The sequence below is a fragment of the Amycolatopsis sp. lyj-112 genome (assembly GCF_046549055.1).
GTDB lineage: Bacteria > Actinomycetota > Actinomycetes > Mycobacteriales > Pseudonocardiaceae > Amycolatopsis.
On sequence record NZ_JAJPWS010000016.1, the window covers coordinates 110,057 to 165,866 of the forward strand.

General features: G+C 69.0%; 54 protein-coding genes (2 of these 54 cut by a window edge). 36 read left to right on the forward strand and 18 right to left on the reverse strand.

Features of this window, described 5'->3' with window-relative positions:
- Positions 1-341: the 5' end (the start) of an acyl-CoA dehydrogenase family protein gene (locus ACLJRL_RS35455; RefSeq protein ID WP_410660732.1), read on the reverse strand. The gene continues 832 nt to the left of window position 1, outside the view; 341 of the gene's 1,173 nt are visible here — the first part of the coding sequence; it begins with the start codon at positions 339-341; its stop codon lies beyond the left edge, outside the window.
- A gap of 73 nt (positions 342-414) precedes the next feature.
- On the reverse strand, positions 415-594 hold the full coding sequence (locus ACLJRL_RS35460) for a hypothetical protein (protein ID WP_410660733.1): 180 nt from the start codon (positions 592-594) through the stop codon (positions 415-417).
- 134 nt (positions 595-728) lie between these two features.
- Here ACLJRL_RS35460 and hisH point away from each other — a divergent pair, with 134 nt between their 5' ends.
- From hisH to ACLJRL_RS35475, 3 genes are all read left to right on the forward strand, one after another.
- Positions 729-1,349 (forward strand): imidazole glycerol phosphate synthase subunit HisH, encoded by a 621-nt coding sequence (hisH, locus tag ACLJRL_RS35465; RefSeq protein WP_410660798.1) that lies wholly within the window; start codon positions 729-731, stop codon positions 1,347-1,349.
- A gap of 34 nt (positions 1,350-1,383) precedes the next feature.
- Positions 1,384-2,121 carry a bifunctional 1-(5-phosphoribosyl)-5-((5-phosphoribosylamino)methylideneamino)imidazole-4-carboxamide isomerase/phosphoribosylanthranilate isomerase PriA gene (gene priA, locus ACLJRL_RS35470; protein WP_410660734.1) on the forward strand — a complete coding sequence of 246 codons (738 nt, stop codon included), beginning with the start codon at positions 1,384-1,386 and terminating at the stop codon, positions 2,119-2,121.
- Between the two features lie 78 nt (positions 2,122-2,199).
- Entirely contained in the window at positions 2,200-2,547 is a 348-nt protein-coding gene (locus ACLJRL_RS35475; RefSeq protein WP_410660735.1) for a DUF1330 domain-containing protein, read from the forward strand.
- An 86-nt stretch (positions 2,548-2,633) separates the two neighbouring features.
- Here ACLJRL_RS35475 and ACLJRL_RS35480 read toward each other — a convergent pair whose 3' ends face one another.
- The 8 genes from ACLJRL_RS35480 to ACLJRL_RS35515 form a co-directional block, all read right to left on the reverse strand.
- A complete protein-coding gene (locus ACLJRL_RS35480) occupies positions 2,634-3,020 on the reverse strand; it encodes a PPOX class F420-dependent oxidoreductase (protein ID WP_410660736.1) in 387 nt (128 codons plus the stop codon).
- A 26-nt stretch (positions 3,021-3,046) separates the two neighbouring features.
- Positions 3,047-3,781 carry an ABC transporter permease gene (locus tag ACLJRL_RS35485; RefSeq protein WP_410660737.1) on the reverse strand — a complete coding sequence of 245 codons (735 nt, stop codon included), beginning with the start codon at positions 3,779-3,781 and terminating at the stop codon, positions 3,047-3,049.
- A gap of 7 nt (positions 3,782-3,788) precedes the next feature.
- On the reverse strand, positions 3,789-4,511 hold the full coding sequence (locus tag ACLJRL_RS35490) for an ABC transporter ATP-binding protein (RefSeq protein WP_410660738.1): 723 nt from the start codon (positions 4,509-4,511) through the stop codon (positions 3,789-3,791).
- Between the two features lie 116 nt (positions 4,512-4,627).
- Positions 4,628-5,551: an NADP-dependent oxidoreductase gene (locus ACLJRL_RS35495; protein WP_410660739.1), complete on the reverse strand. Its 924-nt coding sequence runs from the start codon at positions 5,549-5,551 to the stop codon at positions 4,628-4,630.
- Positions 5,552-5,579: 28 nt separating this feature from the next.
- Positions 5,580-6,581, reverse strand: coding sequence for a hypothetical protein (locus ACLJRL_RS35500; protein WP_410660740.1), 1,002 nt, complete (start codon positions 6,579-6,581; stop codon positions 5,580-5,582).
- Positions 6,578-7,087: an RNA polymerase sigma factor gene (locus tag ACLJRL_RS35505; protein WP_410660741.1), complete on the reverse strand. Its 510-nt coding sequence runs from the start codon at positions 7,085-7,087 to the stop codon at positions 6,578-6,580. Before ACLJRL_RS35505 ends, ACLJRL_RS35500 begins: the two co-directional genes overlap by 4 nt.
- Positions 7,088-7,190: 103 nt before the next feature.
- Positions 7,191-8,453 (reverse strand): phytase, encoded by a 1,263-nt coding sequence (locus tag ACLJRL_RS35510; protein ID WP_410660742.1) that lies wholly within the window; start codon positions 8,451-8,453, stop codon positions 7,191-7,193.
- 10 nt (positions 8,454-8,463) lie between these two features.
- A complete protein-coding gene (locus tag ACLJRL_RS35515; RefSeq protein WP_410660743.1) occupies positions 8,464-9,066 on the reverse strand; it encodes a TetR family transcriptional regulator in 603 nt (200 codons plus the stop codon).
- Positions 9,067-9,104: 38 nt separating this feature from the next.
- On the opposite strand from ACLJRL_RS35515, the gene hisF reads away from it, so the two are divergent.
- The 5 genes from hisF to ACLJRL_RS35540 all read left to right on the forward strand — a co-directional run bounded on the left by hisF (position 9,105) and on the right by ACLJRL_RS35540 (position 11,664).
- On the forward strand, positions 9,105-9,878 hold the full coding sequence (gene hisF, locus ACLJRL_RS35520; RefSeq protein WP_410660744.1) for an imidazole glycerol phosphate synthase subunit HisF: 774 nt from the start codon (positions 9,105-9,107) through the stop codon (positions 9,876-9,878).
- The gene (locus ACLJRL_RS35525) at positions 9,875-10,264 is read left to right on the forward strand and encodes a hypothetical protein (RefSeq protein WP_410660745.1); all 390 of its coding nucleotides are present in this window, start codon (positions 9,875-9,877) and stop codon (positions 10,262-10,264) included. The genes hisF and ACLJRL_RS35525 overlap by 4 nt, the downstream gene beginning before the upstream one ends.
- Positions 10,254-10,616 (forward strand): phosphoribosyl-AMP cyclohydrolase, encoded by a 363-nt coding sequence (hisI, locus tag ACLJRL_RS35530; RefSeq protein ID WP_410660746.1) that lies wholly within the window; start codon positions 10,254-10,256, stop codon positions 10,614-10,616. The genes ACLJRL_RS35525 and hisI overlap by 11 nt, the downstream gene beginning before the upstream one ends.
- The gene (locus ACLJRL_RS35535; RefSeq protein WP_410660747.1) at positions 10,613-10,975 is read left to right on the forward strand and encodes a DUF1304 domain-containing protein; all 363 of its coding nucleotides are present in this window, start codon (positions 10,613-10,615) and stop codon (positions 10,973-10,975) included. Before hisI ends, ACLJRL_RS35535 begins: the two co-directional genes overlap by 4 nt.
- A 101-nt stretch (positions 10,976-11,076) precedes the next feature.
- A complete protein-coding gene (locus ACLJRL_RS35540) occupies positions 11,077-11,664 on the forward strand; it encodes a hypothetical protein (RefSeq protein WP_410660748.1) in 588 nt (195 codons plus the stop codon).
- A 186-nt stretch (positions 11,665-11,850) separates the two neighbouring features.
- Here the strand turns inward: ACLJRL_RS35540 and ACLJRL_RS35545 are convergent, their stop codons facing one another.
- Positions 11,851-12,456 carry a TetR family transcriptional regulator gene (locus ACLJRL_RS35545; protein WP_410660749.1) on the reverse strand — a complete coding sequence of 202 codons (606 nt, stop codon included), beginning with the start codon at positions 12,454-12,456 and terminating at the stop codon, positions 11,851-11,853.
- A 96-nt stretch (positions 12,457-12,552) separates the two neighbouring features.
- Here ACLJRL_RS35545 and ACLJRL_RS35550 point away from each other — a divergent pair, with 96 nt between their 5' ends.
- From ACLJRL_RS35550 to lgt, 8 genes are all read left to right on the forward strand, one after another.
- A complete protein-coding gene (locus ACLJRL_RS35550) occupies positions 12,553-14,115 on the forward strand; it encodes an anthranilate synthase component I (protein WP_410660750.1) in 1,563 nt (520 codons plus the stop codon).
- Between the two features lie 43 nt (positions 14,116-14,158).
- Positions 14,159-14,671, forward strand: a complete 513-nt coding sequence (locus ACLJRL_RS35555; protein ID WP_410660799.1) for a Trp biosynthesis-associated membrane protein — start codon at positions 14,159-14,161, stop codon at positions 14,669-14,671.
- A gap of 191 nt (positions 14,672-14,862) precedes the next feature.
- The gene (trpC, locus tag ACLJRL_RS35560; RefSeq protein ID WP_410660751.1) at positions 14,863-15,672 is read left to right on the forward strand and encodes an indole-3-glycerol phosphate synthase TrpC; all 810 of its coding nucleotides are present in this window, start codon (positions 14,863-14,865) and stop codon (positions 15,670-15,672) included.
- Positions 15,669-16,898 carry a tryptophan synthase subunit beta gene (trpB, locus tag ACLJRL_RS35565; RefSeq protein ID WP_410660752.1) on the forward strand — a complete coding sequence of 410 codons (1,230 nt, stop codon included), beginning with the start codon at positions 15,669-15,671 and terminating at the stop codon, positions 16,896-16,898. Before trpC ends, trpB begins: the two co-directional genes overlap by 4 nt.
- A complete protein-coding gene (trpA, locus tag ACLJRL_RS35570; RefSeq protein ID WP_410660753.1) occupies positions 16,895-17,686 on the forward strand; it encodes a tryptophan synthase subunit alpha in 792 nt (263 codons plus the stop codon). Before trpB ends, trpA begins: the two co-directional genes overlap by 4 nt.
- 137 nt (positions 17,687-17,823) lie before the next feature.
- Complete coding sequence (locus ACLJRL_RS35575) at positions 17,824-18,966, forward strand: amidohydrolase family protein (protein WP_410660754.1); 1,143 nt, start codon at positions 17,824-17,826, stop codon at positions 18,964-18,966.
- Positions 18,963-20,132, forward strand: coding sequence for a M20 metallopeptidase family protein (locus tag ACLJRL_RS35580; RefSeq protein WP_410660755.1), 1,170 nt, complete (start codon positions 18,963-18,965; stop codon positions 20,130-20,132). Before ACLJRL_RS35575 ends, ACLJRL_RS35580 begins: the two co-directional genes overlap by 4 nt.
- A gap of 29 nt (positions 20,133-20,161) precedes the next feature.
- On the forward strand, positions 20,162-21,229 hold the full coding sequence (gene lgt, locus ACLJRL_RS35585; RefSeq protein ID WP_410660756.1) for a prolipoprotein diacylglyceryl transferase: 1,068 nt from the start codon (positions 20,162-20,164) through the stop codon (positions 21,227-21,229).
- 76 nt (positions 21,230-21,305) lie between these two features.
- On the opposite strand, the gene ACLJRL_RS35590 is transcribed toward lgt, so the two are convergent.
- Entirely contained in the window at positions 21,306-22,370 is a 1,065-nt protein-coding gene (locus ACLJRL_RS35590) for a diacylglycerol kinase (protein WP_410660757.1), read from the reverse strand.
- Between the two features lie 12 nt (positions 22,371-22,382).
- A complete protein-coding gene (locus ACLJRL_RS35595) occupies positions 22,383-23,168 on the reverse strand; it encodes an SDR family oxidoreductase (protein ID WP_410660758.1) in 786 nt (261 codons plus the stop codon).
- A 328-nt stretch (positions 23,169-23,496) separates the two neighbouring features.
- Here ACLJRL_RS35595 and gltB point away from each other — a divergent pair, with 328 nt between their 5' ends.
- The 4 genes from gltB (at position 23,497) to ACLJRL_RS35615 (ending at position 32,276) form a co-directional block, all read left to right on the forward strand.
- The gene (gene gltB, locus ACLJRL_RS35600; RefSeq protein ID WP_410660759.1) at positions 23,497-28,062 is read left to right on the forward strand and encodes a glutamate synthase large subunit; all 4,566 of its coding nucleotides are present in this window, start codon (positions 23,497-23,499) and stop codon (positions 28,060-28,062) included.
- A complete protein-coding gene (locus ACLJRL_RS35605; protein ID WP_410660760.1) occupies positions 28,055-29,563 on the forward strand; it encodes a glutamate synthase subunit beta in 1,509 nt (502 codons plus the stop codon). The genes gltB and ACLJRL_RS35605 overlap by 8 nt, the downstream gene beginning before the upstream one ends.
- A gap of 294 nt (positions 29,564-29,857) precedes the next feature.
- Positions 29,858-30,799 (forward strand): trypsin-like serine peptidase, encoded by a 942-nt coding sequence (locus tag ACLJRL_RS35610; protein ID WP_410660761.1) that lies wholly within the window; start codon positions 29,858-29,860, stop codon positions 30,797-30,799.
- Between the two features lie 85 nt (positions 30,800-30,884).
- Positions 30,885-32,276 (forward strand): class II 3-deoxy-7-phosphoheptulonate synthase, encoded by a 1,392-nt coding sequence (locus ACLJRL_RS35615; RefSeq protein WP_410660762.1) that lies wholly within the window; start codon positions 30,885-30,887, stop codon positions 32,274-32,276.
- Positions 32,277-32,350: 74 nt separating this feature from the next.
- Here ACLJRL_RS35615 and ACLJRL_RS35620 read toward each other — a convergent pair whose 3' ends face one another.
- Positions 32,351-33,673 carry a wax ester/triacylglycerol synthase family O-acyltransferase gene (locus ACLJRL_RS35620; protein WP_410660763.1) on the reverse strand — a complete coding sequence of 441 codons (1,323 nt, stop codon included), beginning with the start codon at positions 33,671-33,673 and terminating at the stop codon, positions 32,351-32,353.
- 228 nt (positions 33,674-33,901) lie between these two features.
- Between ACLJRL_RS35620 and ACLJRL_RS35625 the strand changes: the two genes are divergently transcribed.
- On the forward strand, positions 33,902-34,411 hold the full coding sequence (locus ACLJRL_RS35625) for a DinB family protein (RefSeq protein ID WP_410660764.1): 510 nt from the start codon (positions 33,902-33,904) through the stop codon (positions 34,409-34,411).
- Here ACLJRL_RS35625 and ACLJRL_RS35630 read toward each other — a convergent pair.
- Together ACLJRL_RS35630 and ACLJRL_RS35635 are read right to left on the reverse strand one after the other, a co-directional pair.
- Positions 34,398-35,183 (reverse strand): DUF1295 domain-containing protein, encoded by a 786-nt coding sequence (locus tag ACLJRL_RS35630; protein ID WP_410660765.1) that lies wholly within the window; start codon positions 35,181-35,183, stop codon positions 34,398-34,400. The genes ACLJRL_RS35625 and ACLJRL_RS35630 overlap by 14 nt on opposite strands.
- The gene (locus tag ACLJRL_RS35635; protein WP_410660766.1) at positions 35,184-36,455 is read right to left on the reverse strand and encodes a class I SAM-dependent methyltransferase; all 1,272 of its coding nucleotides are present in this window, start codon (positions 36,453-36,455) and stop codon (positions 35,184-35,186) included. It abuts the gene before it with no gap.
- A gap of 30 nt (positions 36,456-36,485) precedes the next feature.
- Between ACLJRL_RS35635 and ACLJRL_RS35640 the strand changes: the two genes are divergently transcribed.
- From ACLJRL_RS35640 to ACLJRL_RS35690, 11 genes are all read left to right on the forward strand, one after another.
- Positions 36,486-37,820 carry an NAD(P)/FAD-dependent oxidoreductase gene (locus ACLJRL_RS35640; protein WP_410660767.1) on the forward strand — a complete coding sequence of 445 codons (1,335 nt, stop codon included), beginning with the start codon at positions 36,486-36,488 and terminating at the stop codon, positions 37,818-37,820.
- Positions 37,814-38,554 (forward strand): DUF1365 domain-containing protein, encoded by a 741-nt coding sequence (locus ACLJRL_RS35645; RefSeq protein WP_410660768.1) that lies wholly within the window; start codon positions 37,814-37,816, stop codon positions 38,552-38,554. Before ACLJRL_RS35640 ends, ACLJRL_RS35645 begins: the two co-directional genes overlap by 7 nt.
- Positions 38,547-39,158 carry an ECF RNA polymerase sigma factor SigK gene (sigK, locus tag ACLJRL_RS35650; protein WP_410660769.1) on the forward strand — a complete coding sequence of 204 codons (612 nt, stop codon included), beginning with the start codon at positions 38,547-38,549 and terminating at the stop codon, positions 39,156-39,158. The genes ACLJRL_RS35645 and sigK overlap by 8 nt, the downstream gene beginning before the upstream one ends.
- Positions 39,155-39,925: an anti-sigma factor domain-containing protein gene (locus ACLJRL_RS35655; protein WP_410660770.1), complete on the forward strand. Its 771-nt coding sequence runs from the start codon at positions 39,155-39,157 to the stop codon at positions 39,923-39,925. The genes sigK and ACLJRL_RS35655 overlap by 4 nt, the downstream gene beginning before the upstream one ends.
- A gap of 251 nt (positions 39,926-40,176) precedes the next feature.
- Positions 40,177-41,499: a cell division protein FtsZ gene (gene ftsZ / locus ACLJRL_RS35660; RefSeq protein WP_410660771.1), complete on the forward strand. Its 1,323-nt coding sequence runs from the start codon at positions 40,177-40,179 to the stop codon at positions 41,497-41,499.
- A gap of 87 nt (positions 41,500-41,586) precedes the next feature.
- Positions 41,587-42,294, forward strand: coding sequence for a peptidoglycan editing factor PgeF (pgeF, locus tag ACLJRL_RS35665; RefSeq protein ID WP_410660772.1), 708 nt, complete (start codon positions 41,587-41,589; stop codon positions 42,292-42,294).
- Positions 42,291-43,022: a YggS family pyridoxal phosphate-dependent enzyme gene (locus tag ACLJRL_RS35670; protein ID WP_410660773.1), complete on the forward strand. Its 732-nt coding sequence runs from the start codon at positions 42,291-42,293 to the stop codon at positions 43,020-43,022. The genes pgeF and ACLJRL_RS35670 overlap by 4 nt, the downstream gene beginning before the upstream one ends.
- A gap of 81 nt (positions 43,023-43,103) precedes the next feature.
- Positions 43,104-43,712 carry a cell division protein SepF gene (locus ACLJRL_RS35675; RefSeq protein WP_410660774.1) on the forward strand — a complete coding sequence of 203 codons (609 nt, stop codon included), beginning with the start codon at positions 43,104-43,106 and terminating at the stop codon, positions 43,710-43,712.
- Positions 43,713-43,826: 114 nt separating this feature from the next.
- Positions 43,827-44,102: a YggT family protein gene (locus ACLJRL_RS35680; protein ID WP_005155180.1), complete on the forward strand. Its 276-nt coding sequence runs from the start codon at positions 43,827-43,829 to the stop codon at positions 44,100-44,102.
- Positions 44,103-44,155: 53 nt separating this feature from the next.
- Complete coding sequence (locus tag ACLJRL_RS35685; protein WP_410660775.1) at positions 44,156-45,022, forward strand: DivIVA domain-containing protein; 867 nt, start codon at positions 44,156-44,158, stop codon at positions 45,020-45,022.
- 86 nt (positions 45,023-45,108) lie between these two features.
- Positions 45,109-45,744: a hypothetical protein gene (locus tag ACLJRL_RS35690; RefSeq protein ID WP_410660776.1), complete on the forward strand. Its 636-nt coding sequence runs from the start codon at positions 45,109-45,111 to the stop codon at positions 45,742-45,744.
- On the opposite strand, the gene ACLJRL_RS35695 is transcribed toward ACLJRL_RS35690, so the two are convergent.
- Positions 45,741-47,558: an FUSC family protein gene (locus ACLJRL_RS35695; protein ID WP_410660777.1), complete on the reverse strand. Its 1,818-nt coding sequence runs from the start codon at positions 47,556-47,558 to the stop codon at positions 45,741-45,743. The two genes, ACLJRL_RS35690 and ACLJRL_RS35695, sit on opposite strands and share 4 nt — an antisense overlap.
- A 43-nt stretch (positions 47,559-47,601) precedes the next feature.
- Entirely contained in the window at positions 47,602-48,213 is a 612-nt protein-coding gene (locus tag ACLJRL_RS35700) for a dihydrofolate reductase family protein (RefSeq protein WP_410660778.1), read from the reverse strand.
- Between the two features lie 500 nt (positions 48,214-48,713).
- On the opposite strand from ACLJRL_RS35700, the gene ACLJRL_RS35705 reads away from it, so the two are divergent.
- The 4 genes from ACLJRL_RS35705 to ACLJRL_RS35720 form a co-directional block, all read left to right on the forward strand.
- Positions 48,714-49,967 (forward strand): DUF222 domain-containing protein, encoded by a 1,254-nt coding sequence (locus ACLJRL_RS35705; RefSeq protein ID WP_410660779.1) that lies wholly within the window; start codon positions 48,714-48,716, stop codon positions 49,965-49,967.
- Positions 49,968-50,524: 557 nt separating this feature from the next.
- Positions 50,525-53,686, forward strand: coding sequence for an isoleucine--tRNA ligase (gene ileS, locus ACLJRL_RS35710; protein WP_410660780.1), 3,162 nt, complete (start codon positions 50,525-50,527; stop codon positions 53,684-53,686).
- Positions 53,687-53,891: 205 nt separating this feature from the next.
- Positions 53,892-55,493: a penicillin-binding transpeptidase domain-containing protein gene (locus ACLJRL_RS35715; RefSeq protein WP_410660781.1), complete on the forward strand. Its 1,602-nt coding sequence runs from the start codon at positions 53,892-53,894 to the stop codon at positions 55,491-55,493.
- 43 nt (positions 55,494-55,536) lie between these two features.
- Positions 55,537-55,810, forward strand: partial view of an ArsR/SmtB family transcription factor gene (locus ACLJRL_RS35720; RefSeq protein ID WP_410660782.1) — the 5' portion only. It continues 410 nt past the right edge of the window; only the first 274 of its 684 coding nucleotides appear in the window; the start codon lies at positions 55,537-55,539; the stop codon falls past the right edge of the window.

The window sequence follows — 55,810 nt, forward strand, 5'->3', positions numbered from 1 at the left end:
CCCCACTTGTGGATCGCGTACATCGCCAGCGAGCCCTGCACCGAGACGAAGCTGCGCAGCCCGGAGTCGACGGCCTCGAGTTCGCGGCACGCGATGCCGTAGGCGACCGCGCTGGTCCCGGCGCAGCCGTAACCTTCGAGGTGCATGCCCAGCAGGCCTAGCTCGCCGAACCCCTTGGCGAGGTCGGCGGCGGGAAGGTTGCCGGTTTCGTACCAGTCGGCGATGTTCGGAAGGAGCTGGTCCTGCGCGTAGGCGCGGACAGCGTCCCGCATGGCCCGGTCCTCGGCGGAGAGTTCGGCGTCGAGATCGAGGAAATCGCGCGGGTCCGGGCTGGTGCTCATGCGGTCACTCCTGGGCGGGCTCGGTGGGACGTGGCTCTACGAAGAAAACCACACACGAGACCGGAGTCGGGTGTCAACGATCGGGCCATCCGGTGGTCTTCGTCACCTGAACCGATGCCGACGCCGCCATGCCGGGCGCGGACCGCTGCTTCTGGGCGGGGATGAGCAACTCGGCGAACGTCGGGATGGGGACGCTGTCGATGTCGTCGCGCCAGGCGCGAAGCAGGCAGGTCAGTTCGTCGGCATCCCGCATCGTTCCTCCAGAAGCGCAGGCGGTCCCGCGACGGCCCGTCACTCGGCTGGGAACTACCCAGAAGAGTGGCGGTCGAAACAGGGAATCGGGTGAAATTCTCGTCCGCTAACCTGAACGGCGTGGCTACTCCTCGTGTGGTGATCCTGGACTACGGGTCCGGCAATCTCCGGTCCGCCGAACGCGCGGTTCAGCGTTCCGGCGCCGACGTCGAGGTCACCGCCGATCCCCATGCCGCGCTCGAAGCCGACGGCCTGGTCGTACCGGGTGTCGGCGCCTTCTCCGCCTGCATGGAGGGCCTGCGCTCGGTGTCGGGGGAGAAGATCATCGGCAAGCGTCTCGCCGGTGGCCGGCCCGTGCTGGGCATCTGCGTCGGCATGCAGATCCTCTTCGAACGCGGCGTCGAACACGGCGTGGAGGCCGAGGGCACGGGCGAGTGGCCGGGCACGGTCGACCGGCTGGAAGCCGACGTGCTGCCCCACATGGGCTGGAACACCGTCCGGGCGCCCGAGGACTCGCAGTTGTTCGCCGGTCTCGACGCCGACGCCCGGTTCTATTTCGTGCACTCCTACGCGGCGCGGACCTGGGAACTGGACTCCGGCCTGGCCGGGCAGCAGCCGAAGGTGACCTGGGCCAACCACGGCCAGGACTTCGTCGCCGCGGTCGAAAACGGGTCGCTGTGGGCCACCCAGTTCCACCCGGAGAAGTCCGGGGACGCCGGCGCCCACCTGCTCCGCAACTGGCTGCAGACCCTCTAAAGCCCTGATCCGGGCACCGCTTAGAGTGTGGCCCGTGACTTTCACGCTCCTTCCCGCCGTTGATGTGGCCGATGGCCAGGCCGTCCGACTCGTCCAGGGCGAGGCCGGCACCGAAACCTCCTATGGCAGCCCGCTGGAGGCGGCGCTCGCCTGGCAGCGCGACGGGGCGGAGTGGATCCATCTGGTGGACCTCGACGCCGCCTTCGGCAAGGGCTCCAACCGCGAGCTGCTCGCCGAGGTCGTCGCCAAACTGGACGTCCAGGTGGAGATCTCCGGCGGCATCCGCGACGACGCTTCGCTGGAGGCCGCCCTGGCCACCGGCGCCCGCCGGGTCAACCTCGGCACCGCCGCGCTGGAAGACCCCGCGTGGACCGCGAAGGTCGTCTCCTCCTACGGCGACCGCGTCGCCATCGGGCTCGACGTGCGGATCACCGAGGCAGGGCACCGGCTGTCCGCCCGCGGCTGGACGCAGGACGGCGGTGACCTCTGGGAGGTCCTCGACCGCCTCGACCGCGATGGCGCGCAGCGCTACGTCGTCACCGACGTGAGCAAGGACGGCACCCTCCAGGGCCCGAACATCGAGCTGCTCCGTGAGGTCGCCGCCCGCACCGACGCGCCGGTCATCGCCTCCGGCGGTGTGTCCAGTGTGGACGACCTGCGGGCACTGGCCGCGCTGGCGCGCGACGGCGTCGAAGGTTCGATCGTCGGCAAGGCGCTCTACGCCGGCGCGTTCACCCTGCCCGAGGCGCTCGCGGCCGTCGCGGAGTTCTGAGCTTTACCTCCGGGGTAATCGACGCGCCGCTCGCGCTCGGTCAGGATTCCTTCCAGACACCAAACCTGGAGGGACACCATGACCGCCTACGGAATCGCCCACCTTCGCCCCGCCGACGTGCTGGCGGAAGAGGTCTTCGAGTACATGGAGCGCATCCAAGCCACACTCGACCCCTTCGGTGGCAAGTTCCTCGTGCACGGAGCCGCGCCGCAGGTCGTCGAGGGGGAGTGGCCGGGTGCGCTGGTGATGATCGAATTCCCCAGCCTCGAAGTGGCCCGCGAATGGTACGACTCGCCCGCTTACCAGGAGATCGTGCACCTGCGGGCGGACCACATGCCGGGCGACCTGATCCTGATCGAGGGCTGCGGGCCGGAGCACGACTCGGCGGCGATGGCGGCGGGGTTGCGGGCGCTGCAGGCGGTTTGAGTGCGCGTGGGGTGTGTCATGAAAGGGTCTTTCAGGACGAAATTTGTCCTGAAAGACCCTTTCATGACACTTCGTGAGAGCGCCGCCTACTCGGCCAGCTTGACCGCGATCCCCACCGTCCGGTCCTTCGGTCCCCGCAGCTTGCTGAAGAACATCGTCACCCGTCCGGTGATCCCGTACTTCCGCGCGATCGCCTTGCGCACGTGTTCGGTGGCGTCGAGGTCGAGCAGCCGCGCTTCGCCGGACACGACGTCGCCGTGGGTCTGCTTACCTCGAAGGTCGCAGGCCTGGACCTTGACGCGGCCGCTGTTGCGGATGCGCTTGACCTTGCCCGCTTTCCGCTCGGACCAGAGCACCAGTTCACCGCCGTCGCCCGCGGCCCAGACCGGTGTCGGCACCGGGGTGCCGTTCTTGCGGAAGGTGGTCAGGACGACGTACTTCTCGGCGGCGAGCCGCTCGAACTCCGATCCCATGTGGAGAGTTTACGGTGTTCGACAGACTAGGGCGTTCGACGGCGCAGCGTGGCCGCGCCGAGGACCAGTGCCGCCAACGCGCAAGCTCCGACGATGATCAGGTTCCGGATCAGGGTGGCGTCCACGGTGCCCGAAGTGGTGACGCGAGTGAGCGCCTCGACGGCGTAGGACAGCGGCATCACGTCGGACAGCCAGTTCAGCAGCCAGCCCATCTCGCCGCGCGGCACGAACAGCCCGCACAACAGGATCTGCGGCAGCACGAACACCGGCATGAACTGCACCGCCTGGAACTCCGTGCGCGCGAACGCGCTCACGAACAAGCCGAGCGCCATTCCGAGCAGGGCGTCGAGGACGGCGATGAGCAGCAGCATCCCGATCGAACCGGCGATGTCGAGGCCGAGCCAGGCCAGCGAGACCCCGGCCGCGATGCCGACCTGCACGACGGCGATCGAGCCGAACGCGATCGCGTACCCGAAGAGCAGGTCCAGCCTGCCGATCGGCAGGGTCATCAGGCGTTCCAGGGTCGCCGTGGTGCGTTCACGCAGTGTGGTGATCGAGGTGATCAGGAACATGATCAGGAACGGGAAGACGCCGAGCAGCGCGGGCGCGACGCGGCTGAACACCGCTTCGGAGTTGAAGACGAAGCGCAGCAGCACCATCAGCAGTGACGGGACCACGATGAGCATCGCGACGGTGCGCGGATCGTGTCTCAGCTGGGTGAGGATGCGGCGGGCCGTGGCCAGGGTCAGCGTGGGGTTCATGACGGGGTCACCTGGAATTCCGCACAGCCCGGACCAGCCGCAGGAAAGCCTGTTCCAGATCGGTCGTGCCGGTGCGCTCGCGCAGCCCGGCCGGGGTGTCGTCGGCGAGGATGCGGCCCTCGCGCATGAGCAGCAGCCGGTCGCAGCGGGCGGCCTCGTCCATGACGTGACTGGACACCAGCAGGGTCGCCCCGCCGTCGGCGAGACGGCGGAACAGCGTCCAGAGTTCGTCGCGCAGCACGGGATCGAGGCCCACGGTCGGCTCGTCGAGGACGAGCAGTTCGGGTTTGCCGAGCAGCGCGACGGCGAGGTTGGCGCGGTTGTGCTGGCCGCCGGAAAGTGAGCCGACGAGCTTGCCGGCGTGGTCGGTGAGCCCGACCTCGGCGATCACCCTGTCCACATCGGACGTCGGCGCGCGCAGCACGGAAGCGAAGTAGCGCAAGGCTTCCGTGATGGTGAGATCGGCGTAGATGGCCGGATTCTGGGTCGCGTACCCGATCATGCGGCGCAGCGGCGGGCTGCCCGCCGGATGGCCGAGCACGGTGACCTCGCCGCTCGCGACGATCTGCACGCCGACGATCGCGCGCATCAGCGTGGTCTTGCCGCAGCCGCTCGGCCCGAGCAGGCCGGTGATGCGGCCGCGCGGCGTCTCGAACCCGATGTCCTTGACGACCTCCCGGCCACCGCGGACGACCCGCAGCCCGGCCACGGAGAGCGCAGAATTAGTCATGCGTTTAATTCTGCGCCCGTTGAGAACCGCGCGTCAAGGGTGAGCTCCGGTAGACGCGTGAGGGCCACCCTCAGGGACTCAGAGTCCCTGAGGGTGGCCCTCACGCGCTTTGAGGCTCAAGGCACCAGGACGAGCTTGCCCCGGACGTGGCCCGCTTCGCTTTCGTCCTGGGCGGCGGCCGCTTCGGCGAGCGGGTAGACCCGGGCGATCGGCACGTCGAGCTTGCCTTCTGCGGCGAGCGCGGCGCCGTCGGCCAGCGAGCCGGGAACCTGCTCGGCCGCGCTGCCGGTGGTGAAGTGGACGCCGTGGTCGGCCGCGTCCGGGGCCGCGATGGTGACGACGCGTTCCGGGCCGCCGGTCAGCACGACCAGCGTGGCCAGCGAGCCGCGGCCGGAGGCGTCGAGGGATGCGTCGACGCCCTGGGGCGCGACGGTGCGAACGCGGTCTTCGAGTCCTTCGCCGTACTGGACGGCAACGGCTCCCAGGGAACGCAGGTAGTCGTGGTTCCCTTCGCTCGCCGTGCCGACGACGGTGATCCCGCGGGCGACGGCGAGCTGGACGGCGATGGTGCCGACACCGCCCGCGGCGCCGTCGATGAGCAGGGTCTCGCCTTCGCTCAGCTTCAGCAGGTTGAGTCCCCGGTAAGCGGTGTTGACGACGGAGGGCAGGGCCGCGGCCAGCTCCCAGGACAGCGCGTCGGGCTTGCGGACCAGGCTCGCCGGATTCGCGAGCACGAACTCCGCGTACCCGCCGTTGCCGGAACCGAGGACTTCGTCGCCCACGGCGAACTCGGACACCCCTTCACCGACGGCGTCGACCACGCCGGCGATGTCCCCGCCGGGGACGGCGGGGAAGTCGGTCGTGACCATCCCGGCCATCAGCCCGGAGCGGACCTTCCAGTCGAACGGGTTCACCCCCGCGGCCTGGACGGCGACCCGGACCTGGCCGGGGCCGGGCTCGGGGATCTCCCGTTCGAGGACTTTCAGTACCCCGGAGTCGCCGTACTCGGTGAACGCGATGGAGCGGTAGGTGTCCGTCATGCCGTCGACAACCCCCGCCCGCCCGCCCCTATTCCGGCGGTTTCCCGACCCAGCCGTAGTCGCCGGGGATGACCTGCAGGCTGTCGGCGATGTCGAACAGGGTGGCCTGGTCCCGTTTGCCTGACACGGTGAGCCAGCGCCCGCCTTCGAGCCGGACCGCTATCGCTCCGTTCTGATGTCCGAGCCGCCCTTCCCGCTCCGGGAGGTAGGCCCCGTCGAGACCTCTGACCTTGAGGGGGACCGGTGTCGCGCCGTCCGTGGCCGGCGGTTCGCCGCTGAGCGACGCCGTGACGACCGCCGCCGCGGTGGGCTGCCCGGCACGAGTGGCTTCCAGTTCGGTCGCGCCCCCGGTGATCTTCATGAACGTCTTGACCCCCGACAGCTCCAGGTCGGCGGGCAGCCGGCCGAACCGCAGCTCACCCGAGACCCGGGCGCGGCCGTCCGGGACCATCGCTTCGGCGATCCGTTCACCGACCGCGCGCGGATCCTTGACGTTGAACAACGTCAAGCTCAGCAGGTAGACGTCGTCGGGAGACCAGGTCAGCATCATCCCCTGGCCGTAGACCTCGGCGGCCATACCGACCTTGCCGTGCACGATGATCTGGTTCGGCGCGGGCGCGATCGTCCACGGTCCGGATCGCTCGTCGCTCAGCGGTGTGCTGATCAGCTGGAGGTTGCCCATCTCCGGGCCGATCCAGGTCCTCTCCTGAGGTGCGGGATAAGGTCTCGCACCCCGGCTCGACTCCGTGAAACCGTCGGGGAGCCAGCCGGGTTTGTACGGCAGTACCGCCCAATCGGCGTTGCGCTGCGACGCCGGGGGAATCGAGGTGTAGGCCCGCAGGCCCAGCGGAACGCCGAGCGCGATGATCGCGACCGCCGCCGCGACCAGTGCCAGGGCCATTTTCGGCCGGCTTCGCGATCGCCGGGTCAGCGCGTCGCGGATCTGGGCCCCGTCGGGCGCCCGCGTCGCCAGGTGTTCGAGGCTCTCCCGGATCAGGTCCTCGGTGTTGTCATCACTCAGTCGGGTCATTTCCGGGCTCCCGTGGGCTGTGCGGGTGTGGCGGGGCCGGTTTCCCGCAGCGTCGTGAGCGCGCGCGAGATCTGGCTGCGCACGGTCGACGTCGCGCAGCGGAGTACCGCGCCGATCTCCTCGTCGGAGTAGTTCTCGTAGTAGCGGAGCACGACCGCGGCACGTTGTTTGCGCGGGAGCTTCGCGAGCCTGTCCAGCATCGCTTCGCGTTCGTCGTACTCGAGGGTGTGATCTGAGACCGGCGGGCTCACCAGATCGAGCATCTCCGGCGACGACGGCACCGCCCGGCGGGTGGCGAGGCGCCGTCGCCACGACAGGTACTCGTTGGTCACCATCCGGCGGACGTAGGTCGGCGGCGAGTCGATCTTCGGCCAGCGTTGCTGAGCACGCAGCAGCACCTCCTGCACGATGTCCTGCGCCAGATACGGATCGTCGGTCAGGACGGTCGCGTAGCGCAGGAGCCCGTCCAGGCGATCCGCGACGAACTCGTCGAAGGTCGCAGGCACGTGTCCCCCTCAGCCGGTGGTCTCGACCTTAAAGACGCGCGGGCCCGGGCGGCTGATGCATCGGGAGCGGAACTTTCTCGGTGAACATGATCACTGGCTCGCCTCAGCGGAGAGCGGCCTCCAGCCGGACGAAGGCGAACCCGGTCGTCGCCAGTTCCTCACCCGAGGGGCCGGTGGCGGCCGGACGACGTTCGCCGTCGTGCACCACCAGCAGGCCGTGCGGGAACAGCGGGCCCAGCGGCGCGGTGGTGATCGCGGCGCCGTCGGAGTGCTCGACCGAGTCGGTATCGCGGCCGGCGACGATCCGGAATTCGCGCTGCGGGGCGTTGCGGCCGGCGCGGTCGTAGACCACGAAACGCGAGTCGCCCTGGCTCGACGCGAGCAGCTTGCCCGTGCCGGACGGCCCGGCGGCGATCGCCAGGCCCTCGGCGTCCGCGGTCAGCCACTTGCCGCCGAAGCCGGGGTCGGGACCGTCGGCGACGCACTCCTCGGTCGCCTCGTCGAAGCGCTGCGGCGCCCCGAACGAACGCACCTTGTCGATCAGCTCCGGCCGGCCGAAACCGTGGCCGCCCACCGGGATCCGCCAGATGCCGACGTCCTCCTGCGCGGTGTAGAGCACGCGGTGCTCGACGTCGAGCACCGAACCCTCCAGCTGCGGGCCCTCGCCGGGCTCGCCGCACGGCGACCAGGTCTTGCCGTTCGGCAGCCGGAACGACGCGGGCAGGTCGATCGTGCCGAGCGGAGCGGTGCCGACGGTGCCGCCCGCCTTGTCGACAAGGCGCAAAAGCGCCACGCGGGTCTCGTGCCGCCGGGTCACCGCGACCCACCGCGTTCCGGTGCGCGGATCGCGCCCGGCGGTGAGGCCGTACGCCGTCCGCTGATCGTCCACTTCGGACTCCGAGGCGGAGAAGACCGGTGGTGCGGAAGGATCCGTGACATCCACGAGCACGCGCGATCCGGCGGCGGCCCCGGCCGGGTCGATCCGGTAGACCCGTACGCGGTCCCGGCCGCGGTCGCTGACCACCGCGAGATCGCCGACGACGTCGACGTTGTTGAACCGCCCGGGCGCGGCGCCGTCGGCCGGGGCCTTCGGGGCGGGGAGGTGGGTGAGCTGCCGTGCCTTCAGGTCGAAGGCGGCGAGCCCGCCTTCCTTCAGCGCGCCGAGGACGACGCTCCGTCCGGGGTTCTTCGGGTGGACCCAGATCGCGGGGTCGTCGGCGTCGGCGTTCGCCGGGTCCGCGCCCGCGTCGTCGACGAAGGCCCTGGTCTGCGCCACGGGTGCGGGGTCAGGGCTCGCTTCGGCGGGCACACCGGTGAGCAGGGAAGCCGCCAGCAGGGGAAGGGGGAGGAGAGCAGCTATGCGCATCCCGGGGAAGTTAGCCGCGCGGGATGTCCGGACGGTGAACGTCGGCGGTCAGGTAGTACTGCGCGACCGGTGCCAGCATCGCGACGAGTTCGTCTTCCGAGGCGCGGACCAGCGGCGGGAGCTCGATGACATACCGCAGCAACGCGAAGCCGATCATCTGCGCGGCGACCCCGGCCACCCGGACCTTCGGCACGCCGCGCGCCTCGGCGACCCGTGCCAGCACCGCGCGTTCCAGGAACTGCCGCATCATGGTCGCGACCTGCTCGTTGGTGGTCGCGGACCGGATCATCGCCAGGAACGGCGCACGGCCCTCCGGTACCTGCCAGATGCCGAGGAACGCCCGGACGAGACGCTCGCCGATCTCGTCGTCGGGGCCGTCGAGGATGCGCGGGACCAGTTCATCGGGGTTCACCGGCAGGTTCATCGACTCGGCGAAGAGCCGCTGCTTGGTGCCGAAGAAATGGTGCAGCAGCGCGGCGTTGACCCCTGCGTCGGCCGCGATGCCGCGCACGGTCGCCCCGTCGTACCCCTGCTCGGCGAACCTCCGGCGCGCCGCGTCGAGGATCTTCTCCCGGGTCTCGGTCTGTCCCGGCCGTCGCCCCGCCTGTGCCATTCCGCGAGCTTAGAACGCCCTTGACTACGCTTGTGCCCATGTCTGTCGCAGTCAGGGTCATCCCGTGTCTCGACGTCGACGCGGGCCGAGTGGTGAAGGGCGTCAACTTCGCCGACCTGCGCGACGCCGGCGACCCCGTCGAGCTCGCCCGCCTGTATGACGCCGAGGGCGCCGACGAGCTCACGTTCCTCGACGTCACGGCATCCTCCGGGGACCGCGAGACCACTTTCGACGTCGTCCGCCGGACCGCGGAGCAGGTCTTCATCCCGCTCACCGTCGGTGGCGGCGTGCGCACGAACGACGACGTCAACCGGCTGCTGCGCACCGGTGCGGACAAGGTGAGCATCAACACCGCGGCCATCGCCCGGCCGGAGTTCCTGCGTGAGGCGTCCCGCCGGTTCGGCGCGCAGTGCATCGTCCTTTCGGTGGACGCCCGGCGCGTCCCGGAGGGGACCGACCCGACGCCGTCCGGTTTCGAAGTGACCACGCACGGCGGACGCCGCGGCACCGGGATCGACGCCGTCGAATGGGCCGCGCGCGGCGAAGAACTCGGCGTCGGCGAGATCCTGCTCAACTCGATGGACGCCGACGGCACCAAAGCGGGATTCGACCTCGAACTCATCGAAATGGCCCGCAAGGCCGTGCGCGTCCCGGTGATCGCTTCCGGTGGCGCGGGCGCGCTCGAGCATTTCCTGCCCGCCGTCGAGGCCGGCGCGGACGCGGTGCTCGCCGCCAGTGTGTTCCACTTCGGACAGTTGAAGATCGGCGAGGTCAAGGGCGCCCTGCGCGCCGGGGGAGTCGTGGTCCGATGATCCTCGGCAAGTGGAAGGCCACCACCGAGGTCAAGGTCGTCTCGGCGTTGCTGCTCGGGCTCGGGCTCGCCTATGTGGCGATGGCCGGGATCCTCATGTTCGCCCCGTATTCCACCGCGCGGACGTTCCTGCTGCCGGTGACGTCGGTCGTCCTCGGCGGGCTCGTCGTGGCGGGGCTGGTGCTGAAGATGTCGTCGGCGCGGTTCGCCGGTTTCGGCGTCAGCTTCCTGTTCGCGCTGCTGCACGCGCTGTCCATGCTGGCGGCCGAACTCTTCTGGGTGAAGATCTTCTCCGGGGTCCTGTTCGCCGGATACATCTACACCGCGGTCCTGCTGAACTCGATGCCGGTGAAACGGCACCTTTCCGGAGCCACGAATGACGCTTGACCCCGCCTTGTCGGAGCGGTTGAAACGCAATGCCGACGGGCTGATCGCCGCCGTCGTCGTCGAACACTCCACATCGGACGTCCTGATGATGGCGTGGATGAACGACGAGGCGCTGGAACGCACCCTCACCACCCGGCGCGGGACCTACTATTCGCGCAGCCGCAAGGAACTGTGGGCCAAGGGGGAGACCTCGGGGCACGTCCAGCACGTGCGCGAGGTGCGGATCGACTGCGACGGCGATACCGTCCTGCTGCGCGTCGACCAGACCGGCCCGGCCTGTCACACCGGCACGCACACCTGTTTCGACACCGACGAACGGCTGCTGCTGGCCGACGAGAGCGAGCCCCTGTGAACGTCGTCGCCGACATCCTGGTCGGGATCGTCGCCCTGATCCACCTCTACATCGTCGTTCTCGAGATGTTCCTGTGGACCACCCCGCGCGCTCGCGCCGCCTTCGGCACCACCGAGGAGTTCGCGAAGGAGAGCGCGCCGCTAGCGGCGAACCAGGGGCTGTACAACGGTTTCCTGGCCGCGGCGCTGATCTGGGGCCTGATCGCGACCGGCGGCACGGCGTGGCAGTTCAAGATCTTCGGCCTGGCCTGCGTGATCGTCGCCGGTCTCTACGGGACGGCGACGGCGAGCAAGCGGATCTTCTTCGTGCAGGTGGTCCCCGGGACGCTCGCGCTGATCGCGGTCCTGATCGCCGGCTGAGCACCTGCTCACTTGCACGCGCGGCGGGGGCTCTCGGTTGCCCCGGAGCGAGATGGACCTCGTTGTCCGGAAAGGTCGCTGTTCCCGATTAACCTCAGTGCATGAAACCGGGGCGAGGGAAGAGAAGATCGGCCGACCGCGACCGTGCGAGACGGCCTCCCCGCGTCGCCGGGCGTCCTCTGTCGTCAGCGGATGTCGACGCCATCAAAAGCCTTGCCGCGCAGACGGTGCACGATGAAGTGGCCGCCCCGCTGATCGAGAAACTGTCGCACTTCGAGGTACGTGCGCTGGCTTTGTCGGTGTTATGGCTGGCTCTCTTCGTCATCTGTCAGATCGCTATCGACAACCCCGGGCCATCCCTGCTGTTGTTCCTGGGCTTTCCGGTGTGCCTGGGCGCCGCTTGGCTCTGGCGGAGCCGGAACCGCTCCGCCTCGAAAACCGGCCTGCGCGAGGCCACGGCGACGGTGCGGCCCGGGTGGCTGTTCCCCAAGATCGACGTTTTTCTCGATGGCGACTACAAGCTGCTTCAGACGCGACGGTCGCTGAGGATCGCGCCCCGGGTCCGGAAGGTTCCCGTCTTCATCGGCGGTGAGGGAACGGACATGATCGTGATCTTCCCGCGTGGACGGTTCTTCAAGGACACGCTCTACGCGGTGCCCGTCAAGGAGATCGAGCCGGACACGGACTGACTCGTGAGTGGTAAAGACGGTTAGAGCGGACGCTCATTTGTGTACCCACGCCCTGAGCTCTATCAAGGTCGTCTGCGTTTAGTCCTCCGCCTGTACGGCATGTGGTGAGTGGGGAGGATTTGGGCCGCTGGACGGCCAAATCCTCCCCACTCACCAGCGTGGCTCACCGTCATTACCACTCACGAGTCAGTCGATGTTCCCGGTCAGATATCGCTGCACCGTCGGCGAAATCGCGGTCACCAGCGGCTCGATCTCACTCGTCGCCATGGGCTCGAACTTCGCGACGTACCGCACCAGTCCCATGCCGACCAGCTGGGAAGCGCAGAGTGACGTCCGCAGTTCGACGCGGTCCGAGCCCAGTTCGCCGATGATCTTCGTGAAGAAGTTCTGGAAGAAAGTGCGCAACACCAGTGCCGCCTGTTCGTGGCCGGCGACGCTGCGGACCAGCGCCTGGAAGACTTCGCCGCCCGCGCCGTCCCAGCGGGTGAGGAACGTGCGCACGATCCGCCGGCCGAATTCGTCGTCGGGGCCGTCGCGCAGGGTGGCGAGGAGTTCGTGCGGGTCGAACGGGAGCTTCAGGACGGCCTGGGCGAAGAGACCTTCCTTGCTGCCGAACCAGTGGTTGACCATCGCCGCGTCGACCCCGGCGCGGGTCGCGATCGCTCGTACGGTCGCGCCGTCGAAACCGCTTTCGCCGAACACCGCGCGGGCGGCGTCGATCAGGGCGGTGCGGGTGTCCTGCCCGGCGGGCCTTCGCCCCCGCCTGCGCCCGGTAGTGTCGTCAACAGCCATGGCGTCATCATGAACGGACCCGGCGATAAATTCAACAATCCTTGAATTTATCCCCCGGTCCCAGTGCCGCTCGCCCGTTGCAGCACAATGAGCGACATGGTCAGCGCCGCAAACGCCAGCCCGTCGGGGCTCGGCTCGGTCAGCCCTTCGCGTGAGCAGTTCCGCGCGCTCGCCGAGGGCCGTCGCGTCATCCCCGTTGTCCGCCGCGTGCTCGCCGACGGTGAGACCCCCATCGGGGTCTACCGCAAGCTCGCCGCCGACAGGCCGGGCACGTTCCTGTTCGAATCCGCGGAGAACGGCGCTTCGTGGAGCCGATGGTCGTTCATCGGCGTCGACAGCCCCGCCGCGCTGACCGTGCGTGACGGCGAGGCCGTCTGGACCGGCACCCTGCCGGTCGGCCTGCCGACCGAGGGCGACCCGCTCACCGTGCTGCGCGAGACCGTCGCCGCGCTCCACACCGAAGCCCTGCCCGGGATGCCGCCGCTCACCGGCGGGATGGTCGGCTACATCGGCTACGACGCCGTCCGCTGGCTCGAACGGATCCCCGAACTCGCCGAGCGCGACCTCGACATCCCCGAGCTCACCATGCTCCTGGCGACCGATCTCGCGGCCTTCGACCACCACGAGGGCACGGTCACGCTGATCGCGAACGCGGTCAACTGGGACGACTCGCCCGAGCGGGTCGACGCCGCGTACGACGACGCCGTGGCGCGTATCAACGCGATGACCCAGCAGCTGCACGTCGCGGCTCCGGCCACGGCCGCCGTCTTCGACCGCCCCGCGCCCGAGTTCACCCGGCGCCGCTCCAAGCCGGACTTCCACGCTGCGGTCGAGAAGGCCGTCGAGGCGATCAAGGCGGGCGAAGCGTTTCAGGTCGTGCCATCGCAACGGTTCGAGATCGAGACGCAGGCCGACGCGCTGGACGTCTACCGCGTGCTGCGCACCTCCAACCCGAGCCCGTACATGTACCTGTTGCGGCTCGACGGCTTCGACATCGTCGGGTCCAGCCCGGAGTCGCTGGTCACCGTCCGTGACGGCCGCGCGACCACGCATCCGATCGCGGGCACCCGCTGGCGCGGCGCCGACCCGGAGGAGGACGCGCAGCTGGCCAAGGACCTGCTCGCCGACGAGAAGGAGCGCGCCGAGCACCTGATGCTCGTCGACCTCGGCCGCAACGACCTCGGCAAGGTCTGCAAGCCCGGCACCGTGCGTGTCGTCGACTTCTTCGGCGTCGAGCGCTACAGCCACGTCATGCACATCGTCTCCACGGTCACCGGCGAACTCCTCGACGACAAGACGGCCTTCGACGCGGTCACCGCCTGCTTCCCGGCCGGGACGCTCTCGGGCGCGCCGAAGGTCCGCGCGATGCAGCTGATCGAGGAGCTGGAGCCGACCCGCAGGGCGCTCTACGGCGGCGTCGTCGGATATCTCGACTTCGCCGGTGACGCCGACACCGCGATCGCCATCCGCACCGCGCTGATGAAGGACGGCGTCGCCTACGTCCAGGCGGGGGGCGGCGTGGTCGCCGACTCGGTGCCGGAATACGAGGACACCGAGTCGCTCAACAAGGCCCGCACCGTCCTTTCCGCGGTCGCGGCGGCGCAGACGATGATCGCGGCGGACGAACTCGACCTGGCGGGTGACAGCGCTCGTGTCTGAGCCCCCGAAAAGCGAGCCCCCGAAGGCCAAGCGTCCACTGTGGATCGCCGTGGTGGGCCTGCTGCTGGGCGCGGCCGCGTTGTGGGGGTCCTCTCAGCTGGTGTGGTTCGCGGAGTTCCGCGACGGCGGCGTGCGCGGCACGGTGCTGTACACGGAAATCGGTTCACAACGTGCGGTTGCGCTGATTCCGCTCGCGCTGCTGGCGCTGGCGGGCACGGCGGGACTGATCGCCACCGGTGGCTGGCCACGCCGGGTACTCGGGGTGGTACTCGCCGTGGCGGGGGTCGCCGCGGTGTGGATCGGTGTGGCGGGCGGCTCGTTCGCCGGCTTCGCCGACGGGCTGCCCGTCGCCCAGATGCTGAGCGCCCGGGGTCTGACGATCCTCGGGGGAATTCTCGTGGCCGCGGGCGGGTTGGCAGCCATCAAGGGCGCGGGCCGGATGCCACGCCTCGGCGCGAAGTACTCGGCGCCGGCGTCGAAACGGGTCGCGAAGGATCCGGAGACCGAGCTGTGGGAGGCACTGTCCGAGGGTGAAGACCCCACCGCGACCCGGTGACGACCGCGTAATTCGTGGTTTCGGAGATCTTTCCCGGCAAAGATGACACGGTTGGCATTCGGAGTAACGGACATACCCGGAACCAGGCCGTATTAGTGCGGGGGTTAGCATCATTTCGGCGGGAAGGGGAAGGTTTTTGTGAGCGAACTTGCGAAGGAATCCGTGAATACGACAGCGGTGAAGGTGTCGGCGTGAGCGTGCTCGAAGACATCGTCGCCGGCGTTCGCGCCGATCTCGCCGTCCGCGAGGCGGCTCTGCCGTTCGACGAGGTGAAGAAGCGTGCGACCCAGGTCGCACCTCCCCGTGATGTGCTCGCGGCACTGCGTGAGTCCGGTATCGGCGTCATCGCCGAGGTGAAGCGCCGCAGCCCCTCCAAGGGCGATCTGGCCGACATCCCGGACCCGGCCGCGCTGGCGAAGGACTACGCCGACGGCGGCGCCCGGGTGATCAGCGTGCTGACCGAAGAGCGGCGGTTCGGCGGTTCGCTCGCCGACCTCGACGCGGTCCGCGCGGCGGTCGACATCCCCGTGCTGCGCAAGGACTTCATCGTCAGCCCGTACCAGGTGCACGAGGCCAGGCTGCACGGCGCGGACATGGTCCTGCTGATCGTGGCGGCGCTTGAGAAGAACGCCCTGATCGCGCTGCTGGACCGGGTCGAATCCCTCGGGATGACGGCGCTGGTCGAGATCCACAACGCCGAGGAGGCCGACACGGCCCTCGAAGCCGGCGCGAAGGTGATCGGCGTCAACGCCCGCAATCTGCACACCCTCGAGGTCGACAGGGACGTCTTCTCGCGGCTGGCTCCCGGCCTGCCGATGGACGTCTTCAAGATCGCCGAGTCCGGTGTCCGCGGTCCCGGTGACCTGATGTCCTACGCCGGGCACGGTGCCGACGCTGTCCTGGTGGGCGAAGGGCTCGTCGCTTCCGGTGACCCGAAGGGCGCCCTGGTCAAGCTCGTGACCGCCGGTTCGCACCCTGCCTGCCCGAGGCCTTCTCGATGACCACTGAGTACACCGAGGAACCGCACGGCAAGCACGACCCGGACGAGCGGGGCTACTACGGCCCGTACGGCGGACGGTTCATGCCGGAGGCCCTGATCGGGGTCGTCGACGAGGTCGCGGCCGAGTACGAGAAGGCCAGGACCGACCCGGAGTTCGTCAACGAGTTCCGCCGCCTGCTGCGCGACTACGCCGGACGCCCGTCGCTGCTCACCGAGGCCAAGCGCTTCGGCGAGCACGCCGGCGGCGCCCGGATCTTCCTCAAGCGCGAGGACCTGAACCACACCGGCTCGCACAAGATCAACAACGTGCTGGGCCAGGCGTTGCTCACCAAGCGGATGGGCAAGAAGCGGGTCATCGCCGAGACCGGGGCCGGGCAGCATGGGGTGGCCACCGCCACCGCCTGTGCGCTGCTGGACCTGGAATGCATCGTCTACATGGGCGAGGTCGACACCGAGCGGCAGGCGCTGAACGTGGCGCGCATGAAGCTTCTCGGCGCCGAGGTCATCCCGGTGAAGACCGGTTCGCGCACGCTCAAGGACGCGATCAACGAGGCGCTGCGTGACTGGGTCACCAACGCCGACACCACGCACTACCTGTTCGGCACCGCGGCGGGCCCGTACCCGTTCCCGATGATGGTGCGGAACTTCCACAAGATCATCGGCGAAGAGGCCCGCGCGCAGATCCTCGAGCAGGCCGGGCGCCTGCCGGACGCCGTCACGGCCTGTGTCGGCGGCGGGTCGAACGCGATCGGGATCTTCCACGGCTTCATCGACGACCCGACGGTCCGTCTCGTCGGCTTCGAGCCGGGCGGCGAGGGCGTCGAGGGCAACCGCCACGGTGCCACGCTGACCAAGGGCAGCCCGGGCAACCTGCACGGCGCGATGACCTACCTGCTGCAGGACGAGGACGGCCAGACCGTCGAGTCGCACTCGATCTCGGCCGGTCTGGACTACCCGGGCGTCGGTCCCGAGCACTCGTGGCTCAAGGACAGCGGCCGGGCCGAGTACCGGCCGGTGACCGACGCCGAGGCGATGGACGCGTTCAAGCTGCTGTCGCGGACCGAGGGCATCATCCCGGCGATCGAGTCGGCGCACGCGCTGGCCGGCACGCTGGTGCTCGGGCGTGAACTGGGCCCCGAGGGCCTCATCGTGGTGAACCTGTCCGGTCGTGGCGACAAGGACATGGACACCGCCGCGAAGTACTTCGGCTTGGTGGAGAACGCATGAGCGGCCTTGATGACGTCTTCGCGAAGACTCGTGCGGAGGGCCGCGGCGCCCTGATCGGGTACCTGCCCGCCGGTTTCCCCACGGTCGACGGGTCGAAGGACCTGCTGGCCGCGGTGATCGACGGCGGCGCCGACCTGGTCGAGGTGGGCGTGCCCTACTCGGACCCGGTGATGGACGGCCCGACCATCCAGGCCGCGTCGGTGAGCGCCCTCTCCGGCGGCTTCCGGCTCAAGAACCTGTTCGAGGTCGTCGAGTCGGTGTCGTCGCGCGGCGGCAAGGCCGTCGTGATGACCTACTGGAACCCGGTGCACCGCTACGGCGTCGACCGCTTCGCGCGGGACCTCGCCGCCGCGGGCGGGCTCGGCATGATCACCCCGGACCTGATCCCGGACGAGGCCGACGAGTGGATGGCGGCGTCCGAGCAGCATGGTCTGGACCGGATCTTTCTGGTCGCGCCGTCCTCTTCGGAGGAGCGCATCGCGAAGACCGTCGAGGCTTCCTCCGGTTTCGTCTACGCCACCGCGGTGATGGGCGTGACCGGTGCCCGTGACGCGGTCGGCGTGCACGCCGAGGACCTGGTCCGGCGAACCCGCGCGCATACGGAGCTGCCGATCGGTGTCGGCCTCGGTGTCCGTTCCGGCGAGCAGGCGGCCCAGGTCGCCGGTTTCGCCGACGGTGTCATCGTCGGCTCGGCCCTGGTGACAGCCGCGGCGAGCGGACTGGACGCGGTTCGCGCGCTGTCGGCCGAACTGTCCGAGGGTGTGCGAAAGACCGTCGCCCCCGCTTGATCTGACGTGAGCCGAAGGGGCCCTTCACCGCATCGCATGCGGCGAAGGGCCCCTTTGCTGCGTCTGACGCGGGGAAAGCCCCCGTTCCGGTCTTAGGGTGGGGCCCACTCTGGCGAGCACCGAGGAAGGGGCATCCGATGCCGGGACACGGAATCCTGCCGTTCGTGGCCGAAACGCGGCTGGTGGACCACCACTGCCACGGTGTCGTCACCGGCGACCTCGGCCGGATCGAGTTCGAGCAGATGCTCACCGAGGCCGACACCGTCTCGCCGCTGGGCACGACCCTGTTCGACTCGCTGATCGGGCTCGCGGTCCGGGCCCGCTGCGCGCCGGTGCTCGGCCTGTACCCGCACACCCCGGCCGAGGTCTATCTGGCCCGCCGGGCCGAACTGGGCGCCACCGAGGTCAACCGGCGGTTCCTTCGCGCCACCGGGACGGTCGAGTTCCTGCTCGACGGCGGGTTCCTGCCGGTCGCCCTGACCACGACCGGGGAGTTCGCGTCGTTGTCCGGTGCGCGGGTACGGGACATCGTCCGGCTGGAGCAGGTCGCCGAGTCGGTCGTCCGGTCGGCGACAGCCGCCGGGTTCGCCTCGGCGTTCGCCGAGGAACTGGCGAAACGCGCGACGACCGCGGTGGGTTTCAAGTCCATCGCGGCCTACCGGGTCGGCCTGGACCTGGCGGGGGAGCGGCCTTCGGAGGGCGAGGTCGCCGAGGCCGCGGGTCGCTGGCTCGCCCGGATCGAAGCCGGTGAACCGGTCCGGCTCGCGGACGAGGTCCTGCACCGGTTCCTGATCTGGACCGGCATCGATCTCGCCCTGCCGATCCAGTTCCACGTCGGCTACGGCGATTCCGACGTCGATCTGCACCGCTGCGATCCGTTGCTGCTCACCGGGCTGCTGCGGGCGACGCGGTCGCGAGGTGTGCCGATCCTGCTGCTGCACAACTATCCCTTTCACCGGAACGCCGCGTACCTGGCGCAGGTCTTCGAGCACGTGTTCGTCGACGTGGGTTTGGCGACGCACAACGCCGGTCACCGTGCGCCCGCGATCATCGCGGAGACAATGGAGATCGCGCCGTTCGGAAAACTGCTGTTCTCCACCGACGCGTTCGGGCTGGCCGAGCTGTACCACCTCGGCACCGGGCTGTTCCGGCAAGGGCTGTCGGACTTCCTGCGCGCCGGGCTCGCCGCCGACGTACTGTCCGAAGTGGACGCACGGCGGATCGTGGCCTTGGTCGGGCACCGGAACGCCGAAAGGGTGTACGGGCTGGAGGGGTCATGACGGGACTGAACGAACTGCAGGACCGGTGGGAGGCCGCCGTCCAGGAGGAGCTGCCGGCCGCGGCGGGACTGCGGCACCGGGTCCACGCCGATCCCCGGGCATCGGGCGACGAAGAGGACACCGCGCGGGCCGCCATCGAGGCCCTCGGTGCCGGCGACGGCGTCCGCGTCGCCAAGACCGGCCGCGCGGTGCTGTTCCCGGGCACCGGACCGGGTCCGGCCGTGGTGCTCCGCGCCGAACTGGACGCACTGCCGGTCACCGAACGGACCGGGATGCCGTGGGCTTCGGAGACGTCGCTGATGCACGCCTGCGGGCACGACGTCCACCTGGCCGCGCTGGTCGCCGCTTGCCGCGCGTCGGCCGTCATCGGCGTCCCGCGTCCGATCCTCGCCGTCCTGCAGCCGCGCGAGGAGACGTCGCCTTCGGGCGCGCTCGACATCGTGGAGTCCGGCGTGCTCGCCGAGTACGGCGTGGACGCGGTCATCGGCGCGCATGTCCAGCCGCGGCTCGCCGCCGGAGTGGTCTCCGCGGTGCCTGGACCGGTCAACGCCTCCACCGACGAGTTCGACGTGATCGTGCACGGCCAGGGCGGGCACGCCGGCTACCCGCACCTGCTGCGCGACCCGATCCTCGCGCTGAGCCAGATCGTGGTCACCTTGCAGCAGCTCGCGAGCCGCCGGGTGGACCCGGTGTTCGGCGCGGTCTGTTCCGTCGGCCGGATCGAAGCGGGGACGACGGCGAACGTCGTGCCGAACGAAGCCCGGCTTTCGGGTTCGCTGCGGCTGATGCGCGTCGAAGACCGCGACCTCGCGCTCGAAGGGCTCGCCGCGATCGTTCACGGCACCGCGAAGGCGCACGGCTGCCGGGCGGAACTGCAGATCAGTCCCTGCGAGCCGGTCCTGCACAACGACGCCGGGCTGGCCCAGCGCGCGTACCGGCGGCTCCTCCGCTCCGGGGCGCGCGTCGACACCGATTTCCGGTCGTTCGGCGCGGACGATTTCGCGCACTACTGCGGGGTGACGCGGGGGCTGATGATGTTCGTCGGCCTCGGTGACACCGCGGGCGCGCCGAGCCTGCACGACGAGCGTTTCCTGCCGCCGGACACCGCCATCGGGCAGGTCGCGTCCGCGCTCATCGCGGGCTATCTGGCCGCCGTCGAGGCCTGACGCTCCCAAGCCGTGGAAGAGGCGCTACGGTGACCTCCGTGAATACCGCCTCGGCAGCGTTCCTCGCGACCATCCCGAGCCCTGATCAGGGCGTCTGGCATATCGGACCGATCCCGCTCCGCGCCTACGCCCTGTGCATCATCGCCGGCATCATCGTGGCGATCTGGCTGGGCGAGCGCCGCTGGGTCGCCCGCGGCGGCACGAAGGGGGCGGCCATCGACGTCGCCGTCTTCGCGGTGCCGTTCGGCCTGGTCGGCGGGCGGCTCTACCACGTCATCACCGACAACCAGCTGTACTTCGGCGAGGGCAAGAACCCGCTGAACGCGCTGAAGGTCTGGGACGGCGGGCTCGGCATCTGGGGCGCGATCGCGCTCGGTGCCGTCGGCGCGCTGATCGCCTGCCGCCGCAAGGGCATCCCGCTGCCCGCGATGGCGGACGCGCTCGCGCCCGGCATCGTGATCGCGCAGGCCATCGGCCGGGTGGGCAACTACTTCAACCAGGAGCTCTACGGCGCGCACACCGACCTGCCGTGGGGCCTGGAGATCTACCAGCGCTACAACCCGACCAACCCGGACGACTTCCTGAACGGCATCGCGATCGGGCACGTCCCGCTGCCGGACAGCCCGGTGCACCCGACGTTCCTCTACGAACTGCTGTGGAACCTCGGTGTCGCGCTGCTGGTCATCTGGGCGGACAAGAAGTTCCGTCTCGGCCACGGCCGCGTGTTCGCGCTCTACGTGGCGGGCTACACCGCCGGCCGGTTCTGGATCGAGATGATGCGGACCGACACCGCGAACCACATCCTCGGCCTGCGGGTCAACGTGTGGACCTCGATCCTGCTGTTCGTCGCGGCGATCGCCTACTTCGTGCTGGCCGCCAAACGCGGGCCGCGGGAAGCGCCGGAAACGCTGTGGAGCAAGGACGTCCCACGCGAGGACGAGGCCGCTTCGGAGACTTCCGACAGCTCTGCCTCCTCCGACAGCTCCGACGAACCGAAGGTCGAGGAACACGCCGAGGTCGCCACCGCTCCGGACACGGTCCGGGACTCGGCCGCCGACAAGGCCACCGAGGACCCGAAGCCGGACGCCGAAAAGTAGTCCTCAACGCGCTATGAACGAGTCTTTCCTTGCAAATTTGGCAAGGAAAGACTCGTTCATAGCATCGGGACCGGCCTCAAGGAGCGACCAGACCTCGTCCGGTCACCAGAGGCAGGTCCAGCGCGGTCAGCAGCCCGGGCGGCGCCGCGACCACCGCCGGGATCGCGTTGACCAGCCGCATCGCGGTCGCTTTCAGCCCGGCCGTGTTGTGGTCGCCGTCGGAGCCGAGCAGCCGCAGGTCCAGCACGTACTCGGGCTCACCGGTCACCTGCACCCGGTAGCAGCCCTGCCCGGACGGCTGCGGCCATTCCGGGCCGAGGTCGGGCCGCAGCCGCGTGATGTGCTCCAGCACGCACACGGCCCGTCCGCCGCGCATTCCGCGCACCTCGAACCGCAGCGCCGCCGCAGTGCCCTCCTTGATCGTGCCCGAAGCGATCTCGAACGTCTCCGGCGCCGGAAGCCGTTCGTAGCTCTCCTCGACGGCGTCGAGTTCGACGTCCAGCCCGGCCGCCAGCTGCCGCACGACGCTGCCCCAGGCCAGCGACAGCACGCCGGGCTGCAGCAGTAGCGGGAGATCGTCCATCTCCCGCCCGAAACCCATGATGTCGAAGAGCACCTTGCCGTTGTTGTACGTCGAGTAGTCAAGGATCTCCAGGCAGCGCACCTCGTCGATCCGTTCGCAGACGCCGGTGAGCACCAGCGGCAGCCAGTCGTTGGCGAAACCCGGGTCGACGCCGTTGACCCACAGCGACGCACCACCTTCGCGGGCGGCCTCGCGGATCGGCTCGATCATGTCCGGCGGGACGACGCCTTCGGGGTACTGAAGGAACACCGGGCTGCTGGACACCACGTTGATCCCCGCGCGCAGGAACCGCTTCAGATCTTCGACGGCTTCGAGGAGCCTGTCGTCGGCCATCGCCGTGTAGACGACGCAGTCCGGTTTCAGCGCGATGAGCGCGTCCGCGTCCGTGGTGGCGGTGACGCCGAGCTTCCGCCCGAGCCCGGCCAGTTCCCCGGCGTCCACTCCGGCCTTCGTCTCACTCGAAACCCAGACCCCGGCGAGTTCGAGGTCTGACCGGGCGGTGATGCCGGCGAGGGTGTGCCTGCCGACGTTCCCGGTGCTCCACTGGACCACGCGCAACGCGTTCGCCTCCTACAGATCGGGCAGGCCCAGCTCCAGGTTCGGGGCCTGCAGTCCACCGTCGACTTCCAGGATCTTTCCGGTGAGGTAGCCGCCGGCCCGCGACGCCAGGAACACGACCGTGGCCGCGATGTCCTCGGCCTCGCCGATCCTGCCCAGGGGAGTGGCGTCTTCCATCCGGCCGCGCAGTTCGTCGTTGCCCACCACCACTTCGAGCGCGGAGGTCGCGACGGAACCGACCGCGATCGCGTTCACCCGCACCTTCGGCGCCAGGTCGGCCGCCGCGAGCCGGGTGTAGTGCGCCAGCGCGGCCTTCGCGGTCCCATACGCGGCGAAGCCCCGGCCGGTCACACGGCCCATGATCGACGAGATGTTGACGACCGAGCCGCCGGTCTCCAGCAACGCGGGCGCCGCCGCGGCGGTCAGCGCGTGCGCGGTGGAAACGTTGAAGCGAAAGGCTTCTTCGAGGAAGTCGGCCGTGGTTTCCAGCAGGGGCCGGGGATAGGTCCCGCCGACGTTGTTGACCACCAGGTCCAGCCGGCCGAACTCCGCCGTCGCGATCCGGGCCAGCTCGCCGGCGGCGGCCGGGTCGCTCAGATCGGCGGGGACCACGTGCGCGCGGCGGCCGGTGGCGGCGATCCTGCTCGCGATGTCGTCGAGCTGGGTTCGGGTGCGGGACGAGATCACCACGTCGGCACCCGCCTCGGCGAGCGCCACGGCCGTCGCCGCGCCGATCCCGCGTCCGGCGCCGGTGACCACGGCGACCTGGTCGGTGAGCCGGAAACGGTCCAGGATCATGCGCGGAACTGTAACACGTTCTACTTGTTTGCCGGGTTCGATCTGCGGAGAACTCCCGGAGTGACTAGGGTCGCCTCACCGCGACTCTCGGCGCCACGGAACGGGACATATACTTAGCGGTACGAACTACCGCGACCCCATCAGGAACGATGTCGTTCCGGTCACCCAGATCGTTACGCATCGGCGAGGTTCCGCGCTCTCCGAACTGATGCCGCCGTGTTTCCCAGGTGTTAAAGTCGCGCTAACGAGCGGGCCATCGTCGTCCCGTGCGCATACCCCCCGGCCGGCTTGTCCGGCCGCTGAGCACGACGACGAAGGAGGTCCCTTCATGATCTTCTCCGCCCTTCCAGGCAAACAGGGACTGTACGATCCCGAATCCGAACAGGACTCTTGCGGTGTGGCCATGGTGGCCGACGTCCGCGGACGCCGGTCTCACGGCATCGTCACCGACGGCCTGACGGCGCTGACGAACCTCGACCACCGCGGTGCCGCGGGAGCCGAGCCGACCAGTGGCGACGGCGCGGGAATCCTGGTGCAACTGCCCGACGGGCTGCTGCGCGCGGAAGTGGACTTCCCCCTGCCCGAGGCGGACGCCGACGGTCATCAGACCTACGCGACCGGGATCGGCTTCCTGCCCTCGGACACCGAGGAACGCGGCAAGGCCATCGCCCTGATCGAACGGATCGCCACCGAAGAGGGCCTCGATGTCCTCGGCTGGCGCGAGGTCCCGATCGACGCCGACCGCGCCGACATCGGGCCGACGGCGCGTTCGGTGATGCCGCATTTCGTCATGCTGTTCGTCGCGGGCCACGAGTCCGGCGGCCGATGTCCGAGCGGCCTCGAATTGGACAGGCTGGCCTTCTGCCTGCGCAAACGCGTCGAGAACGAGAGCGTGACCGCGGGCTGCGGCACCTACTTCCCCTCGTTGTCCTCACGGACGATCGTCTACAAGGGAATGCTGACCCCCGAGCAGCTCCCGCTCTTCTTCACCGATCTGATCGACACCCGGCTCACCAGCGCCATCGCGCTCGTGCACTCCCGGTTCTCCACCAACACCTTCCCGTCGTGGCCGCTGGCGCACCCGTTCCGGTTCGTCGCGCACAACGGCGAGATCAACACCATCCGCGGCAACCGCAACCGCATGCGCGCCCGTGAGGCGCTGCTGGAATCGGACCTCATCACCGGTGACCTGACCCGGCTGTACCCGATCTGTTCGGCTGACGCGTCGGACTCCGCCTCCTTCGACGAGGTGCTGGAACTGCTGCACCTCGGCGGGCGTTCGCTGCCGCACGCGGTCCTGATGATGATCCCCGAGGCCTGGGAGAACCACGCCGGGATGAACGCACAGCGCCGTGCGTTCTACCAGTTCCACGCCAGCCTGATGGAGCCGTGGGACGGCCCCGCCTGTGTCACCTTCACCGACGGCACGCTCGTCGGCGCGGTGCTGGACCGCAACGGCCTGCGCCCGGCCCGATGGTGGCACACCGCCGACGACCGCGTCGTGCTGGCCAGTGAGGCCGGCGTGCTCGACGTCGCGCCCGAGGACATCGTGGCCAAGGGGCGGCTCAAGCCCGGCCGGATGTTCCTGGTGGACACCGAGGCGGGCCGGATCGTCGACGACGAAGAGGTCAAGTCGGAACTGGCCAAGGAACTTCCGTACGAGGGCTGGCTGCACGCCGGTCTGCTGCAGATCGCCGATCTGCCCGACCGCGACCACATCGTGCAGAGCCACGATTCGGTGCTGCGGCGCCAGCTTTCCTTCGGCTACACCGAAGAAGAGCTGAAGATCCTCCTCGCGCCGATGACGATCAAGGGCGCCGAGCCGATCGGCTCGATGGGTTCCGACAGCCCGCCCGCGGTGCTGTCCCAGCGTTCGCGGCTGCTGTACGACTATTTCAAGCAGAACTTCGCGCAGGTCACCAACCCGCCGCTGGACGCGATCCGCGAAGAGCTCGTCACCTCGATGAGCCGGATCATGGGACCGGAGCGGAACCTGCTCGCCCCCGGCCCGGCGTCCTGCCGTCACGTGCAGCTGCCGTACCCGGTGATCGACAACGACGAACTCGCCAAGCTGATCCACATCAACGACGACGGCGACCTCCCCGGCTTCGCGTGCAGTGTCCTTTCCGGACTGTACGAAGTGGACGGCGGCGCCGACGCGCTGGCTTCCGCGATCGAGCGGGTCCGGCGTGAGGCGTCCGAGGCGATCGAGGCGGGCGCGCGCACGCTCGTGCTGTCCGACCGCGACTCCGACCACCGCATGGCGCCGATCCCGTCGCTGCTGCTGGTGTCCTCGGTACACCACCATCTGGTGCGCACCAAGGAAAGGCTCCGTGTCGCGCTGGTCGTCGAGACCGGTGACGCCCGCGAGGTCCACCATGTCGCGCTGCTGCTCGGCTACGGTGCCGCGGCGGTGAACCCGTACCTGGCCTTCGAAACCATCGAGGACATGATCTCGACCGGTGCCATCACCGGTGTCGAACCGGCCAAGGCGGTCCGCGACTACGTCAAGGCGCTCGTCAAGGGCGTCCTGAAGATCATGTCGAAGATGGGGATCTCCACCGTCGGCGCCTACACCGCGGCGCAGGTCTTCGAATCCTTCGGCCTGGCCCAGGATCTGCTCGACGAGTACTTCACCGGGACGTCGTCGAAGCTCGGCGGCGTCGGCCTGAGCGTGCTCGCCGAAGAGGTCGCCACCCGGCATCGCCGCGCGTACCCGGACAACCCGACCGACCGGGTCCATCGTGGACTCGAGACCGGCGGCGAGTACGCGTACCGCCGCGAGGGCGAACTGCACCTGTTCACCCCGGAGACCGTCTTCCTGTTGCAGCACGCGACGAAGACCGGCCGGACCGAGGTGTACAAGAAGTACTCCGACGAGGTGCACCGCCTCTACCGCCAGGGTGGCGCGCTGCGCGGGTTGTTCGCCTTCCGCTCCACCCGCGAGCCCGTCCCGCTGGACGAGGTCGAGCCCGTCGAGGCGATCTTCAAGCGCTTCAACACCGGCGCGATGTCCTACGGCTCGATTTCGGCCGAGGCACACGAAACACTGGCCATCGCGATGAACCGCATCGGCGGCCGCTCCAACACCGGTGAGGGCGGGGAAGACCCCGAGCGCCTCTACGACCCGGAGCGGCGCAGCGCGATCAAGCAGGTCGCCAGCGGCCGGTTCGGTGTCACCAGCGAGTACCTGGTCAACGCCGACGACATCCAGATCAAGATGGCGCAGGGCGCGAAGCCCGGCGAGGGCGGCCAGCTGCCGCCTAACAAGGTGTACCCGTGGATCGCGCGGACCCGGCACTCCACGCCGGGCGTCGGGCTGATCTCCCCGCCGCCGCACCACGACATCTACTCGATCGAGGATCTCGCCCAGCTGATCCACGACCTCAAGAACGCCAACGAGAACGCCCGCATCCACGTGAAGCTGGTGTCCTCGCTCGGTGTCGGCACGGTCGCGGCGGGCGTTTCCAAGGCACACGCCGACGTCGTGCTCATCTCCGGGCACGACGGTGGCACCGGCGCCTCCCCGATGAACTCGCTCAAGCACGCGGGGACGCCGTGGGAGATCGGGCTCGCCGAGACACAGCAGACGTTGCTGCTCAACGGTTTGCGCGACCGGATCACCGTCCAGGTCGACGGCGCGATGAAAACCGGCAAGGACGTCGTCATCGCCGCGCTGCTCGGCGCGGAGGAATACGGCTTCGCGACGGCGCCGCTGATCGTCGAGGGCTGCGTCATGATGCGCGTCTGCCACCTCGACACCTGCCCGGTCGGCGTCGCGACGCAGAGCCCGGATCTGCGCAAGCGCTACACCGGCCAGGCAGACCACGTCGTCAACTACTTCCGGTTCGTCGCCGAAGAAGTACGGGAAACGCTGGCGGCACTCGGTTTCCGCACCCTCGACGAGGCGATCGGCCATGCCGAGGTGCTCGACACCGACAAGGCGATCGAGCACTGGAAGGCCTCCGGGCTCGATCTCAAGCCGATCTTCGAGATGCCGACCGAGACCCCGTACGGCGGGGCGAAGCGGCGCACGCGGACGCAGGACCACGGCCTCGAGCACGCTCTCGACCGGACGCTGATCCAGCTCGCCGAGGCGGCGCTCGAGGACGCGCACCCGGTCCGGCTGGAACTGCCGGTGCGGAACGTGAACCGGACCGTCGGCACGCTGCTCGGTTCGGAGATCACCCGTCGCTACGGCGGTGAAGGCCTGCCCGAGGACACGATCCACGTGCTGCTGACCGGTTCCGCCGGGCAGTCGCTGGGCGCGTTCCTGCCGCGCGGCATCACCCTCGACATGGTCGGCGACGCGAACGACTACGTCGGCAAGGGCCTCTCGGGCGGGCGGATCATCGTGCGCCCGCACCCGGACGCGAAGTTCGCCGCCGAGGGCCAGACCATCGCCGGCAACACGCTCGCCTACGGGGCCACCGGTGGCGAGATGTTCCTGCGCGGCCAGGTCGGCGAACGGTTCTGCGTGCGCAACTCCGGTGCGGTGGTCGTCGCCGAGGGCGTCGGCGACCACGCCTTCGAGTACATGACCGGGGGGCAGGCCGTCGTGCTCGGCCCGACCGGGCGCAACCTCGCGGCGGGTATGTCCGGCGGTGAGGCCTACGTGCTCGACCTCGACCGCAGCCGGGTCAACGAGGAGATGGTGAACCTTCTGGCGCCCAGGCCCGAGGACCTCGCCTGGCTGAAGAAGACCGTGCAGAAGCACTACGACCTCACCCACTCGGCGGTGGCCGCGTCGCTTCTCGGCGACTGGCCGCGTCGCTCGGCGGCGTTCACCAAGGTGATGCCCCGCGACTACCAGCGTGTCCTTGACGCGGCGAAGGCGGCGCGCGCCGCGGGCCGCGATGTCGACGAAGCGATCATGGAGGCCGCTCGTGGCTGACCCGACCGGTTTTCTCAAGCACGATCGCGAAGAGCCGAAGAAGAAGTCCAAAGAGGACCGTCTCGCCGGCTGGGGCGAGGTGTACGCGGACGTGGCACCCGCCGAGCGCAACGAAAAGGTGCGCACGCAGGCTTCACGGTGCATGGACTGCGGCATCCCGTTCTGCCACTCCGCCGGTTCAGGTTGCCCCCTGGGCAACCTGATCCCGGAGTGGAACGACCTGGTGCGCCGCGGCGACTGGGCCGCGGCGAGCGATCGGCTCCACGCGACCAACAACTTCCCCGAGTTCACCGGGAAGCTGTGCCCCGCGCCGTGCGAGGCCGGTTGTGTCCTCTCGATCTCGCCGTTGTCCGGCGGGCCGGTGGCGATCAAACGCGTCGAGCAGACGATCGCCGACGTGTCCTGGGAAGCGGGCTATGTGCAGCCGCAGGTCTCGGCGGTGTCCTCCGGCCAGCGTGTCGCGGTCGTCGGCTCCGGGCCCGCCGGGCTCGCCGCCGCGCAGCAGCTGACCCGCGCCGGCCACGAGGTGACCGTCTACGAGCGGGACGATCGGCTCGGCGGCCTGCTGCGGTACGGCATCCCCGAGTTCAAGATGGAGAAGAAGGTCCTCGACCGGCGGCTCGCGCAACTCCAGAAGGAGGGCACGAAGTTCGTCACCGGCTGCGAGGTCGGCGTCGATCTGACCGTCGAGGAACTGCGCGCCGGTTTCGACGCGGTGGTGCTCGCGGTCGGCGCGCTGCGCGGCCGCGACGACACCACGACGCCCGGGCGCGAGCTGTCCGGCGTCCACCTCGCGATGGAGCATCTCGTCCCGGCCAACAAGTACGTCGAGGGCGACGGTCCGTCGACGGTCGACGCCGCGGGCAAGCACGTGGTCATCATCGGCGGTGGCGACACCGGGGCCGACTCCTACGGCACCGCGACGCGCCAGGGCGCGCTTTCGGTGACCCAGCTGGACCAGTACCCGACGCCACCGTCCACAAGGGACGATGACCGCTCGCCGTGGCCGACCTGGCCGTACATCCTGCGCACCTACCCGGCGCACGAGGAGGCGGGCGAGCGCAAGTTCGCCGTCGCGGTCAAGCGGTTCGTCGGCGACGAGAACGGCAACGTGCGCGCTGTCGAGCTGCAGCAGGTCCGGGTCCAGAAGGACCGCGAGACCGGGCGGCGCGAGGTCGTCCCGGTCAACGACGTGGTCGAGGAACTGCCCGCCGACCTGGTGCTGTTCGCGATCGGGTTCGAAGGTGTCGAGCACATGCCGCTGCTGGACTCGCTCGGGCTCTCGCTGACCCGGCGCGGAACGCTCTCGTGCGGCGCGGACTGGCAGACCTCCTCGCCGGGCGTGTTCGTCTGCGGCGACGCGCATCGCGGTGCTTCGCTGGTGGTGTGGGCGATCGCCGAGGGCCGCTCGGTGGCGAGCGCCGTCGACGCCTTCCTCACCGGTGCGTCCGATCTGCCCTCGCCGGTGCACCCGACGGCGTTGCCGCTCGCGGTGGTCTGAGCTTCTCGTAGAGGTGTCATGAAAGGGTCTTACAGGACGAAAAACGTCCCGTAAGACCCTTTCATGACACACACGAGGGTGGACGAACGGCAGGTCGTCGGCTACTTGCGGGACGGCACCTTCCCGGCCGCCGATACCCACTGCTAACACCGTTCACAGTATTACGCCGAACGGCCCATAGCTGTGCATGGATGCGGCCGAACGGTCGCTTGTACGCGCGGTAGCCGGGCAAATACTTTCAGGAAGTCGTGCAGGTCATACGGCAATTCACCGGTAGCGGAAGGTGGTATGCCCATGAAGAGGACGGCTTCCCGGGCGGGAATCCTGGCGGGGCTCGTGGGTCTGGCGGTGACGGCACTGACAGCGGTCGCGAGTCCCGCTCAGGCTGTTCCTGTGACGCAGGCGGCGGCGGACACCGCGGCCGAGGCGCAGGCTGTCGCGGCCTACTGGACGCCCGAGCGGATGCGGTCGGCGGTTCCGATCGAACGGCTGGTCAAGGCACCGAGCCTTTCGCCGAAGGACGTCGCGAAAGGGGAGAGCACGATCGTCCAGAGCATCCCCAACGGCGGTGGCGCCTGGACGGGTGCGGGCAAGGTCGTGCAGACCGCGGGCCGGGTGTTCTTCACCATGGGCGGGCGGAACGCGTCGTGCTCGGGTGACGCCGTCACCAGCGGCAACGGCAGTGTCGTGATCACCGCCGGGCACTGCGTGAAGTACCAGGGCGCGTGGCACACGAACTGGACCTTCGCGCCCGGCTACGACAACGGCAACACGCCCTACGGCACCTGGGCCGCGAAGAGCACGCTCACCACTCCGCAGTGGGAAGCGAGCGAGGATATGAACTACGACGTCGGCGCGGCCGTCGTCAACCCGCTCAACGGGCAGAAGCTGACCGACGTCGTCGGCGCGCAGGGGATCGCGTTCAACCAGGCGCGTAACCAGTCGATGTACACCTTCGGGTATCCGGCGGCGGCGCCGTACGACGGAACGAAGCTGATCTATTGCAGCGGAAGCACGTTCACCGACTTCCTGCTGACCAAGGACCACGGGATGAACTGCAATATGACCGGCGGCTCGAGCGGCGGTCCATGGTTCCTCAACTTCAGTGAAGCGACCGGGGCGGGCGTCCAGGCTTCGGTGAACAGCTTCGGCTACACCTTCCTGCCGGGCTACATGTTCGGGCCGTACTTCGGCACGGACGCGCAGAACCTCTACAACAAGGCGCAGGCCGCCTGATCTGCTGTCGAAACCCGCCCGTCCACCTTTTGGGACTTTCGTCCCGGTGGACGGGCGCCTTTCGGTCCGGCATATCCTGGCGATCGTGAACTGGACAGTGGACGTTCCCGTCGACACGCTCCCCGAACTGCCGCCTCTGCCGCCCGAGCTGCGCCACCGGCTCGACGAAGCGCTCTCGCGGCCCGCCGCGCAGCAACCGGAGTGGCCGGACCCCGAGCTGACGAAGCGCGTCCGCGGCGTGCTCGAGAGCGTGCCGCCGATCACCGTCCCGGCCGAGATCGACCGGCTCTCCGACCGCCTCGCCATGGTCGCCCGCGGCGAGGCGTTCCTGCTGCAGGGCGGTGACTGCGCGGAGACGTTCGAGTCCAACACCGAACCGCATATCCGCGCCAACCTGCGCACCCTGCTGCAGATGGCCGTCGTCCTCACCTACGGCGCGAGCCTCCCGGTGGTGAAGGTCGGCCGCATCGCCGGCCAGTACGCGAAGCCGCGCTCGGCCTCCACCGACGCGCTCGGCCTGCCGGTGTACCGCGGCGACATCATCAACTCGCTCGTCGCCAAGCCCGAACTGCGCGTGCCCGACCCGGGCCGGATGATCCGCGCCTACGCCAACGCGGGCGCCGCGATGAACCTCGTCCGCGCGCTCACCGGCGCCGGGATGGCCGACCTGCACCAGGTGCACGACTGGAACAAGGACTTCGTGAAGTCCTCGCCCGCCAGCGAGCGCTACGAGGCGCTGGCCGCCGAGATCGACCGTGGTCTGCGGTTCATGTCGGCCTGCGGCGTCACCGACGCCTCGCTGCAGTCCACCGAGATCTTCGCCAGCCACGAGGCGCTGCTGCTCGACTACGAGCGTTCGATGCTGCGGCTGGACAACGCCGACGTGGCGAACCCGAAGCTGTACAACCTCTCGTCGCACTTCCTGTGGGTCGGCGAGCGAACCCGCCAGCTCGACGGCGCGCACATCGCGTTCGCCGAACTGCTGTCCAACCCGATCGGGCTCAAGATCGGCCCGACGACCACGCCCGAGCAGGCCGTCGAATACGTCCAGCGGCTCGACCCGCGCAACGAGCCCGGCAGGCTGACGCTGATCGCCCGGATGGGCAACGGCAAGGTCCGCGAGGTGCTGCCCGCGATCGTCGAGAAGGTCGAGTCGTCCGGGCACAAGGTCATCTGGCAGTGCGACCCGATGCACGGCAACACCCACGAGGCGTCGACCGGCTACAAGACCCGGCACTTCGACCGGATCGTGGACGAGGTCCAGGGGTTCTTCGAGGTGCACCGCAAGCTGGGCACCTACCCGGGCGGCATCCACGTCGAACTGACCGGCGAGGACGTCACCGAATGCCTCGGCGGCGCGCAGGACATCTCGGATCTGGACCTTTCGGGCCGGTACGAGACCGCCTGCGACCCGCGGCTGAACACGCAGCAGTCGCTGGAGCTGGCGTTCCTGGTCGCGGAGATGCTGCGCGGCTGAGCGTTCTGTCACTGAAGTGCTATGAACGGCCCGTTACTTGCAAATTTTGCAAGTAACGGGCCGTTCATAGCACGCTAGTGAGCGGTGTCCAGCAGGCGCGCGGCCGACTTGTGCACCGCGTCGCGCAGCGACCCGATGTCCTGCACGGCAGCCCCGTTCGCCTGTAGTCCGATGTGGACGGAGTCCCGGTAGGTCGCCACCGCGATCCCGATCGCCTGCCGGGGCGCGAGCGGCACGAACGGGTACACCCCGCCGAGCCTGGTCCCGTCCAGGGTGAGCCGGTTCGGCGGTACCGGCACCGTGGTCACCACGAGGTCGAACAGCAGCGGCGCGGCCAGGCCGGCGGCCTTGGTGCCGAGCCGGTGCAGCATCGGCGGCATCCGGTCGGCGAGCAGAGGGAACGCGCCGGCTCCCCGGGCCGGGCCCGCAGCTTTGTTCCGGTCCATCTCGCGTTGCACGGCACGCAGCCGCTCCACCGGGTCGTCGAGGCCGACCGGCAGGTCGCAGAGGTAGCCGGAAAGCTTGTTACCGCCGAGTTGCTCGGCGGACCGCCCGCGCACGCTGACCGGGATGAGCGCCCGCAGCGTCCGGCCGTCGGCCCGCTGGCCCCGGTTGACCATCCATTCGCGAAGCGCGCCGGCGAGGACGGCCAGCACGACGTCGTTGGCCGTGCCGCCGTGGGTCCGGCGGACCCGCCGGATCTCGGGGGTGCCGAGCCGGACGAAACCGAGCCGTCGCTCGGTCGAGGGCGGCGCGCTGACCGGCGACAAGGGCGAACGCGTCGCGCGGACGACCGAAGAGGCGATCCCGGCGGACTCGCCGGCCTGGGCCAATGTGGAGCCGAGGGCGTCCTTGACCGCGCCCACGGGGGAGCGCGGCGCGGGCGGTTCGGCTCCGCTGTGCGCCCGCTTGCTCACCTTCGGGAGCCCGTCGAGCAGTCCCGAGGCGACGGCGTACGCGCCGGCGCCGTCGGTGAGCGCGTGGTGCAGTTTCAGCAGCAGCGCGAACTCGCCGTCCGGCAGGCCGGTGACGAGATGCAGGTTCCACAAGGGTTTTCCGGTGTCGAGCGGCCGTCCCATCCAGCGCGACGCGTAGGCGGACAGCGGGTCCGGTTCGTACAGAGAGCTCAGGTGGTGATGCGAAATATGGTCACTGGCAACGAAGTCCGGGTCTTCCGCCCAAGTGGCGGCGCCGAAGGGGAACAGCGCGGTCCGGTGCCGCTGGCGTAACTTCGGGATACGTGCGGCGCGCTCGGCGAGCAGTGCGGTCAGCTTGCGCGCGTGCACCTGCCCGTGCGGGCGGAAGGTGACCACCGCGCCCATGTGCATGGGCGTCGTTTCGCTTTCCAGACAAAGGAAAGCGACATCGAGTGCGCTCAGCTGGGGGCCTGACATCATCTGCCTTTCTTTGGTGCTCCGGATATGGGCACAACTGCACCAGCCTGACATGACGAGCGGGTGGTCGTCATGTTTCGTCAGCGCTAACTGGCACCGGTTTCACTCGAACGATGCCATCGAGTTCGGACATGGCCCACGGCTGTGGGGCAGATGGCGGATAGCGTCCCGGTATGTGGCCGGGGTAAGTCGTTCGCGGACTGTCGGTGCGGACCGGCAGACTGCACTCCCATGACCGACGAACCGAAGCGTCCTGAGCCTCCGCTCACCGGGGACGAGCGCACCCAGCTGAACGGCTTTCTCGACTTTCTTCGTGCCACTGTGGTGTGGAAGTGCTCAGGCCTGACCGACGAGCAGGCCCGGCGGCCGCTCGTGCCCAGCGAGCTGACCACTGTCGCCGGTCTGCTCGGGCACCTGACCTTGGTCGAGCAGTACTGGTTCACCGTGGTGCTCGATGGCCAGGAGGATACTTGGAAGGAAGCGCTCGAAACCGATCCGGACGCCGAATTCCGGGTCGCCATGAAGACCCCGCTGGACCAGTTGATCGCCGCCTACGAGGCGGAATGCGAACGCAGCCGGAAAGTCGTCGCGCGGATGGGGCTCGACGACGAGGTCGCGTTCCGCGGCGATCGCCAGGTCAATGTCCGGTTCGTCGTCGTGCACATGATCGAGGAGACCGGCAGGCACGCCGGCCACCTCGACCTGTTGCGCGAACTGACCGACGGGCTCACCGGGGAGTGACGCGGCGAGGGGGCAGCGGGAAGAACCCGCTGGTCCGCTCGACGTAGGTGGTGTACCCGGGCCGGGATCGCCGCAAACCCTTCTCCAGCAAAGGTTTTCCGGTGCCCTTGGCCAGTGTGTAGGTCATCGCGAGGGGGGACAGAACGGTCGCCGCCCCCACCCAGCTCGAACACGCCAGCAGGTAGAGGCCCCACCACACGCACGCGTCACCGAAGTAGTTCGGATGCCGCGTGTAGCGCCACAGCCCGCTGTCGAGCACCTTGCCCTTGTTCTCCGGGTCGGCCTTGAACCGGCGAAGCTGCTCGTCGCCGACGGTTTCGAACCCGAAGCCGACCAGCCAGACGGCGATGCCGATCCACGCTGTCACGCCGAACGAATCGGCGTACATCGCGAACTGGACCGGCAGCGAGACGAACCACAGCATCACCGTCTGGAGCAGGTACACGCGGACGAACAGCTTCAGCGCCGGATTCGGGCCCGCGCGTTCCGCCATCCGCACGTAGCGCGGGTCTTCGGGCAGCTTGTGGTTGCGCAGGTGGAGGTGCACGCCCAGGCGGACGCCCCAGACCGCGGTCAGCAGTGCGGCGACCACGCGCAGCGCCACCGGCCCGTCCCCGAGCGGGGCCGCGACCAGCGCGACGAGCGCGAAGCCCGGCCCCCAGAACGTGTCGATGGTGTCGTACCGCTGACGCCACCGCGCGATGCCGAAGGTGACGACGACGGCCAGGAGCGTGGCCGCCGCGGTGACGAGCAGCGTTCCCCCTAGCGGCATCTAGGACCACTCCCGGGTGGCGGGCAGCCCGCTGAGGCCGTGCTCACTGGAGCGCACCGCGAGGATCTGGTCCACGCCCATCCGGTTCTCCTCGAACGCGAGCGCGCCGCCGACCAGGTAGAGCCGCCAGACGCGGGCGCCCGATTCACCGATCAGCGCCACGACGTCGTCCCAGTCGCTCTCGAGCGTTTTCTCCCATGCACGGACCGTACGCACATAATGCTCCCGCAGCGCGTGGACATCGCGGATCTCGAAGCCGGCGGTCTCCAGATGCCCGAGGGTCCGGCTCAGCGGCCGCATCGTCATGTCCGGGGCGATGTAGCGCTCGATGAACGCGCCGCCGCCGGGTGCCACCGCGCCGCGGGACATCTGCTGCAGGACCAGCCGTCCGGTGGGGGCCAGCATCCGGAACAGCGTCCGCGTGTACTCGGGGTAGTTCTGGTCGCCGACGTGTTCGCCCATCTCGATGGACGAGACGGCGTCGAACGGCGCGTCGGTCAGCTCGCGGTAGTCCTGCCGACGGACTTCGACGCGATCTTCCAGGTCGTGCTGGGCGAGACGGCCGCGGACATGCTGCTGTTGCTCCGCCGAAAGCGTGATGCCGACGGCGTGCACGCCGTGGTGCTTCGCCGCGTGCACCAGGAGCGAGCCCCAGCCGCAGCCGACGTCGAGCAGTCGCATCCCCGGCCGCAGGCCGAGTTTGCGGCAGATCAGTTCGAGTTTGTCCTTTTGGGCCTGTTCGACGCCGTACCCGTCGTCGTCGGAGGTCCAGTAGCCGGACGAGTAGGCCATCGATTCGTCGAGCAGCAGCTGATAGAAGGCGTTGCCGAGGTCGTAGTGGTGCGAGATCGCCGACTTGTCGCGGAGCAGGCTGTGCAGCTTCCCTGAAAGCCGGGCCTCCTCGGCGGGCGGCTTGGGCCGCGGCCCGACGACGCCGAGGCTTACCGCGATCCGCACGGCCTTCGCCCACTCGCGCGGGCCGAGCCGGGCGCCGCGCGCCGCACCCGACCGGGTCAGCGCCCAGATCCGGCGGAATCCGTCGGCGAGGTCGCCTTCGACATCGAGATCACCGGAGACATAGGCCCTGGCGAGACCCAGTTCACCGGGGGCGTAGAGGAGGTGGCGCAGTGCGCGGCGGTTGCGGAGGACCACGGTCGGCGCGTCCCGCGGACCGGCGCGTACGCCGTCCCAGGTGCGCAGGCCGATCGGGAGGGGACCACCGAGGAGCCGCTCGACGAACGGGACGAGGCGGGACGCGGGACTGTTCGGCATAGTCGTCATTCGGCCCCGGAAGGGAAAAGGATGGGTCGGGCCAGGTCCCGGTCGGCCCGGTCCAATCCAGCCTGGAGGCTGTTCCGAATCCCTCTCGTGCACACCAACGGTCAACGCATCGGAGTCATCGGCAGCGGCGTCGCCGGCCTCACGGCCGCCTATCTGCTGCAACGTCGCTACGAAGTGCTGCTGTTCGAGGCCGACGACAGGCTCGGCGGGCACGCGCACACCCACGACGTCCCGAGCGCGCACGGCGGCACCGTCGGCGTCGACTCCGGGTTCATCGTGCACAACGAACGCACCTACCCGCACCTGCTCCGGCTGTTCGCCGAGCTCGGTGTCGCCACGCGCGACACCGAGATGTCCATGAGCATCCGCTGTGACGGCTGCGGCCTCGAATACGCGGGCGCCAAGGGGCTGAAGGGGCTGTTCGCGCAGCCTCGCAACGTCGCCCGCGGGCGCTATCTGCGGATGCTCGCCGACATCAAACGCTTCCACCGGCACGCCGGGCGCGTGCTCGCATCGCCGGACGCGGGCGACGTCACCCTCGGCGCGTTCCTCGCGATCGGCGGCTATACGAAGTACTTCGTCGACCACTTCATGCTCCCCGTCGTTTCGACGGTCTGGTCGGCGGATCGCGGCGACACGCTCAAGTACCCGGCGCGCTACCTGTTCGAGTTCCTGCGCAACCACGGGATGCTGTCGGTCGGCGGGTCCCCGAGCTGGCGCACCGTCGTCGGCGGCTCCCGCGAGTACGTCGAACGCGCCGCCAAGCAGCTCACCGCCGTGCACCTGTCGACCCCGGTCCGCTCGGTCGAGCGCACCGCGCGCGGGATCGAAGTCCGGGACGACGCCGACGCCCGCCACCGGGTCGACAAGGTCGTCCTCGCCACGCACGCGGACCAGGCACTGGACCTGCTCGCGTCGCCGACCGCGGCCGAACGCGAGGTGCTGGGCTCCTTCCGGTACTCCAGCAACGAGGCGTGGCTGCACACCGACACCAGCGTCCTGCCGGCGGCGGAGGCGGCGCGGGCGGGCTGGAACTACGCCACACCGGCCTGCGGCGGCGACCACGGCGCCGTGCGGGTCTCCTACGACATGAACCGGCTGATGCGGCTCGACGAGCCGACCGGCTACGTCGTCACGCTCAACCCCGGCACCGCCCCCGCCGACGGGTCGGTGCTGGCCAAGATGACCTACGAACACCCCGTCTACACCCCGGAATCCGTCGGCGCGCAGCGGCGCCTGCCCGGCCTCAACGACGGCACGGTCGCCTTCGCCGGGGCCTACCATGGGTGGGGGTTCCACGAGGACGGCTGCGCGTCCGGCGTCCGCGCGGCCGAGAACTTCGGAGTGCGATGGTGACTGTCATGGCCGTTCTCTACGACTCCACGGTGGCGCACGTGCGGCGTAACGATCCGCCGGTCTCGTTCGCGCACCGCATCTATCTGTGGTTCGTCGACCTCGATATACCGCCGAAGCTGCCGTGGTGGCTGCGGCCCTTCGCCCGCTTCGATCCGCGTGACCACTTCGGACCGGACGACGAGTCGAGCATCCGGTCCAAAGTGGACCGCTGGCTCGCGGCCCGCGGGGTCGACCTCCACGGCGGCCGGGTGCTGATGCTCGCGGGCGCGCGGGTGCTCGGCCACGCGTTCAACCCCATCACCCTCTACTGGTGTCACCGCCCGGACGGCGGACTCGAATGCGTCGTGGCCGAGGTCCACAACACCTACCGCGGCAGGCACGCGTACCTCCTCCGCCCGGACGCCGAGGGGCTCGCCTGGGCGGACAAGGAGTTCTACGTCTCGCCGTTCCAGTCGATGGAGGGCGAGTACCGGATGGAGGTGCCGCTGCCGGAGTCCCTGCTCTCGGTCAAGATCGCGCTCCGTCAGGGCGGGGAGGTGCCGCTGACGGCGTCGTTGCGCGGGGTCCGGCGGCCGGCCACCGTCAAGTGGCTGGTGCACATGTTGATCACCCGGCCGCTCATGCCGCACCGGGTCTCCGCGCTGATCCGGCGGCATGGGGTCAAACTGTGGTTGAAGAAGGCACCGTTGACCCCACGGACACCGCAGACCGCCGGAGGCAGGCTTGATGGATGAATCGGCACGTCCACGTCGGATGGCGGCCGTTCCGGGAACGGACGGCGAACCGGCGGGACCGACGGCCGAGGAGCTGCTCGTCCGGGTCGCGAAGGGGGACGAGCGGGCCTTCGACGTCCTGTACGACCGGCTCGCCGGCCCGATCCTCGGCCTGGTGCGGCGCATCTTGCGCGACGCAGCCCAGTCCGAAGAGGTCACGCAGGAGGTCATGGTGGAGCTGTGGCGCACCGCCACGCGCTACGCGCCGGAGCGGGGGAGCGCGCTGAACTGGGCGATGACGCTCGCGCACCGCCGGGCCGTCGACCGGGTGCGCTCGGCGCGGGCCAGTTCGGACCGCGAGGTCAAGGCGACCTTCGAGGCCGCCCGTGCCCGCCCCTTCGACGAAGTGGCCGAAGCCGTCGCCGCCCGCTGGGAGCGTTCGCAGGTGCGGCGCTGCCTGACCAATCTGACCGAGCTCCAACGGGAATCCGTGCTGCTCGCCTACTACCAGGGTTACACCTACCGTGAGGTCGCAGAAGTGCTGCAAACCCCGCACGGGACGATCAAGACGCGCCTCCGCGACGGGCTCATCCGCCTGCGCGACTGCTTGGGGGTGACGGCATGACGATGCCCGAAATGCACACGCTCACCGGGGCGTTCGCCGTCGACGCGCTGTCCGAAGTGGAGCGTGCCCAGTTCCAGCGTCACCTCAACGAGTGCGCGTCCTGCGCGCAAGAGGTCCTCGAACTGCAGATGACCGCCACGCGGCTCGGCGCCGCACTGGCCGAAGACCCGCCGCCGGATCTCAAGCGCCGGGTGCTGGCGCAGGCGATGGCGACGCGGCAGCAGCCGCCCAGGGCGCGGCTGGAACTCGGCGAGCGGGTCCGGGATCGCAGGCGCGCCCCGCGCTGGGCGATCGGCGCGGCCGCGGCGGCGATCGTCGGACTGGCCGGTACGGCCGTGTTCGGCGGGATCGCGTGGGACACCAACTCACAGCTGACCGCCGCGCGCGAACGGGCCGCGCAGTACGCGGCGAAGTACGCGCCGGTGTCGGAGGTGCTTTCGGCACCCGATCTCAAGACCGGGCACGGCGAGTCCGCCGCCGGGGGCGGCGGCACTGTGATGATGTCGCGCGCGAAGGACCGGCTCGTCTTCATGGCGGCGCAGCTGCCGAAGAACGATCCGGGCCGCGTCTACCAGGCGTGGCTGATGTTCCCGGGCGCCTCCCCGAAGCCCGCCGGGCTCATTTCCGGTGGTCAGGACGGTGCGCTGCTAGTCGCGAAGGGGTTGAGCGGGGCGAACGGCTTCGCGCTCAGCGTCGAGCAGGACGGCGGTTCGCCGACCGGAACGCCGTCGGACGACATCGTCATGAACATGTCCATGCCGACCTGATCTCCGGCCTTTACCAGGCCGCCGTCCGGCGCTTCAGTCGGGTCTCGCTCTTGCGCCGACGAACATGTTGTGGCAAAACACCTTTGCGACACACGGCGTGGCTACTGGATTCGAGCCTGCCTGGTGCATACCGTCCTGCTTCAACGTCGGCAGTTGACATAACTCTCACTCTGAGGTTCAGATCGAGGGTTCGGCCCAGGCTCAGCGACCGGCGGGCAGCACGAGCACACACGATCAGGAAGGCGGCTCCGATGACGCCCCCGCACAACTACCTTGCGGTGATCAAGGTCGTCGGTATCGGCGGCGGCGGAGTTAACGCCGTGAACCGCATGATCGAGGTCGGCCTCAAAGGCGTCGAGTTCATCGCGGTGAACACCGACGCACAGGCACTGCTCATGTCCGACGCCGACGTCAAACTCGACATCGGCCGGGAACTGACCCGCGGCCTCGGCGCCGGCGCCGCCCCCGAGGTGGGGCAGAGGGCCGCCGAGGACCACCGCGACGAGATCGAAGAGGTCATCAAGGGCGCCGACATGGTGTTCGTGACCGCGGGTGAGGGCGGTGGCACCGGTACCGGTGGCGCACCCGTCGTCGCCCAGATCGCCCGCAAGCTCGGCGCGCTGACCATCGGCGTCGTCACCCGGCCGTTCACCTTCGAAGGCAAACGCCGCAGCAAGCAGGCCGAAGACGGCATCCAGCAGCTGCGCAACGAATGCGACACCCTGATCGTCATCCCGAACGACCGGCTGCTGCAGCTGGGCGACATCGGCGTGTCCCTGATGGACGCCTTCCGCTCCGCGGACGAGGTGCTCCTTTCGGGTGTCCAGGGCATCACCGACCTGATCACCACCCCGGGTCTGATCAACCTGGACTTCGCCGACGTCAAGAGCGTCATGTCCGGCGCGGGCTCCGCGTTGATGGGCATAGGTTCCGCGCGCGGTGAAGGCCGGGCCATCCAGGCGGCGGAGAAGGCGATCAACTCGCCGCTGCTGGAAGCGTCCATGGACGGGGCGCACGGCGCGCTGCTGTCGATCGCGGGCGGGTCGGACCTCGGCCTGTTCGAGATCAACGAGGCCGCGTCGCTGGTGCAGGAGTCCGCGCACCCGGACGCGAACATCATCTTCGGGACGATCATCGACGACTCGCTCGGCGACGAGGTCCGGGTCACCGTGATCGCGGCCGGTTTCGACGCCGGCACGCCGACGCACAAGAAGCTCGACCCGTCGACGTTCGGCTCCGGCTCGAGGTCGACCGCGTCCGCCCAGGCCGGCCAGGTCAACGGCGGCGGGGCGACGCCGGTGCAGAGCCCGCCCTCGGGTGCGACTCCGGTACCGCCGTCGACCGGTTCCAACGGCTACCCGGTCGCGCCGCCGCGCACGCATTCGCCGATGCCGTCCTCCCGTGAGGGCAACGGCTCGATGACCGGCGGGCTCCCGCAGCCCGGCGGCGGTTCGCGCGGCTACTCGCCGATCGGATCGAACTCGACCCACGGCAGCCTGCCCGGTCGCGCCACCCCGGTGCACGACGACCCCTCCGACGACGAGGTCGATGTCCCGCCCTTCATGCGGCGGTAAGTCGGCTCGCTAGTAGTTTCGTGAAGGCCTCCTTCACTACCTTGAGGGTAGGGAAGGGGGCCTTCACTCATCTGCAAGGAGGAATGCGTGCGCGTTCGGCGGGTCGTCACGACAAGGGCGGGCGGGGCTTCGCGGCCGCCTTACGACACCTTCAACCTCGGCGATCACGTCGGCGACGACGCGGGTGACGTTTACGCCAACCGCAAGCGTCTCGCCGGCGAACTCGGTCTCGCCGAGGACAGGCTCGCGTGGATGGAACAGGTCCACGGCCGCACGGCGACCATTGTGGACGGTTCCGAGACCTCCGCGGCGGAAGCGACCGACGCCTTGGTGACGGCCGAACCCGGTCTCGCGCTCGTGGTGCTCGTCGCCGACTGCGTCCCCGTGATGCTGGCCGACGCCGAAGCCGGTGTGATCGCCGCCGTCCACGCGGGCCGCGTCGGCGCGAGGATCGGGGTCGTCCCCGCCGCGATCGAGGCGATGCGCTCACTCGGCGCCGACCCGGGCCGCACCGAAGCGCTGCTCGGTCCCGCGATCTGCGGTGACTGCTACGAAGTCCCCGCCGACATGGCGGCCGACGTCGAAAAGCACGTTCCCGGCAGCACCTGCAAAACCCGAAAGGGCACCACGGGGCTCGACCTGCGTGCCGGACTCTGGCGGCAGCTGGCCGACCTCGGCGTCGGCAAGATCGGCGTCGATCCGCGCTGTACCAACGAAGACAAGACACTCTTCAGCTTCCGTCGCGACGGCACCACCGGCCGGATCGCGGGTATCACGTGGCTGGACCAGTCGTGACTGAGGTACGAAAGGCGGAACTAGCCGCCTCGCTTGCCGAAGTGGAAGAGCGGATCGCCCGGGCGTGCAAGGCCGCGGGCCGGGAACGCGACGAGGTCCGGCTGCTCGCGGTCACCAAAACCTTCCCCGCGCTCGACGCCGCGCTGCTCGCCGACCTCGGCACGCTCGACCTCGCCGAGAATCGCGACCAGGAGGCCGGCGCGAAGACCGACGAAGTCGCCGAGCTGCGCCCGGGCAACGGCATCCGCTGGCATATGGTCGGCAGCCTTCAGCGCAACAAGGCCCGTTCGGTCGTGCGCTGGGCGGCCGAGGTCCAGTCCGTCGACTCCGAACGGCTCGCCGACGCGCTGGCGAAGGCGAGCAGGTCGGCCCTCGAATCCGGGCAACGTGATCAGCCGCTGGACGTCCTCATTCAAGTAAGTCTCGATGACGATCCGAAGCGCGGGGGCTGCCGGGTGAACGAGTTGAGCCAGTTGGCCGAACGGATAGCCCATGTGGGTGATATCCGCCTCCGCGGGCTTATGGCGGTCGCCCCGCTGGGTACAGAGCCCGCAGAGGCGTTCGAAAGGCTCGCTCGCGCATCAGAGCGTCTTCGCGAAGATCACCCAAATGCACGTGAAGTCTCCGCCGGAATGAGCAATGATCTCGAGCAGGCGATCGCGTACGGCTCAACCTGTGTGCGTGTCGGTACCGCGTTGCTCGGTGGGCGCGGTTTAGCCTCGCCTTAGGGAATACCGTCCCGTCGCTACGGGGAGTGGCGGCGGGGGCGGGGGAGCACGGTGCGGGAGCGGCTAAGGCTAGGGAGAGGCATGAGCGCGCTGCAGAAGCTGAAGGCCTACTTCGGGATGGTGCCCGCGGACGAAGACGGCTATGACGTGGAAGATGACTACCGGCGTGGCTACGCCGAAGACGAGTACGAGTACGAAGACGAGCCACCAGCCCGGTCGCGGGGTGGACGCTACCGGGACGTCGAGGACACGTACGACGAGCCCGCGCCCCGGCCTCGGTCACGCTCCGTGGTTGCGGACGTGCGGTCGGAACCGGCGGTGCACGGAGCGCTGGCCATGGACCGCCAGCCCGAACCGGTCGCCCGGCTGCGGCCGGTCGCCGAGCCGGTCCGGCAGGCCGTGCGTGATCCGTTGAGCCGGATCACGACGCTGCACCCGACGAGCTACCTGGAAGCGCGCGCCATCGGCGAGCACTACCGCGAGGGCATCCCGGTGATCATCAACCTCACCGAGATGGAGAACGCGGACGCCAAGCGGCTCGTCGATTTCGCCGCGGGGCTCGCCTTCGCGCTGCGCGGGTCGATGGACAAGGTCACCAACAAGGTGTTCCTTCTCTCACCGCCCGATGTGGACGTCACCGCGGAAGACCGTCGGCGGATTGCCGAAGGCGGATTATTCCTGCGCGGCTGATCAGGGAGTGACCGCTGAACGCAGCGGGATGTGATTTTGTCGACTCGTCGGCATCCGGCTCCCGTCAACTGCGTCTTTTGACGCGAGACATGGCAGAGTGGTTACGTGAATGCTGTGTTGCTGGTCGTCTGGTACGTGCTGTTCGCTTTTTGGCTCCTCCTGACGGCAAGGATCGTCGTAGAGCTCGTGCGTGCTTTCGCTCGCGAGTGGCGTCCTGCCGGAGGGGTTGCGGTAACGCTCGAGACCATCTACACAGTGACCGACCCTCCGGTTCGTCTGTTCAGACGAATCATCCCGACCGTACGAATCGGCGGCGTCGGACTGGACTTATCGATTATGGTTCTGCTGTTGGTTGTGTTCTTCGCGATGCAGCTGGCAACGCCAGGGTGATATCGGGGAAGCCCTGGTGGACCTGCAGGCCATGGAGTGCGTGAGGTGATCTGATGTCGTTGACCCCCGCTGACGTGCATAACGTCGCGTTCAGCAAGCCGCCCATAGGCAAAAGGGGCTACAACGAGGACGAGGTGGACGCGTTCCTCGACCTGGTGGAGACCGAGCTTGCCCGGTTGATCGAGGACAACAACGAGCTGCGGCAGCAGGTGGAACAGCTCGACAACGAGCTCGAAACCAACCGCGGTGAGCTCGAGGCAGCCAAGGCCGGCGCCGTAGGAGCGCCGCCACAGGTACGTGACGAGCCGTCGCGCCGCCTGGCACCGGTGCCGCCCCCGCAGTCGGCGATGGAGCAGACCCAGGCCCACTCGATGGTGCCGGACAACGGGGAGCCCAACGTCCAGGCCGCGAAGGTGCTCGGGCTGGCGCAGGAAATGGCCGACCGGCTCACCGCCGAGGCCAAGACCGAGTCGGACGGCATGCTCGCCGAGGCTCGGACCAAGTCCGAGCAGTTGCTCTCGGACGCGCGGTCCAAGTCGGACTCGATGGTGAACGAGGCGCGTACCCGCGCCGAGACCATGCTGAACGACGCGCGTACCCGTGCCGAGACCTTGGAGCGCCAGGCGCGCGACAAGGCCACGACCATGGAGCGCGAGGCTCAGCGCAAGTACACCGAGACGATGAACAGCATGAACGCGGAGAAGGGCTCGCTGGGCAAGAAGATCGAAGAGCTGCGCACGATCGAGCGGGAGTACCGCACGAGGCTGCGTGGGTTCCTCGAGTCCCAGCTGCGTGAGCTCGACGACCGTGGTTCCGCTGCTCCCGCATCGGCGTCCTCGTCGAACTCGGGCCAGTCGGCGTCCTCTTCGGGCGGCGGCGGCCAGGGCTACTCGTTCGGTCCGCGGGCCGAAGCGGGCTGACGGGCTTCTTTTGACTGAACGGAACGGCCTCGACACTCTCCGGAGGGTCGGGGCCGTTTCGCTTGCCCCTCGTGTTGTAATTCACCGTGCTCTATATCGTCCTAGTACTGGTACTGGCGGCTCTGGGGCTGCTCGTCGCGGCGCTCATCACCGCCAATTCGCTCTGGGCCTGGATCTCCATCGGGCTCTCCATCCTCGCCGGGCTGCTGCTCGTCTTCGACTGGCTGCGCCGTCGGAAGAAGCGCTCCGCCGAGGCCGCCGGTTCCGCTGAAGAGAAGGCGGACGATTCGGCCGAGGACGCTCCGGAGACCGAAGAGGTCTCCGAAAGCGAAGAAGGCGACGAGAAGAAGCCTGAAGACGCCGAGCAGACCGTCCTGCTGCCCGCCACCGGAGAACTGGGCGACGCTGACGAGACCGCCGAAGCCGCCGAGACCACCGAGGCCGACGCCGCGCCGGCCGAAGCTCAGCGCAACGGCGACCCGGGCGAGGAGAAGAGCGACCCCGCGGACGTGGCGGTCGTCTCCGAACTCGACACCGAGATCGTCGTCGTCGACGAATACCCCCGCTACCACGTGATCGAATGCGCGTGGCTCGACAGCCGGGACACCATCCCCCTCGGCATCGGCGAAGCGCGTCAGCTCGGGTTCACCCCGTGCGCGCTCTGCGCGCCCGACGCCGAGATCGCCACGCGGCACCGCGACAAGTCCAACGCGGAGAGCTAAGCGCCCTTGAGCGTCTGAGCCGCTTCGCCGACCGCGACCACGTCGGCGGCGATCGTGTCGAGCACCAGACGTTGTTCCTCGTCGGCGTCGGCGGGTACCGGGATCTCGGCCGCCTCATCGGTGCCGAGCGCCCGGGCCGCCTCGTCGACGACGGTCGCCGTCTCGGCCGTACCTGGGCGCAGCAAGAGCGACGACGCCGTGACGGAGAGCCCGCGCAAGGCCTCGGCGGCGCTCTCCAGCGCGTCTTGCTGTTCAGGCGCCGGCTCCTTCGTGCCCGGTTCCGCGGCGAGCAGGCCGTGCTGCGCGACGGCGGCGGCGCGGAAAACGCGGCCGAGTGTCCGCGGGTCGACGTCCTCACCGCGGAGTTTCCGCCCGACAGCGCCGAGAAGCGTGCGTGTGGCGTCGACAGCGGTACCGAACCGTTCCGCCGGACCGGGCTTCGGCACACCGGGAATCGCGGCGAAGCCGAACAGCAGCGCGATGGCCCCGGCGAGGACCATCAGCAGCAGGTACTCGACGAGGACGTAGCGCGGGTCGAGGTGCTTGGTGGTCGCGTTCATGCCGACGGACATCAGCACCATGCAACCGTTGAACACCGTCGGCCGGGTCTGCATGACGGCGAACCCGCCGAGCAGGGCGACGAGCCCGATCGGCAGCAGAAACCCTTGCGGCAGCAGCCAAAGCGCCAGCGCGAGTACGACCGCGCCACCGAGGGAGCCGCCGATGCGCTGCCACGCCTTGGTGAGGCTGTCGCGCCATTCCGGCTGCATGATGGCGAAAGTGCCGAGCAGGAACGACACGGTGAGCGGGTCGCCGGGCCGGAAACTCGCGACCACCAGCGCCAGTGCGACCCCGAGCCCGCACCGGATCGCGTGCCGGAACTGCGGTGACCGCCAAGAAAACGCGCCGCGCAGCTCGACCCGCCGCAGCTCTCGGCGAAGTCCTTTTGGAACGTCCACACGGGACTCGTCGCGGTCGGTCGAGGCGGTCCGGACGGTTTCGAGTGCGTCCCACAGTCCAGCGACGAGCCGCTCGGTGGCACCGGGAAGCCCGGCGGGTTCCCTGCGGCGCACCGGTTCGACGTCCTCGGGCGCCTCCGCCGCACGCACCGCGTCCGCGAGCCGGGCCGCTTCTTCCCTTGCGGCGTCGAGTGTTTCGCCGATTTCCTGGCTGTCCAGCCGTTTCCGGCGGATCTCGAGCAGGCCGGTGGCCGCGCGATATCGGAGAATCCCGCCGAGGACCCTGGCCGTCCAGCGGCGGGGACGGTCCGCGAGCCAGAGCCTCGCCGCGCGTTCCTGCGTCTCCGGCGTCCCCGCCGCGAGAGCGTCCGCCAGCGCCTCCCGGGTCGGCTTGGCGGGGTCCTTCGCGCCCATCAGCACCCGCAGCAGGAGAACGACCCCCATCGCGAGCGCGGGCGCGCCCAGGATCTGCCCGGCCGACGCCGTCCCCGTCAGCTGGAAGCCGTAGCCGAACAGCGACGCCATGCCGAGTCCCAGCCCGACCGTGACGAACCGGGCGCCGAGCGCGGGCAGCATCCCGGCGATGACCACGATCACCACCAGGAGTCCGATCGCGGCCCACTGCGCCACCTCGCCCAGCAACCGCGGCACGCCGACCGCGAGGATCAGCGAAGGCGCGAACCACGCCAGCAGCCGCAGATCCGCCCAGAGCGGTCCACCGACCGCGGCGATGAGGCAGAACAGCGCGGTGAGCGCGGCGAGGATGGCCGCGTTGCCCAGCCCCACCAGGAACCCGAGCCCGCTGACGCCGCCGACGATCACCAGCACGACGACGAGCAGTCCGGGCCCTTTCATCGAGCCTCGAAGATCGACATACCCGTCAACCTAGAGGCGATTCTCAGGGCGTGCTCGGCTGGTTCTTGACCCGGTAGCGCAGGTGAGTCACTCCGGTGCCTTCGACCACCGTCGTCGGCCCCTCGAACTGCACCGGCGTGGCGCCGAGCTCGCCGAACAGCGTCTTCCCGCCGCCCAGGATCACCGGGGCGAGGTCGACGCCGACCTCGTCGAGCAGGCCGGCTTCAAGGGCCTGCCGGGCCATCTGGCCGCCGTTGACGACGACGTTCTTGTCCCCGGCCAGCTCCCGCGCCTTCGCGACGGCGGCCTCGATGCCGTCGGTGACGAAGACGAAGTTCTCGTCGTCCGGGCGGTCTTCGGGGCGTCGATGCGTGAGGACGACCGTGGTTACGTCCATCGGGTGGCGCCCGCCCCACGCGTTCGTCATGTCGTAGAGGTACCGGCCGACGATCAGCGCGCCGGTGTCCCCCCACTCCGCCTCGACCAGCGCCGCGCTGGCCGCGGAGAGCCGGAGCGGCGGCACGTCGGGGCTGGCCGTCGGGATCTCGGTGTCGCCGTTCTCGTACCACTGGAACAGCAGGTCGAAGCCGCTTTCGTCGGGGCCTGCGAGGTAGCCGTCGAGCGACATCGTGGCGCCGGTGATGACCTTGCCCATGCCTGTTTTCTCCTTTGCTTATCGATGGTGTCACTGGTGCGTCGAATGCGAGGCGGCGTTTTCGACACGTCGTGCTCCTCTGATCGCAAGTAGTCCTCTAGTTGCGGTCGTTGCACGCGCATGTATCGCAACTAGAGGACTACTTGCGATGCCTGCGACTCGCGGGAGGAGCCAGGCGCTCATTTGCAGGCGACTGTGGCGTGTCTCGTAATTCATTGGGCGAGTTGGCGAGGGAGGTGACGACGACAGTCTGGGGGCAGGAACGCCAGCTTGATCAACGCTCACGGATCATCCGGAACACACTAACCCGCACTATGCAACCGATGCGCGCTCAACCGCTTCGACATTCATGAGACAGGCCCGTCGTGGGTCTCGGCGAGCGGTTCCTCTGAGTATTCGGCGATCCGACACGTCGACCACTATCGGGTTAAAAGCAGTGCCTACATTCGCTGCGGAAATGGCGCTAGCACAGGTGTTCGAATTCGAGTAGCGTTGTATCTGTGGCCAGTGAAAACAGTTCCCAGTCGACGCGCACCGAGTGGTGGCGTGCCGATACTGCGACGCTGCATGCCCGTAAGCAGGAACTCGAAGTCCTGATACGGAAATTGGACGCGGAGCAGTATGCGATCCTCGCGGAGTTGAATGCGCGCGGGATTCGTGGGTGTTCCGGGCATTCGACGTTGACGGCGTTGATCGGGCAGGACTTTCATGTGTCCGAGGCGGAAGCGAAGTTGCGGGCGGATCGGGTGCTCGCGTTGCATCCCGGGCCGGGTTTCGGGGATCCCACGCCGCCGCTGGCGCCGTTGACCGCTTCCGCTGCTGCGGAAGGTGCGATCGGGGGTGGGCAGATCGACGCGATTATCCGGACTTTGGATCGCATCCCGTCCAGTGTGCCGGAGGAGGCGGTGCGGAAGGGCGAGAAAACAGTCGTCGACTTCGCCCGTCACTCCGGGCCCCGGGCGATCGCCCAGGCCGGTCGGCGCCTGCTGGACACCCTCGACCCCGACGGCAAAGAACCCCGCAACGAAGACCCGAAGGACTCGCGGCCGGAACTAAGGTTCATCAAGCACCGCAACGGCACTCTCGGCTTGGCCGCGACTCTTGATCTAGAGACCTATGCGCGGTTGAAGTCGGACCTGGATCCGATGGCCAAGCCGCACAAGGCCGTCGACGGTGTGCGGGACTCTCGTGGTCAGGATGAGCGGTATGGGGATGCTTTCGCGGACTACGTGCGGTTGAAGACCACGAGCCGGAATCTTCCTGGGCAGGCCGGGGAAGCCACCCACATTCTGGTGACCATGTCCTACGAGGACTTGATCAGCGACCTCGGTACGGCGCATCTCGATCTGGTCGGGCCGATCAGCGCTACCGACGCCCGCATCCTGGCCTGCGACGCCCGCGTCCGACCGGGTGTTCTCGGCACCGCAGGGGAACCGCTGGACATCGGCCGCTCGAAACGGACCGTCTCCCTCGCCCAGAAATATGCGTTGACCATCCGTGATGGTGGCCGCGCTTTCCCTGGCTGCGACATGCCCGTTCCGCGTTGCACGGCTCACCACATCGTTTTCTGGCAGCACCACGGCGAAACCAGAATCGACAACCTCGTGCTCTTATGCACCAAACACCACCGCCTGATCCACCACAGCGAATGGAAAGTCCGGATAGCCCAAGACGGACTCCCCGAATTCACCGCACCTACCTACCTCGACCCCGCCGCGACACCGAGGCGCAACACGATGCATTTGAGGACGTAGGCCGTCGTAAGCAGGCAATTCCCGGTGTATAACGCCCTGCACGTCGCGGGCTATTCGCGTCGTGCTCCAGAGGGCATGGTCCAGTGCGGCCCTGCTCATCGTCGTGCCCGTCTCCGCCCTGGCCCAGTGGGGAGGGAGCATGGAGGTGAACGCCCACGTCGGCACCAAGCACAGGGACTGGTTGGACGTCGAGTAGCCCGCCGGCGGGCTACTCGGGCAGGATTACGTCGAAGAAGGCTGAGTCCGCAGCAGGAACCAGCGCGATACCCGCTTCCGCGTTCCACCCACCCCGGATAACCCGGTTGTCCCCGCGCGCTACCCTTGAAGCAACTGGCACCGATCCGGCTATCACCGGGGAGCCTCCGGAAGAACAGGGCTCGCGCCCCCAGTAGAACCGGACGGGTACGGCCCGTCACAGCCGTCGAATGAGCGGCCCAGCCGGAACACCACCGGCCGGGCAAGCGGGGTGGTACCGCGGAACGCGCCGGAAACGGCCGTCTCGTCCCCGTGTGGGTGAAAGCCCGTACGAGAGAGACGAACCGCGAGGAGCACCGAAGATGTATCCCAAGGCACAGATGGACGGCGAGACCGGTGTCCCGTCCCAGCCTTCGTTCCCTGAGTCGGAGAAGCGCGTCCTCGCGTACTGGGAATCCGATCGGACCTTCCAGGCCACCATCGAAGCCCGCGAAACCGGGACCAACGGATCGAACGAGTACGTCTTCTACGACGGCCCTCCGTTCGCCAACGGTCTCCCGCACTACGGTCACCTCCTCACCGGATACGTGAAGGACCTGGTGCCGCGCTACCAGACCATGAAGGGCAAGCGCGTCGAGCGCCGCTTCGGCTGGGACACCCACGGCCTGCCGGCGGAACTCGAGGCCATGCGCCAGCTCGGGATCACCGAGAAGGCCGAGATCGACAAGATGGGCATCGACGTCTTCAACGACGCGTGCCGTGATTCCGTGCTGCGTTACACCGGCGAGTGGCAGGACTACGTCACCCGCCAGGCGCGCTGGGTCGACTTCGACAACGACTACAAGACGCTCGACGTCTCCTACATGGAGTCGGTGCTGTGGGCGTTCAAGCGGTTGTGGGACAAGGGACTCGTCTACGAGGGCTACCGCGTCCTGCCCTACTGCTGGCGTGACGAGACCCCGCTGTCCAACCACGAGCTCCGCATGGACGACGACGTCTACGCGAGCCGCCAGGACCCGGCCGTCACGGTCGGTTTCCGCCTGGAGGGCAACGACAACGAGCTCGACGGCACGTACCTGCTGATCTGGACCACGACCCCGTGGACGTTGCCGTCCAACCTCGCGACCGCCGTGCACCCCGACGTCCGGTACGTCGTCGTGGAATCCGACGGCAAGCGTTACCTGCTCGCCGAAGCTCGCGTCGCCGCGTACGCCCGCGAACTCGGCGAAGAACCCACTGTCGTCGCGCATTACACGGGCACCGAACTGCTCGGAACCCGTTACGCCCCACCGTTCCCGTACTTCGCCGGACACGAGAACGCGCACCGCGTGCTGTCCGCCGACTACGTGACCACTGAGGACGGTACGGGTATCGTCCACATCGCACCGGCCTACGGTGAAGAGGACAAGGCCGTCACCGACCCGATGGGCATCGTCCCGGTCACCCCGGTCGACTCCCAGGGCAAATTCGACGCCACCGTGCCGGACTACGCGGGCCAGCAGGTGTTCGACGCGAACCCGAACATCATCAAGGATCTCAAGAACGGCACCGGTTCCGCCGGCCGTCAGGGCGCGGTGCTGCTGCGCCACGAGACCTACGAGCACCCGTACCCGCACTGCTGGCGCTGCCGGAACCCGCTGATCTACCGCGCGGTCTCGTCGTGGTTCGTCGCGGTGACCGAGTTCAAGGACCGGATGGTCGAGCTGAACCAGCAGATCACCTGGTACCCGGAGCACGTGAAGGACGGCCAGTTCGGCAAGTGGCTGGAGAACGCGCGCGACTGGTCGGTCTCGCGCAACCGGTACTGGGGCACGCCGATCCCGGTGTGGCAGTCGGACGACCCGGCGTACCCGCGCACCGACGTCTACGGCTCGCTCGACGAGCTGGAGCGTGACTTCGGCGTGCGGCTGGAGAACCTGCACCGGCCGTTCATCGACGAGCTGACCAGGCCCAACCCGGACGACCCGACCGGGAAGTCGACCATGCGCCGGGTCGAGGACGTGCTGGACGTCTGGTTCGACTCGGGCTCGATGCCGTATGCCCAGGTGCACTATCCGTTCGAGAACGCGGAATGGTTCGAGCACCACTACCCGAGCGACTTCATCGTCGAGTACATCGGGCAGACCCGCGGCTGGTTCTACCTGCTGCACGTGCTCGCGACGGCGTTGTTCGACCGGCCGGCGTTCCGTGCCTGCGTTTCGCACGGGATCGTGCTCGGCTCGGACGGCCAGAAGATGTCCAAGTCGCTGCGCAACTACCCGGACGTCAACGAGGTCTTCGACCGCGACGGCTCGGACGCGATGCGCTGGTACCTGATGGCGAGCCCGATCCTGCGCGGCGGGAACCTGGTCGTCACCGACAAGGGCATCCGCGACGCCGTCCGCCAGGCCGTGCTGCCGCTGTGGAACTCGTACTACTTCCTCGCGCTGTACGCGAACGCGGAAGGTGTCGAGGGCCAGTGGCGCACGGATTCGAAGAACGTCCTCGACCGGTACGTGCTGGCGAAGACACACGAACTGGTGACCGACGTCGAGTACGCGCTCGACACCTACGACGTCGCCGGCGCCTGCTCGACCGTCCGAGAGTTCCTCGAAGTGCTGACGAACTGGTACGTGCGCCGTTCGCGTGACCGGTTCTGGGCGGGCGAGCAGGACGCGATCGACACCCTGCACACCGTGCTGGAGGTGACGTCGCGGGTGGTGGCGCCGCTGCTGCCGCTGACCAGCGAGGTCGTCTGGCGTGGCCTGACCGGCGGCCGCTCGGTGCACCTGACCGACTGGCCGAACGCGCTCGACCTGCCCGCCGACGCGGCGCTGGTGACGGCGATGGACCGGGTGCGCCAGGTCGCGTCGTCGGCGCTTTCGCTGCGGAAGGCGAACAAGCTGCGCGTCCGGCTGCCGCTGGCCAAGCTGGTCGTCGCCGCCGAGGCGGCCGACTCGCTGCGCGAGTTCACCGACATCCTTCGCGATGAGGTCAACGTCAAGGCGGTCGAGCTGACCGTGGACGTCGCTTCGCACGGCGGGTTCGAGGTGGCGGTCAACGCCCGCGCCGCCGGGCCGCGGCTGGGCAAGGCGGTCCAGACGGTGATCAAGGCCGTCAAGGCCGGCGAATGGACGACGTCCGAAAGCGGCGCGATCGTGGCCGCGGGGATCGAACTCGTCGAGGGCGAGTACGAGCGGCGCCTGGTCGCCAAGGGCGGCGGCGCGGCCGCCGAACTGCCCGGCGGGGCGGGCCTGGTACTGATCGACACCGACGTCACCGAGGAACTGGCGGCCGAGGGCCTGGCCCGCGACCTGGTCCGGGTCGTGCAGCAGGCGCGCCGCGACTCCGGTCTCGACGTCGCCGACCGGATCGCGCTCACCGTCGACGCGCCGGAAGACGTGGTCACGGCCGCGAGGACGCACGAGAAGTTCATCGCTTCGGAGACCCTGGCGACTTCGGTGACCTACGGCGACGTCGCCGACGGGTCCGCCGGGACGGTCGGGGAGGGCACGAAGGTGACCGTGGCGGTCGCGAAAGCCTGACCCAGGAGCGCTATGAACGGCCCGTTACTTGCAAATTTCGCAAGTAACGGGCCGTTCATAGCATCCGGACCGGTCTGGACCACCAAAATCACGAAACGGATTCGGAAACGTCGCTTTCCCGTCGGGAAGGTGCCTTGCGTGGGGGAAATCGGCAGGCTGGCCCGAGGCACGCGTGGGATGTGCCGCACTGGGGGAAAGCGAGTCCATGAGTCCTGCCCGAAAAAGAGGGATCCTGATCGGCGCCGCGCTGGGGGTCGTCGCCATCGTGGTGGCCGCGGTGGTGCTGCTGGTCAAGGAAGATCCGGCACCCGCCGCCACCGGTGGCCAGGGGGAGTCCACGTCCGCCGGACAGGAGAGCCCGGCGCAGGTCGCGGCCCGTTTCCTGCGGCAGTTCGACACCGGTGATCTCTCCACCGCCCCCGTCGACGACCCGGCCGCGGCCTCGGCCGCGTTGTCCGTGGCGCGCGGAGCGCTCAAACCCGCGGCGGTGAAGACGACGCTGGGCGAAGTCCCGACGACGTCGGGGAACGCGACCACGACGTCGGCGACCTTCGACGCTTCGTGGACGTTCGTGGGCAACAGCGCCTGGACCTACGAGGGCAAGCTGGAGCTGGTCCGCAACGCCGGGAAATGGGTCGTCCACTGGGCGCCGTCGGTGATCCACCCGAAGCTCGAGGCGGGACAGCAGCTGTCCGCGGCTCCCGTCTCGGCCAAGCCGATCGTCGCCGACCGCGACGGCAAGGCGCTCGTCGGCGGGGACGCCGGCGGGGTCGCGCCGATCCTGCAGGGCGCGTTGAGCGAGGTCGCGTCCGGGCAGGGCGGTGGCGGGACCGCGGCGAGCGTCGCCATCTCGCGGGTGGACGCCTCCGGTAAGCCGGTCGAGACACTCTTCGGTCAGCCGAAGGAGACCGACAAACCGCTGGTTTCGACGCTGAGCGTGGCGAGCCAGAACGCCGCGCAGAAGGCCGTCGACGGCTATCAGGGGTCCGCGATCATCGTCGCGATGAAGACCGGCGGCGACATCCTGGCGGTCGCCCAGAACGCCGCGGCCGGGAACCAGCCGAAGGCGCTGAGCGGCCTGTATGCGCCCGGTTCGGCCTTCAAGATCGCCACGGCGACAGCGGCGCTGCAGCAGGGCGGCGTTTCCGTCGACGCGCAGGTCGCCTGCCCGGGCAGTGAACAGATCGGGACCCGCACCCTCAAGAACGACAACGGGTTCGAGCTGGGGACCGTCTCGCTGAAGACGGCGTTCGCGGCCTCGTGCAACACGACCTTCGGGCGGCTCGCGGGTCAGCTGCCCCGGGACGGCCTCGCGAAGGCGGCGACCCAGTTCGGCCTCAACGCCGACTTCGAGATCCCGGGGCTGTCCACCGAGACCGGCAAGGTGGAGGCCTCCGGCAGCGGCGATGAGCAGGTCGAGGCCGGGATCGGCCAGGGACGGGTGCAGGTCAGCCCGCTCGGCGCGGCGCTCATGGCGGCCACGGTCGCGGCCGGGAAACCGGTGGTGCCGAAGCTGTGGCAGGGGCTCGAGACCACTGTCAACACCGGTTATCAGGCCCCGTCGGCCGGAGTGCTGAACCAGGTCCGGGCGATGATGCGCGAGGTCTGCACGACAGGGACGGCGAAGGCGCTGAAGGGCAGCGGAGCCGTTTTCGGCAAGACCGGGACCGCGCAGTTCGGCTCCGGTGTCGACGCCAACGGCTGGTTCGTCGGCTATCGCGGAGACGTCGCCTTCGCGGTGATGCTCGAAGGCTCCAACGATTCCAAGCCCGCGGTGCAGCTGGCGGCGAAGTTCCTGGCGGGCTGACATTTCGGTCCCGGCCGAAGCGGTGGTCTTCTACGGTGAACGCATGGAGACGATCGCCTTGGCCGAGGTCGCGGCCGTGCTCGCCGACCCGAGCCGCGCGTCGATGTGCCTCGCGTTGCTCGACGGGCGTGCCTGGACGGTGACCGAGCTGGCCGGAGCGGCGAAGGTGGCCGCGTCGACCGCCAGCGAACACGTCACGAAGCTGACCGACGCCGGGTTCGTCGTGCGGGTCAAACAGGGGCGGCACCGGTACGTCCGGATCGCCGATCCCCGGGTGGCGGAGCTGATCGAGCATCTGGCGCAGCACGCCGAACATC

What these genes read in the sequence shown, in the direction of transcription:
- ACLJRL_RS35460 (WP_410660733.1), bottom strand. Translation starts at nt 594, where the DNA reads ATGCGGGATGCCGACGAACTGACCTGCCTGCTTCGCGCCTGGCGCGAC.
- ACLJRL_RS35475 (WP_410660735.1), top strand. Translation starts at nt 2,200, where the DNA reads ATGACCGCCTACGGAATCGCCCACCTTCGCCCCGCCGACGTGCTGGCG.
- ACLJRL_RS35480 (WP_410660736.1), bottom strand. Translation starts at nt 3,020, where the DNA reads ATGGGATCGGAGTTCGAGCGGCTCGCCGCCGAGAAGTACGTCGTCCTG.
- ACLJRL_RS35485 (WP_410660737.1), bottom strand. Translation starts at nt 3,781, where the DNA reads ATGAACCCCACGCTGACCCTGGCCACGGCCCGCCGCATCCTCACCCAG.
- ACLJRL_RS35490 (WP_410660738.1), bottom strand. Translation starts at nt 4,511, where the DNA reads ATGACTAATTCTGCGCTCTCCGTGGCCGGGCTGCGGGTCGTCCGCGGT.
- ACLJRL_RS35495 (WP_410660739.1), bottom strand. Translation starts at nt 5,551, where the DNA reads ATGACGGACACCTACCGCTCCATCGCGTTCACCGAGTACGGCGACTCC.
- ACLJRL_RS35500 (WP_410660740.1), bottom strand. Translation starts at nt 6,581, where the DNA reads ATGACCCGACTGAGTGATGACAACACCGAGGACCTGATCCGGGAGAGC.
- ACLJRL_RS35510 (WP_410660742.1), bottom strand. Translation starts at nt 8,453, where the DNA reads ATGCGCATAGCTGCTCTCCTCCCCCTTCCCCTGCTGGCGGCTTCCCTG.
- ACLJRL_RS35515 (WP_410660743.1), bottom strand. Translation starts at nt 9,066, where the DNA reads ATGGCACAGGCGGGGCGACGGCCGGGACAGACCGAGACCCGGGAGAAG.
- hisF (WP_410660744.1), top strand. Translation starts at nt 9,105, where the DNA reads ATGTCTGTCGCAGTCAGGGTCATCCCGTGTCTCGACGTCGACGCGGGC.
- ACLJRL_RS35525 (WP_410660745.1), top strand. Translation starts at nt 9,875, where the DNA reads ATGATCCTCGGCAAGTGGAAGGCCACCACCGAGGTCAAGGTCGTCTCG.
- hisI (WP_410660746.1), top strand. Translation starts at nt 10,254, where the DNA reads ATGACGCTTGACCCCGCCTTGTCGGAGCGGTTGAAACGCAATGCCGAC.
- ACLJRL_RS35540 (WP_410660748.1), top strand. Translation starts at nt 11,077, where the DNA reads ATGAAACCGGGGCGAGGGAAGAGAAGATCGGCCGACCGCGACCGTGCG.
- ACLJRL_RS35545 (WP_410660749.1), bottom strand. Translation starts at nt 12,456, where the DNA reads ATGGCTGTTGACGACACTACCGGGCGCAGGCGGGGGCGAAGGCCCGCC.
- ACLJRL_RS35550 (WP_410660750.1), top strand. Translation starts at nt 12,553, where the DNA reads ATGGTCAGCGCCGCAAACGCCAGCCCGTCGGGGCTCGGCTCGGTCAGC.
- trpB (WP_410660752.1), top strand. Translation starts at nt 15,669, where the DNA reads ATGACCACTGAGTACACCGAGGAACCGCACGGCAAGCACGACCCGGAC.
- trpA (WP_410660753.1), top strand. Translation starts at nt 16,895, where the DNA reads ATGAGCGGCCTTGATGACGTCTTCGCGAAGACTCGTGCGGAGGGCCGC.
- ACLJRL_RS35575 (WP_410660754.1), top strand. Translation starts at nt 17,824, where the DNA reads ATGCCGGGACACGGAATCCTGCCGTTCGTGGCCGAAACGCGGCTGGTG.
- ACLJRL_RS35580 (WP_410660755.1), top strand. Translation starts at nt 18,963, where the DNA reads ATGACGGGACTGAACGAACTGCAGGACCGGTGGGAGGCCGCCGTCCAG.
- ACLJRL_RS35595 (WP_410660758.1), bottom strand. Translation starts at nt 23,168, where the DNA reads ATGATCCTGGACCGTTTCCGGCTCACCGACCAGGTCGCCGTGGTCACC.
- gltB (WP_410660759.1), top strand. Translation starts at nt 23,497, where the DNA reads ATGATCTTCTCCGCCCTTCCAGGCAAACAGGGACTGTACGATCCCGAA.
- ACLJRL_RS35610 (WP_410660761.1), top strand. Translation starts at nt 29,858, where the DNA reads ATGAAGAGGACGGCTTCCCGGGCGGGAATCCTGGCGGGGCTCGTGGGT.
- ACLJRL_RS35620 (WP_410660763.1), bottom strand. Translation starts at nt 33,673, where the DNA reads ATGATGTCAGGCCCCCAGCTGAGCGCACTCGATGTCGCTTTCCTTTGT.
- ACLJRL_RS35625 (WP_410660764.1), top strand. Translation starts at nt 33,902, where the DNA reads ATGACCGACGAACCGAAGCGTCCTGAGCCTCCGCTCACCGGGGACGAG.
- ACLJRL_RS35630 (WP_410660765.1), bottom strand. Translation starts at nt 35,183, where the DNA reads ATGCCGCTAGGGGGAACGCTGCTCGTCACCGCGGCGGCCACGCTCCTG.
- ACLJRL_RS35635 (WP_410660766.1), bottom strand. Translation starts at nt 36,455, where the DNA reads ATGCCGAACAGTCCCGCGTCCCGCCTCGTCCCGTTCGTCGAGCGGCTC.
- ACLJRL_RS35640 (WP_410660767.1), top strand. Translation starts at nt 36,486, where the DNA reads ATGGGTCGGGCCAGGTCCCGGTCGGCCCGGTCCAATCCAGCCTGGAGG.
- ACLJRL_RS35645 (WP_410660768.1), top strand. Translation starts at nt 37,814, where the DNA reads ATGGTGACTGTCATGGCCGTTCTCTACGACTCCACGGTGGCGCACGTG.
- sigK (WP_410660769.1), top strand. Translation starts at nt 38,547, where the DNA reads ATGGATGAATCGGCACGTCCACGTCGGATGGCGGCCGTTCCGGGAACG.
- ACLJRL_RS35655 (WP_410660770.1), top strand. Translation starts at nt 39,155, where the DNA reads ATGACGATGCCCGAAATGCACACGCTCACCGGGGCGTTCGCCGTCGAC.
- ftsZ (WP_410660771.1), top strand. Translation starts at nt 40,177, where the DNA reads ATGACGCCCCCGCACAACTACCTTGCGGTGATCAAGGTCGTCGGTATC.
- ACLJRL_RS35675 (WP_410660774.1), top strand. Translation starts at nt 43,104, where the DNA reads ATGAGCGCGCTGCAGAAGCTGAAGGCCTACTTCGGGATGGTGCCCGCG.
- ACLJRL_RS35685 (WP_410660775.1), top strand. Translation starts at nt 44,156, where the DNA reads ATGTCGTTGACCCCCGCTGACGTGCATAACGTCGCGTTCAGCAAGCCG.
- ACLJRL_RS35695 (WP_410660777.1), bottom strand. Translation starts at nt 47,558, where the DNA reads ATGAAAGGGCCCGGACTGCTCGTCGTCGTGCTGGTGATCGTCGGCGGC.
- ACLJRL_RS35700 (WP_410660778.1), bottom strand. Translation starts at nt 48,213, where the DNA reads ATGGGCAAGGTCATCACCGGCGCCACGATGTCGCTCGACGGCTACCTC.
- ileS (WP_410660780.1), top strand. Translation starts at nt 50,525, where the DNA reads ATGTATCCCAAGGCACAGATGGACGGCGAGACCGGTGTCCCGTCCCAG.
- ACLJRL_RS35715 (WP_410660781.1), top strand. Translation starts at nt 53,892, where the DNA reads ATGAGTCCTGCCCGAAAAAGAGGGATCCTGATCGGCGCCGCGCTGGGG.